At 41.3% G+C, this 57,671-nt stretch carries 49 protein-coding genes, 1 tRNA gene and 2 pseudogenes (1 of these 52 cut by a window edge); 23 read left to right on the forward strand and 29 right to left on the reverse strand.

What is annotated here, in order from left to right; genetic code table 11:
- Both BKM01_RS08640 and BKM01_RS08645 read left to right on the forward strand, forming a co-directional pair.
- Positions 1-140: pseudogene (locus BKM01_RS08640) on the forward strand (IS5/IS1182 family transposase); the annotation flags it as partial.
- Positions 141-372: 232 nt separating this feature from the next.
- The gene (locus BKM01_RS08645; RefSeq protein ID WP_072357708.1) at positions 373-696 is read left to right on the forward strand and encodes a DMT family transporter; all 324 of its coding nucleotides are present in this window, start codon (positions 373-375) and stop codon (positions 694-696) included.
- 14 nt (positions 697-710) lie between these two features.
- Here BKM01_RS08645 and BKM01_RS08650 read toward each other — a convergent pair whose 3' ends face one another.
- The 7 genes from BKM01_RS08650 to hdrA2 all read right to left on the reverse strand — a co-directional run bounded on the left by BKM01_RS08650 (position 711) and on the right by hdrA2 (position 13,098).
- Positions 711-1,895 (reverse strand): argininosuccinate synthase, encoded by a 1,185-nt coding sequence (locus tag BKM01_RS08650; protein ID WP_072357711.1) that lies wholly within the window; start codon positions 1,893-1,895, stop codon positions 711-713.
- Between the two features lie 51 nt (positions 1,896-1,946).
- Positions 1,947-5,183, reverse strand: a complete 3,237-nt coding sequence (gene carB / locus BKM01_RS08655; RefSeq protein ID WP_072358312.1) for a carbamoyl-phosphate synthase large subunit — start codon at positions 5,181-5,183, stop codon at positions 1,947-1,949.
- A complete protein-coding gene (carA, locus tag BKM01_RS08660) occupies positions 5,183-6,280 on the reverse strand; it encodes a glutamine-hydrolyzing carbamoyl-phosphate synthase small subunit (protein WP_084006214.1) in 1,098 nt (365 codons plus the stop codon). Before carA ends, carB begins: the two co-directional genes overlap by 1 nt.
- Positions 6,281-6,374: 94 nt before the next feature.
- A complete protein-coding gene (locus BKM01_RS08665) occupies positions 6,375-7,472 on the reverse strand; it encodes a TolB family protein (RefSeq protein WP_072357716.1) in 1,098 nt (365 codons plus the stop codon).
- 8 nt (positions 7,473-7,480) lie between these two features.
- Positions 7,481-9,382, reverse strand: a complete 1,902-nt coding sequence (gatE, locus tag BKM01_RS08670; RefSeq protein WP_072357719.1) for a Glu-tRNA(Gln) amidotransferase subunit GatE — start codon at positions 9,380-9,382, stop codon at positions 7,481-7,483.
- Positions 9,383-9,433: 51 nt separating this feature from the next.
- Positions 9,434-10,747 (reverse strand): 4Fe-4S binding protein, encoded by a 1,314-nt coding sequence (locus BKM01_RS08675; protein WP_072357722.1) that lies wholly within the window; start codon positions 10,745-10,747, stop codon positions 9,434-9,436.
- Entirely contained in the window at positions 10,744-13,098 is a 2,355-nt protein-coding gene (gene hdrA2 / locus BKM01_RS08680) for a CoB-CoM heterodisulfide reductase HdrA2 (RefSeq protein ID WP_072357724.1), read from the reverse strand. Before hdrA2 ends, BKM01_RS08675 begins: the two co-directional genes overlap by 4 nt.
- 143 nt (positions 13,099-13,241) lie before the next feature.
- On the opposite strand from hdrA2, the gene trxA reads away from it, so the two are divergent.
- The 5 genes from trxA to BKM01_RS08705 are packed head-to-tail and all read left to right on the forward strand — an operon-like array spanning position 13,242 to position 16,151.
- Complete coding sequence (gene trxA, locus BKM01_RS08685) at positions 13,242-13,667, forward strand: thioredoxin (RefSeq protein WP_084006215.1); 426 nt, start codon at positions 13,242-13,244, stop codon at positions 13,665-13,667.
- Between the two features lie 16 nt (positions 13,668-13,683).
- Positions 13,684-14,004, forward strand: a complete 321-nt coding sequence (locus BKM01_RS08690; protein ID WP_072357727.1) for a ferredoxin-thioredoxin reductase catalytic domain-containing protein — start codon at positions 13,684-13,686, stop codon at positions 14,002-14,004.
- 32 nt (positions 14,005-14,036) lie between these two features.
- Positions 14,037-14,498 (forward strand): (Fe-S)-binding protein, encoded by a 462-nt coding sequence (locus tag BKM01_RS08695; protein ID WP_072357730.1) that lies wholly within the window; start codon positions 14,037-14,039, stop codon positions 14,496-14,498.
- Between the two features lie 16 nt (positions 14,499-14,514).
- On the forward strand, positions 14,515-15,756 hold the full coding sequence (locus tag BKM01_RS08700) for a formylmethanofuran dehydrogenase subunit B (protein ID WP_072357734.1): 1,242 nt from the start codon (positions 14,515-14,517) through the stop codon (positions 15,754-15,756).
- On the forward strand, positions 15,753-16,151 hold the full coding sequence (locus tag BKM01_RS08705) for a molybdopterin dinucleotide binding domain-containing protein (protein WP_327078525.1): 399 nt from the start codon (positions 15,753-15,755) through the stop codon (positions 16,149-16,151). Before BKM01_RS08700 ends, BKM01_RS08705 begins: the two co-directional genes overlap by 4 nt.
- A 1-nt stretch (position 16,152) precedes the next feature.
- On the opposite strand, the gene BKM01_RS08710 is transcribed toward BKM01_RS08705, so the two are convergent.
- Both BKM01_RS08710 and BKM01_RS08715 read right to left on the reverse strand, forming a co-directional pair.
- Complete coding sequence (locus tag BKM01_RS08710; protein WP_072357740.1) at positions 16,153-17,001, reverse strand: methanogenesis marker 8 protein; 849 nt, start codon at positions 16,999-17,001, stop codon at positions 16,153-16,155.
- Between the two features lie 15 nt (positions 17,002-17,016).
- Entirely contained in the window at positions 17,017-18,318 is a 1,302-nt protein-coding gene (locus BKM01_RS08715) for a phenylacetate--CoA ligase family protein (protein ID WP_072357744.1), read from the reverse strand.
- Between the two features lie 344 nt (positions 18,319-18,662).
- Here BKM01_RS08715 and BKM01_RS08720 point away from each other — a divergent pair, with 344 nt between their 5' ends.
- From BKM01_RS08720 to BKM01_RS08735, 4 genes are all read left to right on the forward strand, one after another.
- On the forward strand, positions 18,663-19,466 hold the full coding sequence (locus BKM01_RS08720) for a UbiA family prenyltransferase (protein WP_157769633.1): 804 nt from the start codon (positions 18,663-18,665) through the stop codon (positions 19,464-19,466).
- Positions 19,467-19,544: 78 nt separating this feature from the next.
- Positions 19,545-20,744, forward strand: coding sequence for an MFS transporter (locus BKM01_RS08725; RefSeq protein WP_072357748.1), 1,200 nt, complete (start codon positions 19,545-19,547; stop codon positions 20,742-20,744).
- 77 nt (positions 20,745-20,821) lie between these two features.
- Positions 20,822-21,001 (forward strand): PLDc N-terminal domain-containing protein, encoded by a 180-nt coding sequence (locus BKM01_RS08730; protein ID WP_072357751.1) that lies wholly within the window; start codon positions 20,822-20,824, stop codon positions 20,999-21,001.
- Positions 21,002-21,107: 106 nt separating this feature from the next.
- The gene (locus tag BKM01_RS08735) at positions 21,108-21,428 is read left to right on the forward strand and encodes a hypothetical protein (RefSeq protein WP_072357754.1); all 321 of its coding nucleotides are present in this window, start codon (positions 21,108-21,110) and stop codon (positions 21,426-21,428) included.
- Positions 21,429-21,461: 33 nt separating this feature from the next.
- Here the strand turns inward: BKM01_RS08735 and BKM01_RS08740 are convergent, their stop codons facing one another.
- Positions 21,462-22,307: a YihY/virulence factor BrkB family protein gene (locus BKM01_RS08740; RefSeq protein ID WP_072357757.1), complete on the reverse strand. Its 846-nt coding sequence runs from the start codon at positions 22,305-22,307 to the stop codon at positions 21,462-21,464.
- A 225-nt stretch (positions 22,308-22,532) separates the two neighbouring features.
- On the opposite strand from BKM01_RS08740, the gene BKM01_RS08745 reads away from it, so the two are divergent.
- A complete protein-coding gene (locus BKM01_RS08745; RefSeq protein ID WP_072357759.1) occupies positions 22,533-23,192 on the forward strand; it encodes a hypothetical protein in 660 nt (219 codons plus the stop codon).
- A gap of 125 nt (positions 23,193-23,317) precedes the next feature.
- On the opposite strand, the gene BKM01_RS08750 is transcribed toward BKM01_RS08745, so the two are convergent.
- Positions 23,318-24,502, reverse strand: a complete 1,185-nt coding sequence (locus BKM01_RS08750; RefSeq protein ID WP_072357762.1) for a NosD domain-containing protein — start codon at positions 24,500-24,502, stop codon at positions 23,318-23,320.
- Positions 24,503-24,731: 229 nt separating this feature from the next.
- On the opposite strand from BKM01_RS08750, the gene BKM01_RS08755 reads away from it, so the two are divergent.
- Positions 24,732-25,217 (forward strand): LabA-like NYN domain-containing protein, encoded by a 486-nt coding sequence (locus BKM01_RS08755; RefSeq protein WP_013037403.1) that lies wholly within the window; start codon positions 24,732-24,734, stop codon positions 25,215-25,217.
- Positions 25,218-25,273: 56 nt separating this feature from the next.
- Here BKM01_RS08755 and thiE read toward each other — a convergent pair whose 3' ends face one another.
- The 4 genes from thiE to BKM01_RS08775 all read right to left on the reverse strand — a co-directional run bounded on the left by thiE (position 25,274) and on the right by BKM01_RS08775 (position 29,145).
- Positions 25,274-25,951 (reverse strand): thiamine phosphate synthase, encoded by a 678-nt coding sequence (gene thiE, locus BKM01_RS08760; protein WP_072357765.1) that lies wholly within the window; start codon positions 25,949-25,951, stop codon positions 25,274-25,276.
- A gap of 26 nt (positions 25,952-25,977) precedes the next feature.
- Positions 25,978-26,769, reverse strand: a complete 792-nt coding sequence (thiM, locus tag BKM01_RS08765; RefSeq protein ID WP_072357768.1) for a hydroxyethylthiazole kinase — start codon at positions 26,767-26,769, stop codon at positions 25,978-25,980.
- A gap of 146 nt (positions 26,770-26,915) precedes the next feature.
- Positions 26,916-27,260: a hypothetical protein gene (locus BKM01_RS08770; RefSeq protein ID WP_072357771.1), complete on the reverse strand. Its 345-nt coding sequence runs from the start codon at positions 27,258-27,260 to the stop codon at positions 26,916-26,918.
- 106 nt (positions 27,261-27,366) lie between these two features.
- Complete coding sequence (locus tag BKM01_RS08775) at positions 27,367-29,145, reverse strand: thiamine pyrophosphate-binding protein (protein WP_072357773.1); 1,779 nt, start codon at positions 29,143-29,145, stop codon at positions 27,367-27,369.
- A gap of 579 nt (positions 29,146-29,724) precedes the next feature.
- On the opposite strand from BKM01_RS08775, the gene BKM01_RS08785 reads away from it, so the two are divergent.
- On the forward strand, positions 29,725-30,375 hold the full coding sequence (locus tag BKM01_RS08785; protein WP_072357779.1) for a YggS family pyridoxal phosphate-dependent enzyme: 651 nt from the start codon (positions 29,725-29,727) through the stop codon (positions 30,373-30,375).
- A gap of 125 nt (positions 30,376-30,500) precedes the next feature.
- Here BKM01_RS08785 and BKM01_RS08790 read toward each other — a convergent pair whose 3' ends face one another.
- The 4 genes from BKM01_RS08790 to BKM01_RS08805 form a co-directional block, all read right to left on the reverse strand.
- Complete coding sequence (locus BKM01_RS08790) at positions 30,501-31,724, reverse strand: PGF-pre-PGF domain-containing protein (RefSeq protein ID WP_072357782.1); 1,224 nt, start codon at positions 31,722-31,724, stop codon at positions 30,501-30,503.
- A 12-nt stretch (positions 31,725-31,736) separates the two neighbouring features.
- Positions 31,737-37,934: an S-layer protein domain-containing protein gene (locus BKM01_RS08795; protein WP_072357785.1), complete on the reverse strand. Its 6,198-nt coding sequence runs from the start codon at positions 37,932-37,934 to the stop codon at positions 31,737-31,739.
- 382 nt (positions 37,935-38,316) lie between these two features.
- Positions 38,317-38,390, reverse strand: a tRNA-Val gene (locus BKM01_RS08800).
- Positions 38,391-38,510: 120 nt separating this feature from the next.
- A complete protein-coding gene (locus BKM01_RS08805) occupies positions 38,511-39,746 on the reverse strand; it encodes an ABC transporter substrate-binding protein (protein WP_072357788.1) in 1,236 nt (411 codons plus the stop codon).
- A gap of 199 nt (positions 39,747-39,945) precedes the next feature.
- Here BKM01_RS08805 and BKM01_RS08810 point away from each other — a divergent pair, with 199 nt between their 5' ends.
- The 4 genes from BKM01_RS08810 (at position 39,946) to BKM01_RS08825 (ending at position 45,507) form a co-directional block, all read left to right on the forward strand.
- The gene (locus tag BKM01_RS08810) at positions 39,946-40,359 is read left to right on the forward strand and encodes a hypothetical protein (protein ID WP_072357791.1); all 414 of its coding nucleotides are present in this window, start codon (positions 39,946-39,948) and stop codon (positions 40,357-40,359) included.
- Positions 40,360-41,196 (forward strand): metallophosphoesterase, encoded by an 837-nt coding sequence (locus BKM01_RS08815; protein WP_072357794.1) that lies wholly within the window; start codon positions 40,360-40,362, stop codon positions 41,194-41,196. It abuts the gene before it with no gap.
- A complete protein-coding gene (locus tag BKM01_RS08820) occupies positions 41,196-44,021 on the forward strand; it encodes a DEAD/DEAH box helicase (RefSeq protein ID WP_084006230.1) in 2,826 nt (941 codons plus the stop codon). Before BKM01_RS08815 ends, BKM01_RS08820 begins: the two co-directional genes overlap by 1 nt.
- A gap of 61 nt (positions 44,022-44,082) precedes the next feature.
- Positions 44,083-45,507, forward strand: a complete 1,425-nt coding sequence (locus BKM01_RS08825) for a ribulose-bisphosphate carboxylase (RefSeq protein ID WP_072357799.1) — start codon at positions 44,083-44,085, stop codon at positions 45,505-45,507.
- A gap of 91 nt (positions 45,508-45,598) precedes the next feature.
- On the opposite strand, the gene BKM01_RS08830 is transcribed toward BKM01_RS08825, so the two are convergent.
- Genes BKM01_RS08830 through mpgP form a run of 3 tightly spaced genes read right to left on the reverse strand, consistent with a single transcriptional unit; the run spans position 45,599 to position 48,206 of the window.
- Positions 45,599-46,822 carry a glycoside hydrolase family 15 protein gene (locus tag BKM01_RS08830; RefSeq protein WP_072357802.1) on the reverse strand — a complete coding sequence of 408 codons (1,224 nt, stop codon included), beginning with the start codon at positions 46,820-46,822 and terminating at the stop codon, positions 45,599-45,601.
- Positions 46,823-46,827: 5 nt separating this feature from the next.
- Complete coding sequence (locus BKM01_RS08835; protein ID WP_072358315.1) at positions 46,828-47,358, reverse strand: hypothetical protein; 531 nt, start codon at positions 47,356-47,358, stop codon at positions 46,828-46,830.
- A gap of 23 nt (positions 47,359-47,381) precedes the next feature.
- Positions 47,382-48,206 carry a mannosyl-3-phosphoglycerate phosphatase gene (mpgP, locus tag BKM01_RS08840; protein ID WP_072357805.1) on the reverse strand — a complete coding sequence of 275 codons (825 nt, stop codon included), beginning with the start codon at positions 48,204-48,206 and terminating at the stop codon, positions 47,382-47,384.
- 352 nt (positions 48,207-48,558) lie between these two features.
- Here mpgP and BKM01_RS08845 point away from each other — a divergent pair, with 352 nt between their 5' ends.
- From BKM01_RS08845 to pyk, 3 genes are read left to right on the forward strand one after another with little or no spacing between them, the layout of a single operon-like run.
- Positions 48,559-50,511 (forward strand): diphthine--ammonia ligase, encoded by a 1,953-nt coding sequence (locus BKM01_RS08845; RefSeq protein WP_158008558.1) that lies wholly within the window; start codon positions 48,559-48,561, stop codon positions 50,509-50,511.
- Between the two features lie 4 nt (positions 50,512-50,515).
- The gene (locus BKM01_RS08850) at positions 50,516-50,701 is read left to right on the forward strand and encodes a hypothetical protein (RefSeq protein WP_072357808.1); all 186 of its coding nucleotides are present in this window, start codon (positions 50,516-50,518) and stop codon (positions 50,699-50,701) included.
- 34 nt (positions 50,702-50,735) lie between these two features.
- The gene (gene pyk, locus BKM01_RS08855) at positions 50,736-52,169 is read left to right on the forward strand and encodes a pyruvate kinase (RefSeq protein ID WP_072357811.1); all 1,434 of its coding nucleotides are present in this window, start codon (positions 50,736-50,738) and stop codon (positions 52,167-52,169) included.
- 2 nt (positions 52,170-52,171) lie between these two features.
- Here the strand turns inward: pyk and BKM01_RS08860 are convergent, their stop codons facing one another.
- The 4 genes from BKM01_RS08860 to BKM01_RS08875 all read right to left on the reverse strand — a co-directional run bounded on the left by BKM01_RS08860 (position 52,172) and on the right by BKM01_RS08875 (position 55,000).
- Complete coding sequence (locus tag BKM01_RS08860) at positions 52,172-53,248, reverse strand: (Fe-S)-binding protein (RefSeq protein WP_072357814.1); 1,077 nt, start codon at positions 53,246-53,248, stop codon at positions 52,172-52,174.
- 99 nt (positions 53,249-53,347) lie between these two features.
- A complete protein-coding gene (locus BKM01_RS08865) occupies positions 53,348-53,857 on the reverse strand; it encodes a cytochrome P460 family protein (protein WP_084006218.1) in 510 nt (169 codons plus the stop codon).
- Positions 53,858-53,941: 84 nt separating this feature from the next.
- Positions 53,942-54,550, reverse strand: a complete 609-nt coding sequence (locus tag BKM01_RS11270; protein ID WP_084006219.1) for a DUF2953 domain-containing protein — start codon at positions 54,548-54,550, stop codon at positions 53,942-53,944.
- Between the two features lie 42 nt (positions 54,551-54,592).
- Positions 54,593-55,000, reverse strand: coding sequence for a GerW family sporulation protein (locus tag BKM01_RS08875; protein ID WP_099816318.1), 408 nt, complete (start codon positions 54,998-55,000; stop codon positions 54,593-54,595).
- Positions 55,001-55,224: 224 nt separating this feature from the next.
- Between BKM01_RS08875 and BKM01_RS08880 the strand changes: the two genes are divergently transcribed.
- Positions 55,225-55,782, forward strand: a complete 558-nt coding sequence (locus tag BKM01_RS08880; RefSeq protein WP_072357820.1) for a flavodoxin family protein — start codon at positions 55,225-55,227, stop codon at positions 55,780-55,782.
- A gap of 53 nt (positions 55,783-55,835) precedes the next feature.
- On the opposite strand, the gene BKM01_RS08885 is transcribed toward BKM01_RS08880, so the two are convergent.
- On the reverse strand, positions 55,836-56,399 hold the full coding sequence (locus BKM01_RS08885) for a class I SAM-dependent methyltransferase (protein WP_072357822.1): 564 nt from the start codon (positions 56,397-56,399) through the stop codon (positions 55,836-55,838).
- A 118-nt stretch (positions 56,400-56,517) separates the two neighbouring features.
- Between BKM01_RS08885 and BKM01_RS11100 the strand changes: the two are divergent.
- Positions 56,518-57,054 (forward strand): annotated as a pseudogene (locus BKM01_RS11100) (GNAT family N-acetyltransferase).
- 62 nt (positions 57,055-57,116) lie between these two features.
- Here BKM01_RS11100 and BKM01_RS08900 read toward each other — a convergent pair.
- Both BKM01_RS08900 and BKM01_RS08905 read right to left on the reverse strand, forming a co-directional pair.
- Positions 57,117-57,401: a hypothetical protein gene (locus tag BKM01_RS08900; protein WP_072357828.1), complete on the reverse strand. Its 285-nt coding sequence runs from the start codon at positions 57,399-57,401 to the stop codon at positions 57,117-57,119.
- Positions 57,402-57,557: 156 nt separating this feature from the next.
- On the reverse strand, positions 57,558-57,671 hold the 3' end of the coding sequence (locus BKM01_RS08905; protein ID WP_072357831.1) for an MFS transporter. The gene runs 1,074 nt beyond the window's last position; 114 of the gene's 1,188 nt are visible here — the last part of the coding sequence; the start codon falls outside the window, past its right edge; it ends in the stop codon at positions 57,558-57,560.

Here is a 57,671-nt window from a genome sequence, read left to right on the forward strand (position 1 = left end):
GGGAAGAACTCAGGGCAACAAAATACAGAAATCAGGTCAAAGAGGTCAAGTTCAAATTATTAATCCATAATATAGACAGGTCTGTCTCTGTTTCAGTAATTATTCAAATGGGGATTTCTACAGAGCCAATATTATATTGATATCTAAAAATCAAGAGAGATTATGTTATATAGATAAACATCCTATTAGATTATGTGGTGATTGGGAGTAAACTTCTCTCAACATAACCTGACGGGGTGGGACCCGAGCGGGTTTATAATCGGTGGGGTACGATAATGGAGGCATAGGAAAGAATACCTATGCCTTCTCTATTAATCCTTATGTACTTAGAGAAATGAATCTATTTATAAGGTATAACTCCAAAATAGAATTATGAGTTATATCTATCTGATCGGAGCCATAATTTTTGAAGTCTTTGGCACCACCTGCATGAAATTATCTGATGGTTTTTCCAATATATTGCCTTCTATCGGTATATTCCTGTTTTACGGAATCAGCTTTGCCCTGTTTACTATTGCCCTGAAAGGAATAGACGTAAGCATAGCTTATGCAATCTGGGCCGGAATGGGGACCGCAATGATCACAGCTATTGGAATCTTCTGGTTCAAAGAGCCTGCCACAGCAGTAAAAATGGTATCCATAATGTTTGTAGTAATTGGAGTGGTAGGCCTCAATCTAAATTTGGGAGGACATTAAGCCCTCCACTAAAATTATTTATTGGCAACAAACCTGCGATATAGGCGTGCCTGGAAGCCATGATATTTGGAAAAACCTTCAGCATCCTGCTGGTCTATGACCTTGCTGTCAAAGGATACAAGGTCCTCGGAATACAAACCATTGGGTGAAGTCCTGGCCATAATGTAGACATTGCCTTTGTACAACTTCACGGTCACAGTGCCTGTAACACGCTGCTGTGTGGAGTCTATGAAGGCATTCAGGTCTTCGTACAGGGGTTCATCTACAAGACCCAGGTAGGCAAGTTCGGACCATTCAGCATCCACCATAGCCTTGAACTTGAGTTCAGAGCGGGTAAGCACGAGTTTTTCCAGATCCCTGTGGGCAGTCAGTAAAACTGTTGCTGCAGGGTGCTCATAATTCTCCCTGGCTTTCAATCCCAGCACACGATCCTCTATCATATCGGTCCTTCCGACACCATGGGATCCGGCAATCCTGTTCATCTCCTCGATAAGAGTTACACCCTCCATGGTTTTACCATCAAGGGATACTGGAACACCTGCCTCAAAACCGATTTCTATAGTCTGTGCATCCGGTGCCTGGGCCGGGTCGACAGTCCAGTTGTAGATATCTTCCGGCGGAATGTAACCCGGATCTTCCAGTTTGCCGCCCTCAATACTGCGACTCCAGATATTCTCATCGATACTCCAGGGTTTGGAAGATGTTACAGAGACAGGAATGCCATGGTTCTTTGCATACTCTATCTCCCATTCACGTGTTAGGTTCATATCACGCATAGGAGCCACTACGTCCATATCGGTAAGTCTGAATACAGCCTCAAATCTCAGCTGATCGTTACCTTTACCGGTACATCCATGGGCAAGCATTGTAGCCCCTTCCTTTTCTGCGATTTCCACGACCTTTTTAGCAATAAGGGGACGGGCAATGGATGTTCCCATTACATACCCTTCATAATCCCCGTTTGCCTTTATGAGAGGGAAAATATAATCATTTACAAATTCTTCCCTGACATCAAGGGTAAAATGCAGATCACTTATATTCTGGGCTTTTTCAGTAGCCTCTTTTACATCTTCCCGCGGCTGGCCTACATCCACTGCTACGGTTATTACTTCATCGCAATCGTATTTTTCCTTAAGTAACGGAACACATATTGAAGTGTCCAGACCACCTGAATAAGCCAGTACTGCCTTTTTGACCATTATTAATACCTCAACCTAAACAATAAAAAAGGAATAAAATCAACCGTCAACTTAATTGTTACGGCGGATCTCTTCATGATATTCGTTAATTGATTTAATCGTGCTGCTGCCCTCAGCCATCGCTTTAATGGCTTCAACTGAAGCACGTGCAGCCTGTATAGTTGTAATATATGGAACCTTGAAATCCACTGCTGCCCTGCGTATATGGTAACCATCTTTCCTGGATTGGCGGGATGTCGGGGTATTTATGATAAAGGCAACATCGCCTCTCCTGAGCATATCAATGACATTGGGACTGCCTTCATGCACTTTCATGACAGCCTCCATACTGATACCTTTATCGGAAAGATAGCGTGCAGTACCTTTTGTACCCATGAGTTCAAGTCCCATTTCCTGCAACCTGCGGGCAATTTCTACAATTGCTTCCTTATCTCGCTCCCTGATGGACAGGAAAACTTTTCCATTCAGCGGAAGGAGGTTATCAGCACTTAGCTGGGCCTTGAAAAATGCTCTCCCAAAGTCATAATCAATACCCATTACTTCACCGGTACTCTTCATTTCAGGGCCAAGCACAGGATCTGCACCGGGCAATTTGTCAAACGGAAGGAGGACTTCCTTGACAGAATAATGATTCAGTACGGGCTCTCTGTCCTGCAGGTAGCCAAGGTCACTGAGGCTGTGGCCGATGATAACCTGTGCAGCGATCTTTGCCAGGGGAATCCCGGAAGACTTTGATACAAAGGGGATAGTACGGCTGGACCTTGGATTTGCTTCCAGTACATAAACCTCGCCATCTTTTGTCGCCATCTGGATGTTTATAAGGCCCTTTACCTCAAGCGCCATAGCAATCTTTCTGGTATAATCCCGAACCGTTTCAAGGATTTTCTCAGAGAGATCATAAGGAGGGATCACACAGGCAGAATCACCGGAATGTACTCCTGCTTCTTCGATGTGTTCCATGATTGCACCGATCAGGACATCCTTTCCGTCACTCACAGCGTCCACATCGATTTCAACCGCACCCTCAAGGAAATCATCAATAAGGATGGGATGTTCGGGTGATACCCTGACAGCTTCTTTCATGTACCGCTCCAGATCTGCGGAATCATAAACGATTTCCATTGCCCTTCCCCCAAGTACATAGGAGGGACGTACAAGTACCGGATAACCAATATCAGTTGCAACCTTAAGAGCTTCTTTTTCGGATATCGCATAACCTGCATCCGGCTGATTGATTTTCATTTTTGCAAGACGCTGATTGAATTTTTCCCTGTCTTCTGCCACATCCATATTTTCAGGGGAAGTTCCCATTATCTTCGTCTTCAGGTCTGTGCGCCTGGCAAGTTCCTTTTGCAGGGGGATTGCAAGGTTAACCGAAGTCTGCCCACCAAATTGTACGAGCACACCGTCCGGATTTTCCCTTTCAATGACATTCATTACATCTTCAAGTGTCAGGGGTTCGAAGAACAACTTATCCGAAGTATCATAGTCAGTAGAAACCGTTTCAGGATTGTTATTGATTATATGGGCTTCTATATCTTCCTCACGTATGGCCTGGACTGCATGCACCGTACAGTAATCAAACTCTATTCCCTGGCCGATACGTATGGGACCGGCACCCAGAATCAGGATCTTCTTCCTGTCTGTGGGCTTACATTCACACATCGTTTCATAACATGAATAATAATAAGGAGTCTCTGCAGCAAATTCTGCCGCACATGTATCCACCATCTTGTAAGTGGAAGTGATGGCCCCGTCCCTGCGTATATTATTTATTTCTTCCCGGGTCTTTGAACAACATTTAGCTATCCTGCTGTCAGTAAATCCCATTCTCTTGGCTTTTAGAAGGAGATCGATATTTGCGTTTCCGTTTTGGAAAAGTTGTTCTGCAACCTGTGACTCCATATCTACAATATTTGCCATTTTTTGCAGGAAGAAATGATCAATACCCGTATACTCAGAAATTTGTTCAATGGAGTAACCTTTCTTCAGGGCTTCATAGATAACAAAAAGGCGTTCGCTTGTCGGTGTTTTAAGTAGTGTGATAATCTCCGGGTCATCCCTGCCTTTAATATCAAAGTCCATATCGTTATCCAGGGAACGGATGGCCTTTAGCATGGACTCTTCAATCGTCCTTCCGATAGCCATGACCTCACCGGTACTCTTCATGGCTGTGGTAAGTGTCTTGTCTGCAGTTACGAACTTGTCAAAAGGCCACCTGGGTATCTTTGTAACCACATAATCAATGGTTGGCTCAAAGGATGCAGGGGTTTTCTTTGTGACATCATTGAGGATTTCATCAAGTGTCATTCCCACAACAATCTTGGCGGTTACACGGGCAATCGGATAACCGGTCGCCTTGGAGGCAAGAGCCGAGGAACGGGACACACGGGGATTGACCTCCACTACACGATATTCGCCGTCCTTTGTTGCAAACTGGATATTACATCCACCTTCAATACCCAATTCCCGGATTATCTTGATAGCTGCGGTCCTGAGCATCTGGTGCTCTTCATCATTAAGTGTCTGGGAAGGGGTAACTACTATTGATTCACCTGTATGGACACCCATGGGATCAATGTTTTCCATATTACAGATAACAATGCAGGTATCATTAGAATCACGCATTACTTCATACTCAAATTCTTTCCAGCCCAGGACACTTTCCTCCACGAGTACCTGATTAATGCGGCTCAGCCGGATTCCCCTATCCACGATCTGCAATAGTTCTTCCTTTGTATGGGCAATTCCTCCGCCTGCACCTCCCAGGGTATAGGCCGGGCGGACAATAATGGGAAGACCAAGTTCATCTATCACTTCTTCTGCTTCCTGCAAAGAGGAAATAGCCTTGCTGCGGGGAACTTTTTCCCCGATGTTTTCCATGGTCTGCTTGAAAAGTTCCCGGTCCTCAGTATTTGTGATTGCATCAAGAGGCGTACCCAGCATCTCTACGCCGTATTTTTCAAGAATACCCAGCTCTGCAAGTTCACTTGTAACATTAAGACCCGTCTGTCCACCCAATCCGGCAATTATACCGTCGGGCCGCTCTTTTTCAATGATTTCACCGATTAGCGGGGCTTCCAGAGGTTCAATGTAAACAGAATCCGCCATCTCCGGATCTGTCATAATAGTTGCCGGATTGGAGTTTACAAGTACGACTTCAAATCCTTCTTCACGCAGGGAGCGGCAGGCCTGACTTCCCGAGAAATCAAATTCTGCAGCCTGTCCTATCATAATTGGACCGGAACCTATGAGCATTATCTTTTTTATGTCAGTCCTTATTGGCATCATTTATCGCCCCCTGCCATTTTGTAAATTTTGTCAAAGAATTGTTTTTCAGTATCCATTGGTCCCGGATGCGCATCCGGATGATATTGTACACTCAGGATATCAAGGTCCCGGTGTGCCACACCTTCGATCGTGTTGTCATTGGTATTGAGCTCGGTAGTGTATAGCTCGGTTGCCTCAAGAGAATCATTATCAACAGCAAATCCATGGTTCTGGGAAGTAATATGTACAATTGAGCTTGAAAGATCCTTTACCGGCTGGTTGGCTCCCCTGTGTCCGAATTTGAGTTTGTATGTATCTGCTCCCATAGCCCTTGAAATAACCTGATGGCCCAGACATATACCTGCAATGGGTAATTCCGATGCAAAATAGTTCACAGCCTTTGTGGCTTCTATCGCATTCTGTGGATCTCCCGGACCATTGGAAAGGAAAAGAAGATCAGGTTCATAATCACTTATTGCTGAAGCAGGTGTTGATGCAGGGACTACTGTTACATCCATACCTCTTGCAAGCAGGCTATCCATAATATGGGCTTTCATACCCAGATCAATAAGTACAATATGTTTTTTATCAGAGGTATCAATCTTGCTTTTTACACTATATGCTTCATTACATGTTACTTTGGAAATTAAGTCAATATCTGATATTTTGGGTTGCTCCCTTGCAAGCTGCACGGCTGCTTCGCCGTCATCACTTCCATTAATAAGGGCAGCTCTCATTGTACCATGCTCCCTGTTATTCAGGGTGAGCATCCGGGTGTCAACCCCGGCAATACCCGGTTTTCCCTCATCTTCCATGAGTTTGTAAATGGTGCGTTTTGAACTGTGATGAAAAGGGTCAGGACATGCTTGTCTGACTACAAGGCCTTCGGCCTTTACACCATCTGATTCAAAACATTCATCGCTGACACCATAATTACCAATAAGGGGATAAGTGAACATAAGGATCTGACCCTTATAGGAAGGATCACTTAGCGCCTCCTCATAACCGGTATATTGAGTAGTAAAAACGAGTTCTCCGCAAACTGTACCTTCGGCACCAAAACCGGTGCCTGTGACAATTGTCCCATCTTCCAAACCAATTACTGCACTCATCATCGGAACCTGCCTATACATGTAAAAAGTAGGCTATAAGTATTTCGATAGGAAAAAGAAAAGATTCATTCAAAGTGCAATTAGATATAAATATCAATTACATTTTTCTGAAAATTAATCTGGCCACCAGAAATAATATTATGCCAAGTACAAGCCCTCCGGCAAACAAAGCAAGATTATCATTCACCTTTCCCAACAATCCACCGGCGCCTTCATCCATGTTCTGATTGTTTTCGGAGGTTAATGCAACATCCTCATTCCCCGTTACGTCTACATTAGTGTCTTCTACATCAATACCGGAAACCTCATCTATGCCTTCAGGATTTGTCATTTCCAGCATCCAGAGATCAAAGGTTTCATTTGCTTTGGCTCCAAAGACTATTTTTTTACCGTAAGGGCTTACTACAGGAGAAAATTCAACTTTCCTGTCATCGGTAAGTAATTGTCTCTCATCATCTTCAGTATCAATCAACCAGAGATTGGTTTCCCCTCCACGATCAGAAATAAACACTATCATTTCACCTGATGGCAGGAAAAAAGGATCGACATCATTTGAAGTACCATGAGTAAGTTGCCAAGATGTATCAAGTTCTACGTCTGTCAACCATAAATTACCCTTAAAAGAGTAAATTACTTCGCTCCCATCAGGAGACCAAGAAGGCTTACCTTCATCTTCTGAAGTAAAAGTCAACTGCCTATGTGATTTGTTTGTTATATCCATTACCCAGACGTCATAATTACCCGCAATATTGGACCGATATGCAAGCATTGAACCATCCGGGCTGATTGAAGGTGAGCGGCGGTCTGCACCATCTGTTAATTGTGTAATATTGGACCCGTCAACATCCATCTTAAAAAGATTGATATAGGTAGAAGAATACGGTTTTCGGGATTCGGATGCAAAGTAAATTTCCTTACCATCTGCAGAAAAACAGGGATCTCCGTCCCATTTCATTCCATCATAAATAATATGTGGATCACTACCATCTGCATCCATTATCCAGATTGCCTGATCATTCATGTAAGTAATCTGCTTTCCATCAGGACTCCATGCGGGATAATGATAGTCACTGCTAAAGTCATCAGTGAGAGGATATATATCCGCAACCTCTATTCCGGCAAATACCGGTGTTGCGGAACAAATGATAAGGACCAGGCAAAAAAAAGCCATATGTCCCGTTTTCAGTATTTTCATCACTCTTATTAACTATTTATGTGTTCTTCAATCTTTTGCTTCAGGATGTCACTTACAACCTTTCCATCAACTTTTCCACGGAACTGGCCCATTACAATCCCCATAAGGGGACCAACAGCTCCCAATCCCTTTTCATTGACAAAATCAGCCCTTTCCCTGACAAGATTGGCTGCAAAGGATTCTATTTCAGAAGTATCTATACCTGAAAACCCAAGCTTCTCTAGGGCTTCATTTATACTTAAATCCGGTTTTTCAGCAAGCAGGCGTAGTAATTCATCAATACCTTCCTTGGCAATTTTGCCTTCTCCTATAGCATCAAACAAGGCAATAAAGTGATCATCCTGTAGTTTTTCGACATCAATCCCGTCTCTGCGAAGTTCAGGCAACCTGCCTGTAAAAGTACGTGCAACCAGAGTAGCACCTATTGAATCATTTAAAGCAAATCTATCCATAATTTTTTCAAAAAGGATCAGATACTTTGAGTAAACAATTTTTTCAGCAAGTTCATCGTTTAAATTGTATTCTTCTGTGAACCGTTTACTTTTATCAATAAGAAGTTCAGGGGTTTCAACGGATTCAAAGTAAGAAGAGGATATATCAATTACGGGAACATCCGTCTCGGGATACATACGTGAAGCACCCGGCAGTGGTCTCATGTATGCAGTATTTCCATCAGGCAGAGCCCGTCTGGTTTCCTCGGGTACAAATTCCAGGGCTTCCTGTGCTCTTATAAGTACACTTTCCATCGCACCGTGTGCCTTTTTGTAAGAATCGGCAACCAGTACAACTGCATCCCCATCAACAGCTCCGACAGCTGTTTTCAGGGATTCCACTTCATCTGCAGTGATGCCATATTTCGGGAGTTCGTCGGTATGGAAAATTCCACCCACACCAGAAGGTTTTGCCCTGTCTGAAAACTCCGTGCCAAGCCTTCTTCCCGGCTGCACTTCTTCTCCTATGATACCATCAAAACCGATTAACCTGATTGCAAGGACTTTTCCTTTTTTAAGCGCACGTTTGATAACCTTGGATTCGGTATCCCTGAACACATCAGTTACATCAAATATTTCATTATGTACGCCCGCACCCCTCTGTTGCAACATTTCACGGATACGTAACAGGTTAACCTGTCTTTCAACTTCAAGTTCTACAATGGTTTCGATCATATCCAGGGCCTGTACACCCTTAACCTCTACCCTTGCACCTTCAGCAATAGAGATATTCACATCCTGGCGGATGGTACCCAATCCCCTTTTGACCTTCCCGGTAGAGCGCAACAACATACCTATTACCTGGGCTGTTTCCCTGGCATGAGCAGGAGTTATTATATCGGGAGCAGTCCCAATTTCCACAAGAGGAATACCCAACCTGTCAAGGGAATAAACAATACTATCCTTTTTATCCTCTATCTTCTGGGCTGCTTCCTCTTCGATACACAGTACATCAACACCCACCTCATTCAGACTTGTGGGTATCGTTCCGTCATTTGCAAGAAAAGCAGTACGCTGAAAACCGGTTGTGTTGGAACCATCAACAACTATTTTACGCATTACATGAAGTTGCTCTACTGGTCGCATGTTCATTAGTTTTGCAACCACAAGGGCAATGTCCAGAGCCTCGGAATTCAGTTTGCGGGGTGGTTCCTCATCATATTCTACAAGACAGGTAGTATCATAGCCTTTGTAAATATACTTACGATTGACCCTGGTCTGTTCTACAGCCGCACGGTCTTTTTCGCCCATTTCACTTTCAGTGGCCCTTAAATACCTGTAAAATTCCACATTGGATTCTTCAGTTTCACGCAATGTAGTCGGGCACCTGCAAAACAGTTTTTCTTTTGAATCAAGCTGCTGGTGTATCTCCAGTCCGCACTTTAGGCCAAGTTCCCTGTAATAATCATCGTTGTTCATATGGATATCACCAAGATCTGCTAAACAAGAACATGTAAAGATATAAAATAGTTATTTTTCGATATCTGAGATTTGCTCTGTACCTTCTTTTCTTTTTTCCCATTTACGCCTTAATTTCACATCTTTAAGAGCAGGGCGCAGCTTTTCCATTTTCTCCTTTACTTTTTCCTGCAATTTTTCATCAATTTCCGGGAATTCGATATCAATGCGCTCCTTTGCCTTTTCTTCAGGCATTTCCAGAACTCTTGAATTATCTGGCCTTTTACGTTTGCCACTTACAAGCGCATCAATAGCATCTTCCCATTGTTTTGACCAGGGGGAATCAGGTATCGGGGAATGGCGTACACTATCTCTTCTCACTTCCATTACATTATCAGGACAGGCGTTTTCACAGGCACCACAGTAAGTGCAGAGATCATCCCTGGCGGCTATTTTCTGTCCGCTTTCGGGAATATACCAGAGATGGGAAGGGCAGACATTAAAGCAGGCATGACAACCTGTAGGATCACATTTGTTTATGTTTGCATCGATAAGCTTTAACTCACCCTCAAAAGGTTTGGTAATATCCACTGCATCATAGGGACAAACAATATCGCACCAACCGCATACCGTGCATTTCTCCTGATCGATCCGGGCACTACCCTCTATTACGGGTGCTTCCTCGCGTCTTGTCCCTTTCACCTCAATAGCATCTTCCGGACAGATATCTGCACACAATACACAGTAATCACACTGGTCCTCATCTACAAGTAGTTGCTCAAAAGGCATGGGATCCACCGGACCCGGTTCCTTTTCAAGTAACATGAAAGCATCACAAAAACGTGCACAAAGACCACAAAGTGTACACTTATTCTCATCAATGATGATCTCGCCCTCTTCACCCTCCTTGAAGGGGGCAATTTCCTCCTTGGTCTGCATTTCAATTTCGAGATCAATTGCATCCTCGGGACAGGTTGCTTCACAAAGCAGACATGGAAGACATTTTTCATTTATCGTTGCCTTTCCTTCCAATACAGGGAACAAGCCATCTTCCGGGAAATCACCTTCTGCAGACATCCGAAATGCATTTACGGGACAGAAGTTGGCACACATGGAGCAGAATGTGCATTTATCAAGATCCAGCATTACAGGAGGGGCATCCATTCCAGTGGCGATCTCATGTATAGGGCCTGCTTCAAGGGCCTCAGTGGGACATATCCTGACACAAAGGCCACAACCAACACACTTTTTGTAATCATAATCAAGTGTTCTGGTACCCTTATCGGTTTTTTGCCGATACAATATGTGACTGCCTTCAACATCCATTTCCTTTTCCACAGAAAGGGACTGCTCTACAGCACATTCTTCTTCCAGCTCCTCACTCATCTGTCAGCCTCCTCAAGTTCAGAGCCTATCGGACCTATTATTTTCAGGTAATCAACGAAATCTTCAATCGTATTGGCAAATTTTTCCCCTTCTGCAGCTGATATCCATTCAACACGCAACCTACCGGAATCAAAGCCTGCTTCCGTAAGAGCCTCTCCCAGATTTTCCATACGGCTTTGTGCATGATAGTTACCATGCACATAATGACATTCGCCGAGACGACAGCCGGCAACAAGTATGCCATCTGCACCCATTTCGAAGGCCTCCATCACAAAATCAGGATCTACACGGCCCGCACACATTACCTTTATAATTCTTACATTGGTGGGATACTGGATACGGGATGTTCCGGCAAGGTCCGCTGAAGCATAACTGCACCAGTTGCACAGGAATGCAACAATCAGGGGAAACTCATCTTTTACTTCCAGCGCTGCCTTTATCTGTGCCCTAACCTGTTCGTCGGTATGGTGATGCATTGAGATAGCATCCACAGGACAGGCTGCACTGCAGGTACCACAACCATGGCAGGAAACCTCATCAACAAATGCCTTGCCATTTTCGATTTTGATTGTACCGTAATCGCAAACATCAGTACAGACACCACATCCTATACAGGTATCAGAATCCACGTGAGCGCTTAAGGGATCCGTGCGAAGCTCGCCGGGCTGAAGCAGTCTCATAGCCCGGGATGCAGCCGCGCTGCCCTGTGCAATGGAAACCTGGATTTCTTTGGGCCCTGAGGCACAGCCTGCAAGGAAAACACCGTTGATATGTGAATCCACAGGTTTCATCTTGGGATGAGACACAGCAAAGAACCTGTCAGGCCGGTTTGCCATTTTCAGCATATTCCCAATTGGTTTTGCGGAAGAGTCAGCTTCCATACCGGTGGATAATATGACAAGATCGTACTTTTTTTCTTCTATTCTGGATTCCAGGGTATTCTCATACCGCAGGGAAAGGGAACCATCGTGTTCCTGCACAATCTCAGCTACTCGCCCCCTTACAAAATCCACCCCCTTTGCCTGGGTTTTGGTGTAATATTCTTCGTACATCTCTCCCGAGGCACGTATGTCAATATAGTGAATGGTTATTCGGATATCCGGATAGCGCTCTTTTAGCAACTGGGCATTTTTCATTGCTGACATGCAACAAACCCGGGAACAATAGGGATTTCCCACAGATTCATCCCGCGAACCCACACATTGTATAAATGCCACTTCCTCTGCAACCTCACCTGTTGAAGGACAGGTAACCCTGCCTCTGGTGGGTCCGGAAGCATTCAGTAGCCGCTCAAGTTCCATATTTGTAATGACATCGGGATATATGCCATACCCATACTCCTCTTTCCTGGATGCATCAAACAAGCGATATCCTGTGGCGATAATTATTGCTCCCACGTTCAGCTGGAATCGGGTGGTCTGCTGCTCAAATTCCACTGCATCTGCAGGACATGCCTGCGCACAGAGGCCACAGCCAACACAATAATCACTATCAATATATGCAACCTGTGGAACAGCTTGCGGAATAGGAATATTGATTGCCCGGGTTTTACCAAGTCCACTATCAAACCGGGAAGGAATTTCCACAGGACATACCCTTGAACATTCATCCACACAACCCTTACATTTTTCTTCAGACACATAGCGAGGCTGAGTGGTACCGGTAATCTCAAAGTTACCAACCGATCCTTCAATTGCGGTAATTTCGGAAAGAGTGTGAAGTTCGATGTCAGGGTGGTTAACAACTTCAGTCATCTTTGGGGCAAGGACACAGATGGAACAGTCATTTGTAGGAAATACTTCATTTAAAAGAGCCATCTTTCCACCAATCGTGGGCTCTTTTTCAATCATATGGACTTTATAGCCCGTATCGGCAAGATCCAGGGCTGCTTCAATTCCTGCCACGCCCCCACCTATTACAAGTACTTCCTTACTAACAGGTGTACTCTGGATCTTGAGGGGTTTCAGAAACTTCAGTTTTGCCACACCCATCTTGATAAGATCAAAAGCTTTCTGGGTAGCCATCCTTGGATTATCCATATGCACCCAGGAACACTGTTCCCTGATGTTAACAATCTCAAGAAGGAATGGATTGATACCTGATTTTTCCAGCACTTTGCGGAAAGTAGTTTCATGAAGTTTAGGAGTACAGGCTGCAACGAGTACACGTTCAACATTATGTTCTTCAATATCCTTTGCAATTTTATCCTGCCCGGAATCCGAACACATGAACTGGATATCGGATGCGACCACAACATCATCCAGGGATTCTACCTGTTTTAGAAGAGCTTCAATATCGACTACACCTGCAATATTGAGCCCGCAGTGACAAATGTATACTCCTATTCTCATAAAATGCCCCTTCGTGGCTCTCTGATTTCATCTTAGACATGATATACCTTTGGATAGAAAAACGGTCGTGTGGATTGTGTGAACACTGTGCACAAAAGAAATAATATAGAAGGAGAATATAACTAAATCATTGAAGGTGATCAATGATGGGACTGGGAAATTTTATCAAAGGACTTTTCGGCAAAGGCGCACCCACAATGTCAACGTCAGAGCCTGTTACGGAGACCATAAATACAAATCTCTATAAAGTTAATTCTCTGGCTTTTGAACAGGAAGTTGTAAAAGCAGAAACTCCTGTCGTTGTCGATTGTTTTGCAAAATGGTGTGCACCCTGTAAGAAAATGGCCCCTATGTTCGAAGAGGTAGCTGCCGAATATGAGAACCAGGTCAAATTTGTAATAATTGACCTCGATAAATCAAAAGATATTGCCAAACAATACCATGTAGTAGGGATTCCAACACTTTTGCTTTTTGACAAAGGGGAAGTAAAAGAAAAACTGGTAGGCAATACCACAAAAGATAAACTTAAAGCATCAATCGAAGAGGTATTCAAAATTAAATCTGAATGATTAAGGTGAAAAAACTATGGTCAGTCAAGAAGACAAAGTAAAAACAAAAAACTGGGTTACTAAATATGCTCAAAAGAAAGGGTACAAACTAAACCCCGATCCTGAAATGCTGGATCTGGTAATTGAGGGGCTGGCGAACAACAAAATAAAGTATGGCAAAGGTTACTGTCCCTGCAGAATACCTTCCGGGGATGAGAAGGAAGACAGGAAAATAATCTGTCCCTGCGTCTACCATGAGGATGAAATTGCAGCTGATGGTTCATGCCACTGTGATTTGTTCTTCCAAAACGAAGACAATGGTAAAAAAGAAGAGCAACAAAATGATTCAGAAGACTAAGATTTCCTTTTGTCCGTCAGAGTGGTGAAACAATGGCCAATGCGATGGAAATATACCAGCTTCTCCCAAAGACTAACTGCAAGAAATGTGGTAAATCCTCATGTATGGCCTTTGCTGCAGCCTTGCTTTCCAGGGAGAAAAATCTTGACGAATGTACTCCGATGCTGGAAGAGGAAAAATACAGTGAAAATTATACAAAACTTAAAGGCCTGGTTTCACCTGCAGAGCAAGCTTCAGAAACCGGTATGATTGTACATGAGGACAGATGCATAGGTTGTGGCAATTGTGTTGTCGCCTGTCCAGTAAATGTCGCAGAAGACCCTAAAGGTGCAGGTAGTGGAAATGCACCTACTAACGAAAGGGTGATCCTGAAAGTTGAAGACGGTATTGTACGTCTATCCAACGTGGAGGATTGCCGCAGATTCGGAGAGAACAAAAGACTTTGCAGCGGTTGCATAGTTACCTGCCCTACAAAAGCAATTGAATTTGTCTGATTTTAGGAGGGAGCCTTTGGAAAGAGAATACCATGTTTGTACAGGATGCGCCCTTTTGTGTGACGATATAGAACTGAGGGAAGTAGAAAACAAGACCATTGTAGATAGTGCCTGTCGCAAAGGGGTTGCCTGGATAAAAAATTGCCAGCATCCTTTAGAGTGTACTGTGGATGCAAAAGATGCCACAACCCAGGATGCAATTGAAAAGGCAGCTGAAATTCTGAAAAATGCCAAAAACCCCCTCGTATTCGGTATGGGAAATTCGAGTCTTAACGCCCAGGAAAAAGCTATCGAACTGGCAAAAAAAACCAATGCCTACATTGATGATACCTCGTCGTTCTGCCAGGGTCCTTTTGTTGAAGCAATTCTCAATGATAAAATCAAAAGTTGTACACTGGATGAGGTAAGGGACAATGCTGATGTAATTGTATACTGGGGATGTGATCCTTCAAATTCCCACCCCAGACACCTTTCTAAATATTCATATTTCCCCCGGGGAAAAATGCGCCAGAGGGGGTGGGAAGAAGACAGGACAGCAATAGCAATTGATGTACGCAAATCAGATACAGCAATAATATGTGAAGATAATTTTTACCGGATTCCTCCAAAAGCAGACGTCGAATTTGCCCAGGCTTTGACAGAAGCCCTATCCGGAAAGGTGCCAAAGGTAAACTTTGGTATGAAACCAAAAGAAATTCTTGAACTTGCAAACGTACTGAAAAAGGCAGAATTCGGTGTAATATTTGCAGGATTGGGGGTGGTCTATTCCATGCCTGACCTGTCATCAATGGAAAATCTTCTGGAAGCCCTGAACAAGAAGACGGATTTCCATCTGATGCCCATGGTCGGGCAGTATAACATGCGTGGATTTAACCACCTCCTGTTTGAAAAAACAGGCTATATTAACAGGGTAAGTTTTGAAGGGAAAAAAACAGATCATGGGCCCCAGTGTTCAGTTGTGGAGGTTTTGAAAGGGAAAAAGGTCGATGCTGCTCTTATCATCGGTTCAGACCCCCTTTCAAGCCTGCCCGGAAGTATAGCCGCAAATCTCAAAGAAATTCCAACTGTTGTAATTGACCCCTGCAAAACCTTCACTTCCCAGATTGCAAATGTGACAATCCCGGCAGCTGTTACTGGTGTGGAATGCAAAGGGGAAGCAATTCGGATGGATGGCGTCAAAGTAGAACTAACACAAATGAAAGAATCGGATAAAATGACCGATGCAGATATCATTGAAAAAATAATGGAGGTCATATGATGGGTTTTGATCAGTTCCTTTCATCTCCTGAAATGGAAATCATCATTATCACTCATCGTGATATCTTCCAGAGTGCAGCAAATAGTGATAGCCGTTTTTCAGATGATTATGCAAACCTCACAGCAATAATCCGTCTTGATAAGCAGGACATGAAAAAAGCTGGACTGAAGGAAGGCAATCTTGTAACTATTGAAAGCAGTGCAGGGAAAGTAGTTGTAAAAGCCCTCCAATCCACCTATGAAGAACCACATCCTGGCACCGCTTATATGGTAAATGGACCCTGGGTAAATGCACTTGTATCTGCTGAAACAAGCGGCACAGGAGTACCTTCATTCAAGTATATAGAAGCAAAAATGATAAAATCAAAGGAAAGTTCAATAACTTCCTTTGAATAATTCAGACAAGTTCCCGGGGCTGTTTATGTTCCGGTAACACTGGCAGGGGCATTGTATTTATAAGGACAGGGGATTCCACTTCCTTTGCCCTTTCAAGCAGCATTTCCTTACCCTTTTGTGTTAATGCAAAAAGAGGTACTGCCGTACCTACCTGTGCAAGGGGTTTTATTAATTCCCGTATCTGGCGGGAAGCACACCCTGTCGTAATGTCCACATGCTGGAAAAGTTCCATTGCTTCCTCTTTTCCCAGACCGGTAGTATGTGCCGCAATGATTAGCAGGTCCAATTCACCTTCAGCTTCAAGTTGTCTCAGGCGTGCTGCATTTTCGGAATGGACCACAGTGACTGCAATTCTCTTGTATCCCAGTTTAGCTGCCTTCAATAAGCCTCCCTCCGGGTTTATTTCAGCAGTTGATGGATCCAATACAATTCCACCCTTTTCTGCAATACCATTAATTATGACATCAATGGGTTCTGTTTCAATCAGTCCTGAGATACGGGCACCCATTCCCTGTACAAGTTTCGGGTTGTTCGTGATCACAGTACCCGCTCCGTCGCACACGGTGACAGTAGTATCAAGCATGTCCCGGTTCAGGCCGGTCATCATGACTTCAGAAGCACCGAATCCTACGAAAACATCCTGCTCCAGTTTCCTTTCGGGTGTGAAAAGACCAAAATCCTTTATCCGAAATTCCATATTTTCTCGCGCAGCTTCTGGAGTAATTTCCTTAATTCCACGCACCTTATCAAAAATGGGACACCATTTTACGGTAGGCTCCCCAACCTCGATGACTTTGCCATCTCTTACAACAATCCGGGTTTTTCCCAACAATTCCATTACATGCGGCATATTTTACACTTCCCTTTAGAGTGCTTCACGATGATCTATTACGCGTTTTGCTTTTCCGCAGGTGCGAGGAATAGTACCTTTTTCCACAAGATCAACATTGGTGCGTATATTCAGTACACTTTTAAGTTCATTTTCGACATGTTTTTTAACAGCAGCCAGATCTTTCAGTTCCCCTGTAAAAGCATTGTCAGAAAGTTCCACCCTGACAGTAATTTCATCCATCTTATGTGCATTACGTTTGAGCAGTATCTGAAACTGATCGGTAATCTCATTGATACCCACAAGCACATCCTCAATCTGGGATGGGAATACATTAATCCCGCGTACGATTAACATATCGTCTGCCCGGCCCATTATACGGGAAATCCGGGTGCTTGTTCTTCCGCATGCACATTCGGATTCAAGCAATCGGGTAATATCACCTGTATGATAGCGTATGACGGGGAAGGCTTCCTTGGTGAGGGAGGTCAGGACAAGTTCACCTTTTTCCCCCTCTGCCACCTGTTCACCATTCGAATCCAGTACCTCTACAAGGAAATGATCATCCCATATATGCAACCCATCCTGCTCTTCACACTCAAAAGCAACCCCGGGACCGATAAGTTCAGATAGACCATAAGAATCATAAGCTTTCATTCCAAAGACATTCTCAATATCTTTTCGTGTGTTGGATGACCAGGGTTCTCCTCCAAAGGTGCCTATACGTAATGAAAGTTTATCCAGAATATCCATCTCTTCTGCGGTTTCAGCAAGATAGAGAGCGTAAGAAGGAGTACAATTAATTACAGTTACTCCAAAATCCTGCATCATTTCAAGTTGTCTTGCAGTATTGCCGGTGCCCGCAGGAACGGTCATTGCACCAAGCCTTTCAGCACCGTTATGAAAGCCCAGCCCTCCGGTGAAAAGGCCATAATTCAGGGAATTCTGGAAAACATCATCCGGTCCAACTCCTACCATTTTGAGATCACGGGCCATCATGTCTGCCCATGTACGAATATCATTTTCTGTATATCCGACAACCGTAGGTTTTCCACTGGTTCCTGAGGATGCATGAATACGGACTACATCATTGTTAGGAGTTGCGAAAAGTCCGAAAGGATAGTTGGCACGTAGATCGGGTTTTTTTGTTATGGGAAGATTTGTGATATCATCAACTGAATTGATATTTTCAGGGGAGACACCAAGTGCTTTAAATTTGTCATTGTAGAAAGGAACGTTTTCATAGACGCTTGCAGCCGTTTTTTTTAGTCGTTTTAACTGTAATTGGCGCATTTCATCTTTTTTCATGGTTTCATATTCTGGCTGCCAGTATTTCATCGGAGGATCACCCTTTCGTTTTTGATTGGATTCAATATTTATAAAGATTTACCATGTGAAATTTGCAAATTCAATGGCACAAGTATCATAATATTAACTTAGTAAATGTTCATTATTATTTTTATTAAATACATAAATCATAGAATATCAAGAATTTATGTACATGATTAAATTATATTATGCCATATAATATACATTAATGTGCATGAAATTTAGATTATATGGTACAAATGGAAATTGATAGGCAGATAATTCCATATATGAAAATATCACCTACCAATATCTGGAAGGAATTTATATTCCAAGGGCATTTGTTTGCTGCAGGTGCTATTGGTGTTGTATATATGTCTTCAATACTTTGCAACATACCAATAGGCCTGGATTTCATAGTAGCAATTTATATGATGTTTTATGCAATTTACTTTTATGACTACATACAGGGGGCAAATGAAGACAGGATAACAAACCCCGAAAGGTCTGACTACATAAATAATCAGAACAAAAATAACGATTTCATTTTTCCCCTATACGCAGCCATTCTTGCAATGGGTTCAATTTACATTTTGTGGAGCGACATTATGAACATGGTTATTGGATTTGCCATTCTCGTTCTGGGAGTGCTCTACCATTCCTATTTCAAAAAACTTACAAAATTTATTCCTGCATTCAAGAATATTTATGTGGCAACAGTATGGGCATTGCTTGTTTTTGTACTTCTGAATTATTATTCCTATCCAGTTACGAATACTGCAATCCTGATTTCATTTTTTATATTCCTGAAAGTACTAAGTATACAGATTCTTTTCGATATAAGGGATATTGAAGGGGACAAAAAAAAAGGATTACTGACGTTGCCGATATTCATTGGAGGAAAATACAGTATTGTTCTGAATTTACTAAATGTACTGAATTTTTTTACAATAGCAATATTTGCATACGGGATATTTACCAATATCATTCCGGCAATTTCTATAATGATACTGGTAATTTTCTTTTATGAATTCAGTTATATAAATCAAATAAGAAAGGAGAAAAGTGTTACAGAGCATTACATGATGGCAGCCTGTGAACCTATTCTTTGGGCACTCCTTATCCAATCAGGTAACCTATGTGTGAATCTCCTGCAGACTTCATCCAATCTGCTTTAAAATAACATTTTGTACTCCGGAAATCTATAAAGATATCCTCCCTTTAATGATAACACACAAAGATATCCGGATCATGTCATGAAAGAAAATCAGCACGCCATTGGCAGACAACTCTACATCCTGTCTTTTTCCAAGCTATTCAAAGATCTGGCAACAGGTATGCTACTGTTTTTTATACCTCTATATGCGGCCAGGCTTGATGCAGGAATAATAGCAGAGATGCCTGCAGTGCTGAAAGCCGGGATTGCAACTGCAGCTTTTGGAATTGCAAACTCACTATCCCAGCCTTTTATGGGCCGCTTGAGCGACCGACTCAACAGAAGAAAGGATTTTCTTGTTGTGGGATATGTCATTTACACCCTTCTCTGTATATCCTATCCATATACTTCCTCACTTGAGAGTCTGACAGTGCTGCGTGTTATACAGGGAATTGCCATTGGAGCTACAGTTCCTGCGATTGTAGCAATGGTCACCCATCTTTCCACCTCATCTGTAAGGGGTCAGGCAATCGGAATATACTCAAGCCTGAGGGGTTTTGCTTTCGGGATAGGTTCCATCATTGCCGGGGGAATACTGGCGATATCAAATTTTGAAGTTGGATTTTATATATGTGGCTTTTTTGTACTGGCAACTTTGTTAATGGTGCAATTTTTCGTAAAAGAAACAGCACCTCCGCCACAACCAGACGAGCCTGGAAATATGGACCATGCAAACCAGAAGGAGTACTATGTCCTTGCAGTTGCAATTTTCATGATGATGGTGGGAATTACCATCGTCCTTTCCCTTCTACCGGCATACCAGCAGAGGCTTCAGACAGGGGAGTTTTTCCTCAGCTTGGCAGTTTCAGCCTATGTAATATCCCGTATTATTTTCCAGACACCAATGGGAATTCTATCCGATCGCATAGAACGCAAATGGATAATTATCTCAGGTATTGCAGTAAATGCCTTGATTGTTGTCGGATTGGGACATGTAATACATATTGAAGAGCTAATAATACTGCGGATAATGCAGGGAATATCAATGGCCGCAGTCGAAACACCATTGATGGCATTGGCAGCGGATATGACAGGCGGGCATTCAACAGGCAGTCGGATAAGCATAATAACAAGTGCACAGGCAGCAGGTATGGCAACCGGCCCCCTGTTTGGGGGGATACTGGCCGGCTATGTCTCCTTCGAAACACCATTCCATATATGTGCGATATTGATATTGGCTTCGGGATTTTTAATACTGAAAGGGATTCATACAAAAAACATACGAGAATGGACGACATAATGAACTATTTTCTACATAGCCTTATATAACCAAACAAACAAAGTTATAGATATATATAATATACTGGAGGAGAAGAAATGGTATTAGAACAAATATGGGGAATCGTGACCTTACTGGCTACCATATGGGTAATATACGATGTATTTACCAATAATAGAAGACTTAGTACCATGATGAAAATCATATGGATAGTAGCTGCATTGTTGTTTGGTGTACTTGGAGCTATAGCTTACTATTTCATTGGCAAAAAGCGATGATTATCAGATTAAGTCGCTTGCTGGCTAAAATGGTATTTTCATTATTAATTATTCTTAAAAAACTATATTTAGTTGAAATAATGTGTACCATTCAGGGTTCATCAACATGGTATGGATTAAAGTAAAAGAGGGTAAATACCTGGCTTCTGGCAAGATCAGGACAATATATAAAAAAGTAGAAGGAAGCAATGCACGATTCCTGAGAATTTATTGCGACCAGACTATAATATACACAAATGATTTGCACAGGGTAGTTAAAAGCAAAAAAATTCCTGAAGATGTCCTTCTGGATCCCGAGTATTACAAAAAATGCCAGGATGCAGATAAATTGATACAGCTGTTACTTCAGGAAATAGAAGATGCCAAAAAAAGTGGTGACCTGATAATGGATTTGCAAACTATCCTGAAAAAGTATGATTATATCTGATTTTCAGATAGCAAGCATCTTGCTATCTTTTTTTTAAGCAGATTTGTTACGGTTGGCACTCTTTGAGCGTACATTTATCATTTCAGCTACAAAGGTCACTGCTATGAATGAAAAATATACCCAAAGCAAAAATCCAATAATGGAACCTATGGCTCCATAAACTGTGGTTATATTGCCATAAGACAGGTAAAAGGCAAAAAAATACTTGGCTATTGTAATCAGTAATACTGTAAATAGTGAACCTTCCAGTACATATCTCATGCCGATTTTGGCCTCAGGCAACACTCTGTAAATATATATGAATAAAACTAGGAGGATGAGGAAATTCGAAAACGAACTGGCATATTGTATGATTTTCAGGTTAAAAGGCACCAACTCATTCAGTAACCCGTATCCCATCAGGAAAAATGCTTCAACGAATGTGTTCAATACGAGCAAAAAACCAACCACAAATACTCCTATCACAGACGCAAAACTTTTTTTCAGGAAATGATGCAACCAGTCAGATTCTGGACCGGAGACACCCCACATATTATCAATTATCTTCTTGAACTGCCTGAAAAGGTTACCACCAGCCCATACTAGGAGAACGAAACTTATAGCTGCCCCCACAGTAAGGGATGCAATATCGGGTATCTGGTAAAGGAGACCCTCCACCAGATATATCAATGTATCTCCTGCTACCAGATCGATGTAGCCGATTATGGCAGACTCCAGATGACGTGCCTTCAAGAAATAACTCCCTACGGACACGGAGAACAAGAGTATAGCAGGAAGGCTTAGGATAAGATAGAATGAAAGAGCCGCACTGCTGGTTATGCCGTCATCTTCATTCCATTGCATCAGTGTTTCCCTAAAAAGGCCGGATAGTACTTTCATTAATACCAAATTGGTTTACTGACGTATATAGTTCGTTGTCCGGTACCCAAAATATAATCTCAAAAAGAACTATGTGTTATGAAAATTTGTAAATATAATTTTATTGTAATCTATATATTTATTTATATCTTGTCAGCTTATATCATTATGGTGCGATATGAGCTGAATCCATTGAGTAATAGGTACCTTTTACAGCTCAATAAAAAATAAAGGTGGTAGGAGATTATGAAACTCAAAATTCAATTATTTATTGCATTCATTGCCCTTATGGCAATGTCTGTAGGCGGTGTTCTTGCTGAAGATGACTGCCAGAAAACGGTTACACTTTATGCAGGACAAGATATAGACGTAGGAATCGTAAACCTGTCAGAAATATGTGTAGATAACCAGCCAACCCTCAAAATAATCTATGAAGTGGATGTACCCTGGAGAATAGCAGAGACACATCTGGAAGTAGCCGACGACCCTAATGAACTGCCACAAAAAAATGGGAACCCGATACCCGGTCAGTTCACATATAAGGATGAATGGGAAAGTTACCGGGAACAGGTAACATACGAAGTACCCCTGGAATCCTGTAATGAGGTCTTCATTGCAGCCCATGCAGTCGTTGTAAACCATTCAAGTGATGATAAGAAAAATGTGTGGGATGTAACTGAAACTGCCTGGGCAGATGGTGAAGACTTCGATGGCAACAACTGGGCAACTTACTTCAACTATACACCCTGCTGTATCGATTGTGGTGGCGAGCAGAATTTTGAAGAAAATACAGATGTTGACGATGAAAAAGACAAAAAGGATAAGAAAGACAAGAATCCGGGGAACAATGGCAAAGGAGTCGGACAGAGCATGATCGATCGGATTTTCTCATTCTTCATTCGATGATAAGTAATAAAAGAGGAAATATTCCCCTTTCATTTTTCCCATACACCAGACTTACTTGAATTTTTTAATGTAATACCTGGCCATAAACCGAGAGCTTCAAAAAAATATAAAGCTTAAGGCCCTGCTTATTTGCGTTTTCTTCTCATAAACATTACAACTGCTATACCAAGGAAGCCCGCAGTCAATAACGGTTGGGCAGTCGGGATATCAAAAGCCGGCTGTGAATCATGCCCAAAATAGTAACTGCGGTCATAGTCCATTACATCCGGACCTAGTGTCGGGGTTCCGGTGGCTGTTGCATGGGTCTTTTGCAGACCCAGCAATGCAGAAGTCGTCTCTGTGAATTGCACAGTCTCCCCCGGCATAATTATGGGAATGGTACCCACAATACCACATTTATTGTCTTCTACCACAACATTTGTCAGGTTGACATTACCAGTATTGCTGATGTAAAAATCCCATCTGACATCATAATTCCACCTGATGTATGGACCGTATCTCTCATCAGCATCCTCACCATTGGTATGTTTTTCAATATCAATGGCTGGACTGGTCATAAGGGGAAGATGATCAATGTCACTGCCAGTGATGTAAAAAGATAAATCACAGAAGCCATCATTGTTTGCGTCTGTACAGGTTTCACTATGTCCTGTACCATCAGGATGTGCCCAATAGTTACCACCAATAGAAGGTCCGCCTACAATGTTTGTACCTACCGCATTTGCTATATTCCAGGAGCTGCCAGCACTATCGGACATCTGAATGTTAATTGTATTGTTGAAATAGTTGTCATAAATAATATTACTACCACTATTTACCAATTGAATACCCGATGAACTGCTGTTGGATACGATATTGCGGGTCAGCGTATTGTTGCTGGATTCATTGAGGAAGATGGCATAATAATTATTAGATAGTTTATTGTCACTTATTGTGTTGTGCTGGACAGCATCAAGAAAGATTCCAGCCTTAGAAGTACCTGCAGCATTTGTTATCTCAAAGCCACTGATTGTCACGTTATCTCTGGTCACATTGAAAGTATGGTCTGCTGAAGAAGCCGCCTGAACTTTAGTATTAGCCGGGTTCCCGGAATGTGAGATAATGATTACTGATTTGTTCACATCCACATTTTCATTATATGTACCTGAATAGACAATAATCGTATCAGTGTTATTTGCCGCATTTATAGCATCCTGAATTGTTGTATAATTACCACTACCATTGTCATCCACAGTAATTTCAACCGCCATTGCTGCTGATGAAAGTAATGCCAGTGCTATCACGCTGATCATCAAAAGTTTGATATGCATACCTTTACCCCCAATTAAGACTTGTATTCAACATGTTTTATCCTTAATCTATTATACAGTCGTCTATATGTATAAATCTTCAGAACTACAGGTACTAACCAATGGTACGCAACAAATAAATTTGAACCTTTGTTTTTTATATTATGAAACATAAAAAACAGTAAAAACATTACTCTAAAAGAGAAAGAAAGATAATAAATAATTAAACATAAAATATTATAGGTTATCCATGTTTAGCAGCCAAAAATTAGCGGTTTTTGTAGACGTGCAGAATATGTTCTATTCTGCCAGAAATATCCATTACGGGAGACTTGATTACGAAAAACTTTTACGTGCTGTCGTAATGGAAAGAAAATTGACAAGGGCAATAGCCTATCTTGTAGAAACCCCGGATATCGACCAGTCAGGTTTTAAGAGTTTTATTGGTTCAATTGGTTGGGAAGTAAAAAGCAAGGCCCTGAAGGTAAGACCTGATGGTTCCACCAAAGGAGATTGGGACATGGGGATCGCAATTGATGCGATTTCAATTGCACCAAAAGTAGATACTATTGTACTTGTTAGTGGGGATGGAGATTTTGTCGATCTGATAAACCACCTGAAAGCTATTGGTGTACGGGTTGAAGTTCACTCTTTTAAGGAAAGTACAGCCGAAGAACTTATTAACGCAGCTACAGCCCATTATCCAATTGAAAGAAGGATGTTATTGGATAGATAAACAAGGTGCTCTATTATTCGCAAAATATGCATTTGAGGATTCCATATAATCCAATTTCATTTTCCCTTTACATTAACTCTGTTTAGGGGATTTTGCTTTATTTTGCGGATAGTTGCAATGAAATACTCTGTTTCTCTCCTTACATCATCACTGCAAACGATTGCTGAAATAGCAACCAAACTATCGGCCCCATTTTCAACAACTGAAACACAGTTGTCTTTATTGATACCCCCTATAGCAACAATCGGAATATCAATTATAGTTTTCACCGCCTGAATCCTGTCAGGTCCAACACCCCTACCCGCATCTTTTTTGGTAGTAGTGTCAAAAACCGGACTGAAACCTACATAATCAGCCCCTTTTCTTTCTGCCTCGATTGCTTCATCTGTATTATGGACTGTAAGGCCGATTATCTTATTTTCACCCAGAATATTTCGTGCCAGATCTATCGGCATATCGTCCTGTCCGATATGCACTCCATCAGCTCCTGCAGCCAAGGCTACATCGATACGGTCATTTACCAGAAAGATGGCATTATCCCCACATATTTTCCTGATCAGGATCGCTTCTTCAATCATCTCTTTTGTAGTCTTGTCTTTCTCCCGATACTGAACAATCTTACACCCCGCCGATACTGCACATTTCACATCGGACAATGTACCTTTCCTGGATAGGCCGGAATCTGTCACAAGATAGAAATCGATATCATTAAGCAAAGATTTCCAGAATGGCATAAATGGAGCCCTCATAAATCTATAATTCAGCCATCAATACTCTCAACATTAGTCATAGGTTCTGCTTTTTCATCAGTAAGCCCGGATACTTCATCATATAAATGCATCTTGAAACTACCGCTGCCGGTTGACTTAGCCGCCGCAAGTTCCCCGGCAACCCCGAATAGAGACAAAGCATCTATTGCTGCATCACAGAAATCATCGTTCAGGGCTGCAAATGAACCAATTATTGAAGCAACCATGCAACCGGTACCCACAATTGAACCCATTTCTGCATGACCATTTTTAATGGAAAATATCCTTGAACCGTCACTGACTATATCTTCTTTGCCGGTCATCACAACAGTACATGATCTTGAGATGGCCAAATTCTTTGCAAGCCAGAAGGGATCAGCATTGATAGAAGTTGCTTCAACTCCTTTTGTACGGGCATTTTCACCTGCCAGTTTTGCAATCTCAGAATAGTTACCTTTAATGATATCAACATGAGCACTATCAAGGATCTTTGCAGCCATTTGGTTTCTGAATTGGGTTGCCCCTACCCCTACTATATCGAGTACCACGGGAATTTTTTTTTCGTTTGCAGCCTTTGCGGAAATTATCATGGATTCAATAAGTTCAGATGTCAGGGTTCCGATGTTAAGTACAAGGGCAGAGGAAATCTTGGTCATATCAGCACATTCTTCTACAGCATGAGCCATTACAGGAAGTGCACCAAAGGTCCTTATTATATTTGCACAGTCATAAATTGTAACCCAGTTGGTGATATGATGGACCAATGGTTTTGCCTCTCTCAATGTTTTTAGTGCATCTTTCATTGCCTTCCTCCGTAATATTCCCATTAATGTGTTTCACAATCGTGAATAGATATTGCATAATATCTAATAAACTTTACGTCAGCCATATTAATATGAAAAAATAAGATAGTAAGCCAAGTCCTGCAGGTTTGTTGCTTTTTTACAATTTATTCACAAACATCATTAGCGGTATAAATCTTGATAATTTTACCAGCCTGTTCCTCTCCCGCCCTTCTGGCAACCATTTCCTGAAAAGCCATGACATAATCCGGTCTCAAGCAACCAAGGCTTTCCCTACCATCTTTAATCAGGTCCAGCAAATATTCCAGTTCCTTTTCTGAAAGTGCCTCCAGACGATGGGAAAAATCAGATATATCCTTGGAAAAATGATTTGCGACCGGTGGCAGGATTGACTTGAAATTGACCCCTGAACTGCTGCATTCCAGATCAATGCACTCAGGAGCAAGCTTTTTCAGTAGATCTATGTCTTTTTCATCTAGTTTACGTGCCATATAGTTCCTTTTTGGGAATTATTGGTTAAATAGGTGTGTTTACAAAAACCAAGGAAATGGATTTTGCCGGCAGGACAACATACAGCCGGCAGAATCACTGTTATATTTAATCCACTCTTTTAGTACTTGCAGCAGTCTTATCCGGATCTACAACCACATCGATAATAGAAGGCCTGATGGATTTGAATGCTTCTCCAAGAGCTTCATCCAGTTTTGCCGGGTCCTCTATCCTATAACCTTCACCTCCGGTAGTGTTTGCATATTCCGCAAAATTGGGATTAGGGAAACTAACACCAAATTCAGGATAACTGGATCTTAGTTCTTCCTTTTTTATGTTCTTGAGTTTGCCGTCATTAAAGACAATGACATTGATCCCGAGCTCTTCACGTACAGCAGTGGTGAAATCAGCCATAAGCATTCCAAAACCGCCATCTCCTGTAACACATATTACCTGCCTGTCAGGATTATCAAGTTTTGCCGACAGGGCTGCAGGCAGTCCGAATCCCATACTGGCAATATTGGCACACATTAATGTTTTCTGGCCTTCACACATGAATTTCTTGTAGAACCAGTAGGTATGGTCGCCCACATCTACACAAATTATAGCATCAGTGTTTGCATGGCGTTTAATGGCCTGTACCACATAACCGGGATTTACAGGGATGGAAAGATCCTGGGCATCGGCTTCCAGTTCCTCATAATGCTCCTGTTTCATCCGATCGATGTGCTCTAAAAACTCAGTGTTTTCTTCCTTTTCATCGACAAGAGGAAGAAGGTCTTTAAGTACAAGATCCGCATCACCGACAATCGGAGCATCTACATCAAATGTCTTTCCGATTTTGGTCGGATCGATATCTATCTGGACAATCCTGATTCCTGAAGGAACAAGGTTTGCCTGTCTGAAACCCGAACCTATGATAACTATAAGTTCACTGTTTTGTACAGCTTTTGCTGCATGTTTTGACCCTATGGAACCAAGTACACCCAGACTATAACGATCGGTTTCGTGCACCACACCCTTGGCCCTGGAAGTAGTGGCAATGGGGGCTTTGATTTTTTGTGAGAGTTGTGTTAGCAATTCACCACTGTGGCGACAGCCCCAGCCTGCAAAGAGAGTGACTTTCTTGTGAGTGTTTATCAATTCCGCAGCCTTTTCCACATCTTCATGTTTTGGAGAGGTCTGGTTTGAAACCAGCCTCTTTTCAGCGGAATATACATCCCCGCTAAGTTTGCCGGCCAGGATATCAGTAGGTGTGCTGAGTACTGCAACACCGGGCTTTTTGAAGGCATATTTAGTAGCCCTTGTGACCAGACCGAGCGCCTGGTTCTCCCGGGCAATGGTTTCTGTGAATTCAGCAAAGGGGGAGAAAAGTTCTATCTGGTCGATCTCCTGGAAGGCTTCACTGCCAAGATAGACCTCTGCCACCTGACCGGCAAAGGCAAGCACCGGACTCCTGTCGGTGGCAGCATCCATTAAACCGGTGATAAGGTTTGTAGAACCTGGGCCCGCTATGGAGATACAGACGCCCAGCCCGCCGGTGATTTTTCCATGTGCAGAAGCCATGAAAGCAGCGGTCTCTTCGTGTCTTGTGAGAATGAATTTTATTTTGTCACTCCTGCGGATGGAGTCTATCAGGGGCAGGTTGGAATCCCCCGGGATCCCATAGACAAACCTGACACCGAAGGCTTCCAGTTGTTCGACGATCTTGTCGGCAACAGTCGTTTCTACCGATTCATCTTCCTTTTCCCCGCCTTCAGGAACAAAAGCGGATTTCGGAGCCCCGCATACCGGACATGTATAGTCATCAGGCAGTGAATCAAAATCCTGCCCTTCAACCTCCTCATCATAAACCCAGTTACAAACCGAACATCTGTATTTTGCCATGCATTTCCTCCAAGATTCCCCTATAATATGTAGTATTCATGTGACAGGATTGTTTATCAAATGCTGGGAAATTCAACCAATGAATTTCCCTTGCATAAGAGGCAAACATCTCCCACTAGAATTGTCAATAGCTGCAAGTCTGATAATTATATGCCGAAACTATGTTGGTACTAGTGAATGATAATTTTTCCTGTGGGTTTACCAAAATGCCTTGAAAAAGAAGAAATATAGCATAAAAACTTTTTATTTATTATCCTTATTGCTACATATAAAAGATTCAGCGGTTTTTGATATATTTAGTGGTTTACCGCGTCAGGGGCCGGGAAGTGACGAATGTACTGAAAAAGCCTTCCATTCACTCCCTAACTTTGCGGCAGGTTTTATAGGATAATTGGGGTTGAAAGTTGGGAGATCATAAGCAAATTCAGGTTAACGGCATCTGCCACGGATGCTTTCTATACTTATTCAGTCCCATACCTCGATGGAATTGAAGAGAAATATAAGGAAAATAAAAATAAAATTCACAATCAGAATGATTTAAATAGACCAAATTTTGAATAAAGCATCACGGGGACATCAATGCCAGTCGATGAAAATATCAAGAGGATTCTCGAAAAAATCGGTGACAGGACACTCATCTGTGTCACCAAGACAATTGAACCTGAAAGGATCAACGAAGCCATCCGGGCCGGGGCTGCCATAATCGGAGAGAACCGGGTTCAGGAATATGAAGATAAACGCAAGGAAATCCTGCCCTGTGAGACACATTTGATAGGTCACCTGCAGACAAATAAAGTCAAAAAGGCTGTTGAGTTTTTTGATGTCATCCAGTCAGTCGACTCCATGAAAGTAATAAATAATATTGATAGCAGAGCCGGGGATATCGATAAGGTACAGAGGGTCTTCCTTCAGGTAAACATAGGCAATGAACCACAGAAACATGGTTTCAGGCTGGACAGGATCGAAGAAGTTATAAACGAAATCCGCTCCCTTCAAAATATACGTGTGGAAGGCCTGATGTGCATCCCTCCTTTTGTCCCTGCCGAACAAACCCGTCCCTATTTCCAAAAGATGAAAGCCCTGTTTGATGAAATGAAACAGGAAAACCGCGGCAACATCGATATTCAGGAATTGTCAATGGGTATGTCCAATGACTACATGGTAGCCATAGAAGAAGGGGCTACAATGGTGCGTGTGGGTTCGGCTATATTCGGGGAAAGGGAGTATTAAAGATTTATAATTAATTTTATAGTTCAATTTGAAATGAGTTTGACCAAACAATTTACTGAAATTTATAATGCAAATAGAAAAATGTACCACATTATTCCAAAAAGAGGCAAAAAGGATTGTTGAGTTCAATCCTTTCTTCTCAAAAACATAACCATGAGCAGTGCAAATGTACTTAACACAGTACCAAATCCGGGTACTTCATTTGAATCGGTTGTGTTCGAGTAACTTATATTTTCATCTTCTGTCACTTCATCAATTGCTTCTTCTGTACCAGAAATTTCATACTGAGAAGAGTCTATGTTCCCCACTGCAGAAATTGCAAACGGTGAAAAACCAGGAGTCTCGGATTCATAAATGAAGTAATTCTCATTTTCATCTACGGCTTCTGTTGCAAGTGAAGTCCACTCACCATCATGATACCTGCAAAGTACTATTGAATCTGGTTCTACATCGTTATCAGAAAGCCATTCCTTGCTCACCTTGAATCCAACTACAGGGTCTTCCATATCATCTTCATCAAAGGCGACATTACCTACCCAGATATTCATATTCTGATAGACTTTACCTGGAGCAGGCGAATCTACCAAAGCCGACGTATCTTTCAGTACTTCAATTGATGTTTTGGTCTGCCCTTCATTTGTCAGAGACTTGAATTGTATGGCCATTACGGCGTTATCATCTTCGTTGAATTCATATCGTACATCTTCACCAGCAGCAACCTTGTTCACCTGTGCATGCTTGGAGGCAATGTTTTCAAACTCTTCGCCAGTGGCTCCACCGCCACCTCCTCCACTGCTTCCGCCAGAGGGGTTAGGTGACGTGGGTGAAGTTGGTATATCTCCAATATGAACAGTAATTTCATGGGAACCACTGGTAAATTCAATCATCTCGTTAGATTTCATGTCAGTTTTTGAATCATCTACAACAACTGTGAAATCTTCATCTTCAGGAATTGAAGTATTGTCCCATCTCATCTGAGTACTTGATTGAGAAGGCACGTAGAGATTTAATTTCCATTCATCCGTACCATTGCTTTTTATGTCTGTTGCAAGACGAGTTACAACTTCATGTTCGCATGGAAAATAAACATCCAGTGCGTCACCTTGTGGTTCAGGTGGAGCTGGTTTGTCGATATATCTGTCGAAGCCATCTGTTGCATCAGAGTTTATTCCAAATATTCGATCATAAGTTGCTGGAGCAGGAGGTGGTGATGTATTATCCGAGGAACTTGACAGAGATGTGAAATATAATGTCACATCCCATGAATCATTGTTACCTGTTGAAACAGCAGGTGATGTACTAATCACCAACAACAAAACCATAAATGCTATAAAAGGTATTTTTTTCATTTTAAAACACCTTCATGGGTTATATGTTGTGCCTTCAACATCGACTTCTGTATCATTTAAGGCAAGAATCCAATATCCGTTTCCAACTCCAAGATTTTCAACCTCATAGTATTGCTTATTCCAATTATCCCATGTATAAACTGGAAATAGAACTTCATCATTGTTAGCAAATATCGATTCTGTAGATGAGTTTGCAGGGATGATGGGAATTGATACAAGGTTCCAGCCTTTTTGGAGTGACATTGTGTATTTTACTGGAGTTGTATTCGAAGATAACACTTCGAAATTGCCTTCTGCTGACTCATAATTTGCCTTTTCGGCAGTTACAGTAAATTTACCGACATCATCTGCTCTATATTCAAAATCACCTTTTTCTGAAGTTGTACCTATCTCTTCATTGTCTATGAGTATTGATGCATTTTTAATAGCAGCTCCACGGGATGTTACCATGAATACAATTTCCTCACCTTCAACAATGGTAGATGGTTCAACATCAATGTCCAAAGATTCATCAGGTTTTGTTTCTACTTCAACGAATGGATAATAGCGGATATTGTCATTATCGTCGGCAACCTTAAACTTGATTTTACCCATTATGTCGATAATTTCTCCTTCATCAAGATCGACATCATCCTCATTTTCAAGAATGACGCTTTCAGCGATACTTTCAACTGTCATCACCCCAAAGTTATCGCCGTCTTGAATATTCATATAATCTTCAGATATTTGGAAAATCCCATCAATGAATACTGCATGATTTTCAGTACCGCTATATATCTCAGCAAAATGGATTACAATAAGGGGCAAATCATCTGTATCACCAATATCTTTCTCATATACATATTCATCATTTGATGAAATTATAGTCGAGTCAACTTCGTTACCGTTATGGGTCAGTTCAATCATTGCCCTTTCACCGTTGACATCAACTTCCTGAATTTCAAGAGAATAACCTTCTTCCAAAATCAATGAAGAACCTGTATAAACAGATTTCTCATCGCCATCGTCTATAAGGACTTCTGAAAAATGGCCGTTGGACATTAGATTAAGATCATAGGTTTCACCTCCGAATTCACTATCCTCATATCCCGCGAAATATTTCTCGGACATAAAACCGATTACTTCATAATCTCCCCAGTTTGCATATTCAAAAGCAACTGAAATAGGTGTGGCTTCATAAGTAAGGTTGCCTTCATCGATAGACCTACCATCGTATCCCACATAGAGGGATTCACTCAACAGTCCTTCATCTATGTCGTAATAGAATCCTTCGAAGTTCAACGGAGTCCATGTGGAACCTTGATTCTCAGCAATAGTACCCCTTTGTTCATATGCACCAGGTTCGGATATGTCAACAAAGGGAGCAAACCGCAATACATCATCGTCTGCTACTATGAATTTGAGTTTGCCCATGATGTCAATAATGTCACCTTCTCCTAAATCGATGTCATCTTCATTTGACATCTCGATCTTGGAAGATGTTACATCATCTATCTCCATCTCACCGTATTTATCGCCTTCATCGATTTTCACATAGTCTTCAGAAATTTGGAAGATACCATCGATAAAAACAGCGTTTGTTTCAGTGCCACTGAATATATCATCTACGTGAATAGTAATTATAGGTATATCCACAACTGAACCAAAATCTTTTTTGTAAACAAAAGTATCCTCCGAAGAAAGACTGGAATTATCAACTTCAACTCCATTTTTTGAAAGGTTAATCCAAACTCGATCTCCGCTAACATTGATCTTTTCAATGTTAATAGAATACCCTTCTTCAAGAATGAGAGATGATTCAGAATAGACGGATTCATCATCATCCGTATCTATAAGAACCTTGGTAAGGATACCTTCTGATATCAGACTGAGGTCGTAATCGATAATGGATGTATCTGTATTTTCAAAACCAGCAAAATACTTCTCTGCCATGAAGCCGATGATCTGGTACTCATCCCAGCCATTGAACTCAAATTCCTTGGTGATCGATTCGGTACGATACAAAAGGTTATCTTCTTCAATCTCGTGACCACCAACATCAATAGTAGTAGTCATTGATTCGGAAGTGTCACCTGTCTCAAGGTCATAGTAGAATCCAGAAAAACTTCGGCCATCCCAGGTGTAAGTGGTGGATTGATCGGCATTTTCATCCCATACATAATTTCCGAAGTTATATGAACTGGCTTTTGTGACAAGTGTACCAATACTTGTATTTGCTACAAGATCAGGAAACGTTCTGTTATATGCATACACACTGTAATAGTAATTTGTATCAAAATTTAGACCAACCAATGAGACACTTCGAGATGTGGTTGAACTATTATCCCATATCACATTCGGGTTTTCAAGAGTGGGGGATGTACTAAAAACGACTTTTGTGTTGGAATTGGGTTGATCAACGTTATAGTTGATATTTGCACCTGTCTCCCCAATTTCATTAACATTTACATCTGCAATTGATGGTGCAACTTCAAATTCTGCATTTTCATGTCCTCCATCAACAATTCCCTGTGTCCTTACAATATTACTATTATTTATTGCAATGATTAGTTCGGCACGAGGAATAAGAGCATCTATTGTATCAATTAATTTTACTTCGACTTCTTCATTTTCAATTTCAAAGGTGAAATTATCATTGACATCTAAACCTTTGCCCAGTATCTCTGAATCTCTTTCGTATACGTAAAATGATGCATAATCATTTGAAGGAAATACATCGGCTATATCTATAACAAAATTGTTTACCTGGTATCCATCGCCAGAATCAATAGTTCCTTTATAGATTACTTCTTTATTGGGATCAGTCAAACTAACAGTTTTAAAATTATTGATGGCTGAACTGGTGAAAACACTTGTATTTGTACTATTGTGTGCATAAATAGTGTAGTAGTAAGTAGTATTTTCACTCAAACCAGAAATATCAATGCTACGACTGATAGAAGTGCTGTTTTCCCAAGCAGACCAAGTTGCAACTGAAAAGTCAGGAGAAGTGCTATAAGCAATACGTGTAGCAGAATCACTTTGATTTACATCAAAACTTATTGAAGCATAATTTGTGTCTACATTACCTACATTAATGTCTGTTATCGAAGGTGCTTTACTGGCTAATGTTTCAAAACTACTAATAGATGAATTTGTGAACGCACTTATATTTGTACTATTGTGTGCATAAATAGTGTAGTAGTAAGTTGTATTTTCATTCAAGCCAGTAATTTCAATATTACGACTGGTAGAAGTACTGTTGTCCCAGATTTCAGAGGAAGATGAAAGATTTGAATAAGTATTGTAAACCAATTTGGCCTTTGCATCACTTTGATTTACAGCAAAACTTATTGAAGCGGAATTTGTATCTACATTACTTATACTGATACTTGAAATTGATGGTGAAGTGTGATTCATATCTTCAATTGATTCATTGTAAGAAAGCCATTTATCAACTATATCCGAGTTATATCCAACCCATTTTGAAGCAGCATCTCCAGGAGACATTCCACTTTCAATGTCACCCATTACATCTTGGATTTCTTCATGGCTCCAGTTGAAATTACTAATAATTGAGTAGAGTTTGGGCTTGTCTCTTTTAAGTCCTTGTCTTGAAAGAGTCTCTATATGGTCTGCTTCACCATAGGTTTTCTTCGGATCTTCTAAAATCTTTAAATCATATCTCTCGAATGTCCAGTGTGGTGTCCAGAGGGTAACTACAATTGGTTCCTCCGATCTATATGCTGCATCAAGAGCAGATGACATTCCTGCACTGCTGCTAGCTTCAAGACTATAATTCAAATTATATGTTTCAATAGAATTTTGTGTGTCTTGCATAATACTTGCATCAGGTTCAATTCCAGTAATTTTACCGTTGAACAGTTCCCTGTTTGCATTTAAATCTTCAATTGAATTTATTCCATTGATATAGGTAGGTACTGCAAGACCATTTTGACTATTTTCGAGATTTACAGCAACACTAATGATTTGGTCATTATATACATTCCAATAGTTTTCTTGTTCTTTGGGCAACCTTGCTGATATAGTAAAATCAAAATGGCCGTCTGCTAATCCCTGATACATTGGACCCACGTCAACAGCGATTATATCTACTTCATAACCAGCTCGTTCAAGAACCTTTTTCATTACGTTGGTGCTTGCAATATGACTTTCTTTCATAAGATAAACAATAGTTACTGTTGATTCAATATCATTTGATTGGTCTGCTGTTTTAAAAGAATCAATACTTGTATTAGAGAATGAGTTATCATCAGTACCGTTGTATGCATATGCACTATAATAATATGTTGTGTTTTCATTCAAGCCTGAAATAGTAATTCTACGATTTGTAGAAGTACTGTTGTTCCAGCTGGACCAGTATACTGAAGAAAGGTGAGAAGATGTGCTATAAGCAATACGAGTGGAGGCGTCGCTTTGATTCACATCAAATTTTACTGAAGTGGAATTTGTATCAATATCGCTTACACTTGTAATTGAGATTGATGGAGCAATTGATTTTTGTGCTTTTTCCAAGTCAGTATTGTTTGCAATTAGAAGTTCGGCTCCATCTTCTGAATATTGGTAGAATGAATCATAAAAAGTAATTGAACCCTCATTATCTTGCGATATGTCAGAAACCCTGCCCAATATAATTAATTTGTTATTTCCATCTATGCTTAAAGTAAATGCAAAATTGCTATTCAAGTCAACTATAAAATCATCCACGTATTGTCCGTTCTTTTTTATTTCCATCCAGACTTTATTTCCGTCTACGCTTACCTGTTGAGGTACCAATGAATAACCTTCATAAAGACTTATTTCTTCACCGCTATGCAAAGAAAATTTTGCTCCTTTAATAGAATCAGTTAATCTTACGAGATTTATAAGTGGGAAATCATCCTTTGATTCGCCATTTGGCGGTATGTAATATGTTGTGTCTCCAATACCATCATCATTAGTATCTGCTCCACTATAATCTCCATACCAATTAGAGATCCACAGGTTCGAACCAGTTGTTTCATAAGCATTATGATTTAAATTCTTGTAAATATTATTATAAAGAATGATGTTCTCACTACATTCTATAGAATGTAAGCCAGCGTTGTTATGGGAAATATTATTTGCTTTTAATATATTGTTGTTTGATTTTTCTAAATCGATACCATAATTTGAATTTTCTGAAATTATATTATTTTGAATATTGCTGAAATCGGAATTATAGAAATAAGTACCATAAAAATTACTTGACACACTGTTATTTGTGATATGATTGTAATATGAATACCTCAAATAAATACCAGACTGAGAATTATGTGAAACGGTATTATTTTGAATATTACTGGAATCTGAGTCACTCAAATATATACCACGATATGAATTATATGAAACGGTATTATTTTGAATATTACTGGAATCTGAGTCACTCAAATATATACCATTATAATTACCTGAAACGGTATTATTTTGAATAACATTGGAATCTGAGTCACTAAAATAAACACCCTTATTTTTTCTTATGATAGTATTGTTTATAATGACACTGTCTGAAGATTCAGCTAGATAAATTCCTTCAGGATTTGTATTTATAATTCTGGAATCATTAATTCCAATGAGATTATCAAACAGTCTATTTCCTTTAGACTTGAAAATATAGATACTGCTATCCAATGTATTGCTTGATATTGTATTGTTATGGGAGTTTACAGTATAAACGTCCCGATTACTGTTGTGTAAATAATTGTTTTCAATTAAGTTGTCATCTGAATAAAATAGATAAACTCCATTTTCATTATCAGAGATTGTGTTGTTTTTTATTGAGTTGTTTCCCACTTCAAATGTGTAGATTGCATAATTATTTGAATAAACTGAATTATTGACAATGTTATTATTTTCTGATTTGATCTTAATTCCACTATCTGCGTCTCCACCATTCCAATCATCACCACTTCCAGTAACATTGAAATTCTGGATAGAACAGTTGTCTGCGGTAATTGTAATTGCAGAGCCATTTCCACTCGCATTTATTAGTGGTAATGTATTTTCTGTATCCCCAATTAATGTTAAAGTCTTATTGACAACCACATTTTCAAAATAAGTTCCATTTTTCACTTCAATTGTGTCATTATCAATTGCATTATTTATCGCAACCTGAATAGAGTTATAATCGGCAGCTCCATCATCATCTACAACATGAGTTGTTGCAGATCCGATTCCTGAAAATATGAACAAGAGAATTGAAATGATGATTATGCTTTTTACTGAATAAGATAATAAGTTTTTATTTTCATATATTGGTTTTATGTTGATACCCCCATTTAAAGAGATACTTAATGAATTGTTTGAATTGGTAATATTTAGACTATGGATTAAGCAATTGTACAAAGTATATTTTGAGCGTAATATTTGAATCCATAAATAACTTTGGATTTTATTTTTATATGAATTGGATTATTATTCATATGAATCTGCTATCGAATTCAATACATCTTCATAATAAGTGGTTATTATCCATTATTTAGATTTCACTTCTTTTAGATATGAAATCAAAAAGTTCAGAAAATCAACTCGAATCACTACAAAAATCCCTATCAGAAACCAACAAAGAGTACAGTGGGCCCGCTGGAATTCGAATCCAGGATCTCCGCCGTGTGAAGGCGACGTCATAACCGGCTAGACTACGGGCCCATGAAAGATATTCACCTAAGTGAACCACAATAAAATATAAGGTTTTCGACAAATTAGAAAATGGGAGAAGACAATTTATAGAAATGTAAAAAAGAAAATGTGTGGTGAGAGACACCACTTTTATTCAACATACATCAATTTACCTTCTTCTCCGGGGTCTACCTGATACCTGGCATCACGTTTCCATTCGTAATTTCCATCGTTTTCACTGATTGCCCAGATATCGTAATCCCAGTGTACCCTGTCACCATTTTCATCCAGCTTTGTCCAGCCGGTGACACCAAAGTAAGTATCGGAAAGGGTATTCATTGCCAGTTTTGTGCTTTCATCATTCTCAGGCACTGCATCGAGATCCACGAATGTAGCCAGCCAGAGAGCATCATATGCAGCCAGTCCATATGTTTCAGGAGCCCGGCCAAGTTCTTCCTCAATTCTGGATTCGATCACCTGATAGCGGTCGTTTTCTTCCTCATAACCATAGATTGGTGCCCTTAGGTTGGTTGTTACAGCAAAACCGGCAACTTTCTCTTCAAGCAACTTTTCGTTAAGGGCTACACCATCACTGCCATACCACTTGACATTTGATAAAGCAGGATATTCTCCGGCAAGTGAGAAGATTTCCGTTACCTCTTCATAAGAACACAGTAGAACTGCCACTGAATCTTCATCGGAATCTGATGTTGCCGAAATTACCTTTTCATTCAAGGCTTCAACTTCTGCGGAAAAATCTTCAGTTGCAGAGTCGTAGATGATTCCTTCCATTACTGTTCCATCAAAGTGCTTTGCAGTTTCTTCACTCAGACCATTACCCCATGTATCGTTCCTGTAAATTGGAATTACAGTATCGACTTTTTCTTCTTTCATCATTGTAGCGAGAACCATTCCCTGATTACTGTCATCAGGCACAAGCCTGAAGAGGTTATCATCAGCTACAGCCAGGGAAGGAGCTGTGGAGGCAGTACTCAAGAGAACTATACCATTGTTTTCAGCATACTCCAAAACTGCTTCTGCATTATTACTTGACTGTGGACCGATAACGATCTTTATACCCATCTCATCAAGTGCTTTGAGTTGTTCCAGCGCTTTAGCCGGATTGTCTTCAGTATCTCTGATTATCACTTCGACTTGCTTATCTGAACCAAGTCCTGAGAAATAATTATTAATGTCCTTATTTGATATCTCAAGAGCGGTCTGGCTTGCTACTCCGATAGAACCAATATTACCTGTTACTGGTAAAAGTGCACCTATGGTGATATCTGCCGATTCAGTGGTAGATTCTTCTGTCGATTCGGTACAACCCATTCCCAGGGTTGACAAAATTAAAATAGCTATTAAAAAACCTGTAATTTTTTTCATTAAAAATCGCCAGATAGCATATGCATAAAACTTGTTTATATATTTATTTAGTTATTCAATGTACAAATATATTAAAATACAGAAATATTACTTGCGACAATCAAATATACAATCAGGAAAAATGATAATAGTCAGATTTGCGCTTTCTGAAAAAATAATCATATAACAGGCATCATTATTACTAAGGGAGAAATGGATTATGTTCGATAAAATATTACCACAACAAAAAAGCATGTCCACAAAATTAGGCGGATTACTTGTACTTGTAGGAGAAACAATGTTTCTATTCTCCTTGATGAACTTCCTGATGATCACCAGATTGCAATATTACAGCGAAGGGGATTCTTTCATACGCACTCTCTTTCCTCACTATTTGTTCTTTGTAATAGCCCTGTTCCTCGTGGCTTTCACAGGTATGTGGTTTGCCTATGTGTATATAATTCCCAGTAAACAAAAATTCTCCCAGGAGCAGGCAGTAAAGGATGCACGCAGTCCGATGTACAACCGTCTGATAGAAGTACATGAAGACCTCAAAGGTATTGACAATAAATTGCAGGACCTATCGGACAGACTTGATGAACTTGAAAAAAACCAGCGCCCGGGAAAAGAATAAATGACAATCGATATCGAGCCTCTATTGGATGAACCTGCCTTGCTAGTAAAGGGCCAATCCCGCACCCTTGTACTCTCAGACCTCCATATAGGTATCGAATGGGACCTCTACAAAAGTGGTTTCCTGGTTCCCAGTGGTCTTGAAAGGCGACTCAAAAAGATAGAGGGTTATATCGAGCAGACCAAATCCGAGAGGATAGTATTGCTGGGTGATATAAAGCACAATGTCCCACAAATTTCATGGCAGGAGCGGGATGAAATACCCATGTTTCTCGAAAGACTCGCCATACATGCAGAAATCGATATTTTCCCGGGCAATCATGATGGTGGAATTGAATTCCTGCTGCCAAAAAACAAAAGTATTCACCTCCACCCTTCCAGAGGTGACATAATTGAGGAGGTTGGATACTTCCACGGACATACATGGCCCGATCCAAAACTCATCACAGCACAGCATTTAATTGTAGCCCACAATCATCCGACCCTGCGAATCACCGACAGCCTGGGGTATTCCACATCCGAACAGGTCTGGGTTAAAACTAAATTGAATCATGAAAAACTAAAAAACCATTTTGAAAAGATCGGTGTTGAAATGCCTGAGAGTGACACACAACCTGATGTTGTAGTTATTCCTGCTTTCAATGAACTATGCGGAGGGGTCGCTTTTAACGAAGCTATTCTTGATGACCTGCTAGGGCCTGCATTCTCTTCGGGTTCCATTGATGTATCAAATGCGGATATCTACCTGCTTGATGGAATGTACATGGGCAAATTGAAGAATATAAAAAAACTCAGTATTACAAAAAAGCGCAAAGTCAAAAGGAGGCGAGGGCGATGATGGATACGGTATTTGGCCAGTTGCACCCTCATATCAGAAAAGCCCTTGCAAAACAGCAATTCCATACACCCACACAACCCCAGCAAGAGTCCATTCCACCCATCCTGGAAGGCAAGAACGTCCTGCTTATTGCACCCACCGGTTCGGGAAAGACCGAATCTGCAATCCTTCCTCTTTTTGATCACATCCTTTCCAAAAACCCAGAGGAAAGGAAAGGCATTTCTGCTCTCTACATAACACCCCTGAGGGCACTGAACCGTGACATGCTGCACCGCATACAATGGTGGGGCAAGGAACTCGATATCAAGGTCATGGTGCGACACGGGGATACCAGCCAGTATGAGCGCCAGAAGCAATCAAAAAACCCTCCGGACCTATTAATTACTACTCCTGAAACCCTGCAGGCAATGTTTACAGGTAAAAGGCTGCGCAAAAACCTGGAAGATGTGAGTTTTATCGTGGTGGATGAGATCCATGAACTTGCCGAATCCAAAAGAGGAGCACAGCTGGCTATCGGGCTGGAAAGACTGGTAGAATTATCAGGCGAATTCCAGAGAATAGGCCTTTCTGCAACTGTCGGTAACCCCGATGTTGTGGCAGCTTTCCTTGCAGGAGCAGAAAGGGACATGCAGATCGTAAAAGTGGAAATGCTCAGCCTGCTCAAATTCAACGTGGTCACCCCTCACATGGAGGATGAAGACCTCAAAACCGCACGTAAAATAGGATGTTCTGCGGAACTGGCCACACACCTGCGTTGCATTCAGGATATTATAATGCAGAAAAAATCCACCCTGATTTTTGTCAACACACGCCAGAGTGCCGAAGTACTTGCATCGGGTTTCAGGATGCTGGACTTACCCATCGGGGTACACCACGGCTCCCTGTCCTATGAAGCCCGCCTGGAAGCGGAAGAGAACTTCAAGAACGGGGATTTGAGAGGCCTGATCTGTACATCTTCAATGGAATTGGGAATCGATATCGGCAGTGTGGATCATGTAATACAGTATGGCTCGCCCAGACAGGTTGCCCGGCTGCTGCAAAGGGTTGGCAGGGCGGGACATCGTATTCATGAAATTTCGGAAGGAACGATTATTGCACTGGAATTTGATGATATCGCCGAAAGTATGGCCATCGTTGGAGCCGCCAGGGAAGGTAAAGTGGAGGATATTTCTCCCCAGAGCGGGGCCCTGGATGTAATCGCCAACCAGCTTTCAGGTATCGTGCTGGACTTCGGGGATATAGAGATTCCCCGTATACTTTCCATTCTCAGGCGAACCTACCCATTCAAAGATTTAAGCCTGCAGGCGCTGGAAAAGATCGTGGAGCAGGTAACATACAACAGGCTTGTGTGGCGGGATAAAGGTTCCAGTATCATCAGTCGGCGCAAAAGGAGCTGGCAGTATTACTACCAGAACCTCTCCATGATCCCGGATGAGAGAAAATTCGAGGTCTATGATATCGTCACTGGCAAGGCGGTCGGGACGCTTGATGAAGCTTTTGTGGTTAACTTTGCCAATCCAGGGGCTATTTTCATAACCCGGGGAGAGGTGTGGAGAGTACTGGAACTCGATCCTGAACGAGGGCGCATAAAAGTTGAACCGGTAAGAAGTATGGGGGAGATCCCCAGCTGGGTCGGGGAAGAAATACCCGTTCCCTTCGAGGTGGCACAGGAAGTCGGAAAACTGCGCCGGGAAACTGCAGACCTGATTACAACAGGTGCAGAAGAGAAGGAAATCATCAATACATTGATGGAACGCTATCCTGTGGACAAATATTCAGCAGATGGGTTTTTCCGGCTAATCAAAAAACATGTGGATCAGGAATGCCCAATGCCACATGACCGACAGGTCATTATCGAGAAGCAAGAAGATGGAATGGTTATCAATGCATGTTTCGGGCACAACACCAATGAGACCCTGGGCAAGGTAATGACAGCCCTGCTTGCGGCCCGGTTTGGCAGCAGTGTGGGACAGGAGACAGATCCCTATCGCATTAAACTTGCCCTGCCGGTAAGTTTCCGTGCCGAACAGATACGTTCCATGATAGCCGATACACTTCCCGAACATGTGGAACCCATTCTGGAGATGACACTGAAAAATACCTCCCTTTTGAAATGGAAAATGGTACAGGTAGCCCGTAAATTCGGTGCCATCAGTAAAGAAGTAGACTACGACAAGATCAGCATGAAAAAACTTATCGACATTTACGAAAACTCGGCTATGTACGATGAGGTATTAAGAGAAATTTTCCACAATATGCTGGATGTAAGTCGCACAAAGGAAATACTGGAAAAGGTGCAGCAGGGAGATATCAACATCGCAACAGGCCCTCCATCCCCTCTGGGAGGAGCGGGATTCGATGCGAAAAAAGATCTGATAGCACCGGAAAGAGCTGAAGGTTCTATCATAACAGCACTCAAAAACCGTATTGAAAATGACAGGGTAATCCTGTTCTGTGTACACTGTACTAAATGGGTATCCCGTCGCAAAGTGAAAAATGTGCCTGAGAACATTGTGTGCCCTATCTGTGAGTCTAAAATGGTGGCTGCCCTGAAACCCTGGGAGGAAGAGGAAATCAAACTGGTTAAGAAAAAAGATCGAATGGATTCAAAAGAGGACCAGAAACGCATCCAGAAAGTATTTCGCAATGCCAACATCGTAATGACACAGGGAAGGACTGCGGTTGTGGCCCTGGCAAGCCGTGGAGTTGGTCCTGAAACCGCCACCCGTATTATCCAGAAGATGCAGGTGGATGAGGAAGGTTTCTACAAAGACATCATGGAAGCCGAACGCAACTATGCAAAAACGAAACGTTTTTGGGGTTAATGAAGTCTGCATTTTGTTTCCTTCCAAAAACTAAAATACATTACAAACTGTTATTCTTATCATGAGCTCAACTATTGAAGATTTAGTCCAGTCATTAAATCCCAAACAGCAAGGTTATGTAAATCTCGAATTGCCCGACCCGACCAACGGTGAATACCTGCTTACGGTTTTCAGGCTAGTTCCCGGTGGGGAGATGAATATGCTACAGGCAGCAGCTGAAATCGCAGCGGAATCATCAACGGGTACGAATTTCAGGGTAAATACCGAGACGAAGTTCTCAAAGGTCATGAATGCCCTGGTCTACCAGATGGACCTGGAAAGGGAACTTGTGTGGATAGCCTATCCCTGGAGACTTTTTGACCGGGGAGGCAATGTACAGAACATCCTGACCTACATCGTGGGAAACGTCCTTGGAATGAAAGAGATATCTGCCCTTAAACTGCTGGATGTCTGGTTTCCTCCCTCAATGCTTGAACAATATGACGGGCCCGGTTTCACAGTCGATGATATGCGCAGTTACCTTGGAGTTTACGACAGGCCAATTCTTGGTACCATCGTGAAACCCAAAATGGGATTGACCTCTGCCGAATATGCCGAAGTCTGTTATGACTTCTGGGCAGGCGGCGGGGATTTTGTCAAGAATGACGAACCACAGGCAAATCAGGACTTCTGTCCCTACGACAAGATGGTAAAGCATGTAAAAGAAGCCATGGACAAGGCAGTAAAGGAAACGGGGAAGAAAAAAGTCCATTCATTCAACGTCTCGGCACCGGACTTTGACACCATGATTGAGCGCTGCGAAATGATCAGGAATGCAGGATTTGAGCCCGGAAGTTATGCTTTCCTCATCGACGGTATTACCGCCGGGTGGATGGCTATCCAGACAATCAGAAGGCGTTATCCAGATGTTTTCCTGCATTTCCACAGAGCCGCTCACGGTGCCTTCACACGTCCGGAAAATCCCATAGGTTTTTCCGTGCTGGTACTGTCTAAATTCGCACGTCTGGCAGGCGCCTCCGGCATCCATACGGGTACCGCAGGAGTTGGAAAAATGAAAGGAACTCCTGAGGAAGATGTAGTTGCAGCCCACGGTATTCAGTACCTGAGTTCACATGGTCATTTCTTCGACCAGAGCTGGGCCAAGATCATGGAAACGGATAAGGATGCCATAGAACTTGTGAATGAAGACATAGCCCATCATGTCATACTGGAAAAAGACAGCTGGAGAGGCATGAAAAAATGTTGTCCCATTGTTTCCGGTGGACTGAACCCCGTCAGGCTGAAGCCCTTCATTGATGTAATGGGTAATGTTGATTTCATCACGACCATGGGATCAGGAGTACATGCCCATCCTGAAGGAACCCGTTCAGGAGCCAAAGCACTGGTACAGGCATGTGATGCCTATCTGCAGGAAATTGATGTCAGGGATTATGCCAAAAATCACAGGGAACTTGCCCAGGCTATTGAATTCTTCCCGGAAAAATGATATCATATAATTGAAAAGGCCTTCCTGTGCGTGCAATTGCTGCGGGCCGATAAATTGCGGCTTCGCAGCAAATTGCCAGAAAACAAAAAGATCAGCCGTACTTATTCATGTAATTTTTGTAGGTCCGGATATATTCAGCATGAGGCCAGATCAGTGGAATCGTGACGTACGCAAGTCCATCATTCCACTTGGGGTGGGCACGGACGTGTTCTATCATCTTCATCTTGCTGTCCCTGAGAATTTTGGCATTGGTATAATCCTCCAGCCACATCTCAAACCGTTCTATAGTTGAAATATGTTCAGGTAACTGGTACTCATGAGCCATATCAACTACCCATCCGAGGTACATTTCTGCCATTTCTTTTTGATCAATATTTATGAAATGGTTTGCAAGTTCACAGGTAAAATGGCACCATGGACCATAGCCACCATTATTCCGATCCCAGTGCTCAGGGTAACGGTTCAGGCCGCCAATTTCCTTATCCCATAAATTATCATGAATTCGTTTTACAGTAGACTTTATTTTAACATCCGAATCCGGGAGAAGACCGAAATAAGCAGGTGCATATTCCACAGCATCCACATCAATAACACTGGAGGCAAATGCGTCATAACCTATTGGATTACTGCTCTTATCCTTCACACGGATACATTTTATAAAGGAACGCCTGCGTGGACTGTAGAGACGTGTCATGATGGCATTCCTGACCTTTCCTCCTTCTTCCTTCCAATTTGAGACGTCCTTGCCCAGTGCCTCGCCCATCTTCACAGCTTCCAATACACCCGCACAGCATGCACAGTTGGCATAAATCTCAAAACCGTGCTCATAAGCCGGATATTCATGAATACTGTTAACCGTATGAATAAGGTCAACTTCTTCATTTTTATTCATCAGGATAAAACCGACTGCTTTTTCGACAACAGGCCAGTATTCTTCAATGAATTTCTTATCAGCCATCTTATCAAAAAATGAGCCACCTGTAGCCTCGAAATACTTCCCCAGCGCATAAAGGATAAGACCGTTTCCGTCTATCTGCAAATCCTTATAACTTGCATCATTGCCGTCTATATCATAGCGCTGGGAAAACTCACCCAGAGGCTTTTGCGCATTCAACATAAATTCGAGCCCTTTGCGAGCCTGATCCATAAGGTCAGCATCTATTGCACCAAGGATATCCATCGAATGATCCCTGGGATAGATGAAAGGATATCTTGTACCGGGAGGACTTGCATAAAATCCACCCTTTTCGTGCTGATTTTCACTGAGAATCTTGACACTGTTTTCATAAAGCCTGTGGGCTTCCAGATAATTCAATAGGATCACTCCTCTTCAGGATATTCGATTTTAAATACGGAAAACGATTTATCAAGATAGCCGGAAACTTCATCCTTGGATATACCGGATCTTTCAATAGCCTGCTCATTATATTCTTTTGTTTTACTTACAGGTGATTTGCTACCCAGATTAAGGAGTTTGGCACCTGCCAGCTCGGCACGTCTTTTACTATAGCTATGATGCAATATACCCACGGCACTGGAAAGTGCAGGATAGTTCCAGCCTTCTTCAGATTGGTGTTTCTGATCCTTGACAAAATCGATTAGTTGCTGGTATTCTTCTGGCCTTTCCCCGTATATTTCTATAAACTCTACAAGGTCATTGCCAAATGGGCATACAGGCAAATAGTTTATGTTGTCGTCCCTTGCACCCTCAAATCCTGGACCTTCAATCTCAGCAAGCCTATAACCAATGGATTCGATCCAGTGGTAAGTCTTCTCCGGCCCTACCATATCCACCATTTCTATAATGCCCACAAGAAAAGCCTTGGGAAGCATATTTTCAAGTCGTATCACAGTAATTCCCCCTTGTTCTAAGATCAAACTGTATCTCTGTTCTCATTAGATCCGATTAATTTAAGAATTGCACGGTTCCACCCCTCAGGCCCGATACCTTCAACCCTGATTATATCATCATCCTCAATGGAAGGATCATGTTTACCATCTGGTTTCTGGACAAGGAAAGCCACATCCACCGTCTGTAACATGGGCAGGTCGTTCTGACTATCTCCGAGTCCCACACTGACCACTGAGGGATGAATTTTCCTGTATAATTCAGTCAATATCGAAACTGCCATTCCTTTATCATTATCCCCCATCAAATGCCAGTATCTTCCGCCTCTGGTGAAATTTAACCCCTGTGCAAGAATATGCTCTTTGAGCAGTTCTGTTCCTGAATCATCTTCCATTTTAAAGGCTTCATCATATTCCCTTTTTTTGGCAAGTGTTGCAGATTCAATGCCAAGACCCGTATCCTCACTTACCTCTTCAGCGTTCAGGTCACCAAAACCAGTAATCGGAAGAGAGGTACGATCTCGAATAATTGAAAGTACTCTGCGAAGCTCTTCATAGCGAGTTCCAAGTTCAATTATTTCATAATCCTCATTTTCGCTTGTATACTCAAAGTCTACATTGAAATAGCCACGGGGGATAAAGATCGCCCCTCCGTTTTCAGAAATAAAAGGATGACGAATATTTAGTTCCTTAACATAAACCTCTATTTCAGCGCGGGTCTTACTGGTACAGAAAATCAGGGGAATATCCTTTTGATCAAGCAATTTTATTGCATCAAGGGCAGCTTCATATGAATAGGTATCATGATCAATCAACGTACCATCAAGATCAGTAAAAATAATATATTTCATTTTTAAACACTCCCACACAGGTATCACATTATAGTACCAAAGCTCTGCAAACATATCTGATTACGATTATTATCTCTGTAGATTTCATTTGTTAGAAGAAGTATATAAATAATTGGAGAAGAAACTGTTTGGATTTGTAACAAAATGCAAAACTGAAAACACGATAAACAATGAAAATAGTTACAATTTACAGGGGCAAGAAATAATAAACGAACAGGTATTAATTTACATGATGCAAAAGCTAATTTCAATATTCAACCCCTATATGAGTATTGCAACAAAAAATAACATCATTAATAAAATCGGGAAAGGACAAACTGAAATTATAATGCCCACTACAAACCATTTATTAATGAAAATACAAGGAAAATCCAATACAAATGGAAATAAAAAATCAGCTATCACTATTGTAGATAGTGGTTTATGTGAAAGGGAATCACATGTTCTTGCAGAGAAACTGGACACTCTCCTGAAAGATGAAAATGGGGATCTGCAAGATCCAGGACTGTATATCGAAGATTTTAAGAGAGACTTAATTGGTGGCCTTGCCTTCATAGCAAGAAGCAATCATTGGATTACCTGTGCAACTGATGTGCTAGGAGTGAAATCTCTATGGTATTCTACAGAAGATGGTTTTGCGGTTGCATCTGAAAAGAAATATCTTGAAATGACTGGTTATTATAATATTGAAAAAGTTGACCCGCGAAGTACCCTTAGTTATGATACAGAAGAGGGGACATTACATATATACAGTAATTATGAACTGAAACCATATGTTGAACCTGCAACAAAACAACCTGATGAAATCATAGAACAATTATATCGGCTGCTTGGGGAATCTGTAAGCAGATGTCTTCCTCCTTCCATGATAGGGATTTTGTTTTCCGGAGGGGTGGATTCCACACTTGTAAGCATGCTTTGCAAAAAATATAGCAAGCAAGATATCTGTTGCTATGTAACAGGACTTGAAAATGAAATCCAGGCACCCGATGTACAGCATGCACAAAAAATAGCAAACAAGCTGGAGTTGCCTCTGAAAGTTATTGAAGTATCTCTTGAGGAAACAGAAGAAATCCTGAAAAAAATCGTTCCCTTGATAGAAACTACAAGTGTACCCATGGTGGGGGTTGCCCTGCCAACTTATATAGCAGCCCGGGCAGCAAAAGAGGATGGGATCAACGTTCTTTTTACGGGTAGCGGGGCAGATGAAATGTTCGGTGGCTATAACAGGCACAAAAAAGCCACTGACCTGAACAATGAATGTCTGAAGGATACAATAAACATCCATCTGGAAGATACTTACCGGGACGGATTGATTGCATCCGAACTGAAGCTGGACTTACGCTCCCCTTTCCTGAACAAGCATGTTGCAGAATATGCTCTGGGAATCCCTGCTGCCCTTAAGCTTAATGAAAATGGCAATAAAATGATACTGCGCCAGGTGGCTGAAAGGGCCGGAATTCCTGCAGAGTTTGCACTCAGGAATAAAAAGGCTGCCCAGTATGGGAGCAAGTTTGACAGGGCTATCGAAAAACTTGCAAAACGAGCTGGTTATAAAAATAAAACGGATTATCTGAAGAACATGGAAAAAAACTACAAACCAAAACTTGGAGTACTGTTCAGTTCGGGAAAGGATTGTCACTTCGCAATGTACAAAATGGAAGAGGCAGGATATCCGATCAAATGCCTAATCACAGTAAAAAGCAAAAATCCGGATTCCTATATGTTCCATACACCCAACATCAATATGGCATCCCTTCAATCCGAAGCTATGGGGATACCCCTTATTGAACAGGAGACAGCAGGGGAAAAAGAAGTTGAGCTTGATGATTTGAAAAAAGCAATCGAGAAGGCAAAGAAAGAATATGGGATCGAAGGAGTTGTAACCGGTGCCCTGTATTCAACATACCAGAAAGAGCGAATAGAAGGTATCTGTTCAGAACTCGGAATGAATGTGTATTCACCTCTATGGCATATGGACCAGGAAGAAGAAATGCACAAATTGCTGGAAGAAAATTTTCATTTTCTATTCAGTAGCATAGCAGCTTATGGTTTAAGCAGCAAGTGGCTGGGCAAGGAAATTACCAAAAAAGAGATCGATGAACTGGTAAAACTAAACGATAAAATCGGGCTGAATGTCGCCGGAGAAGGAGGAGAATTTGAAAGTTTCGTTCTTGACTGTCCCCTATACTCCAAAAGAATAGAAATAAAAAAGAGCACTATCATAGATATTGATGAGTATACTGCACGCCTTAATATAGAGGATGCTATACTTGTACAAAAGGACAGGACACAAAGGGAGTGATTATATGCCTACACCATCAAATGAACCAAAATCGATTAAGAAAAAGGAAGAAGAGCCGGAGGAAACTGCTGAAGAAGAAATAGACGACTGGTGTGAACTTGTAAGCGGTGATGAAGAGGAAACAACAGAAGCTGACCGCGAGATGAAAGAATGGTGCAAGAGCACGACATCTAAAAAGGAAGAAGAGTAATTATTGGCTTCCTTACAAACACACGAGTACAAATATGAAATTACCAGATCACCGTACCAAAATTGTATGCACGATTGGCCCGGCTTCCAGTCCTGAACCCGTACTCAGGCAATTGATACTTAAGGGGATGAATGTAGCCAGGATTAATTTTTCTCATGGTGATCTGAAAAAACACAGAGAAGTTATTCAAAGGATCCGTAGTTTATCAACTGAACTGGGAGTAACTGTGGCCATTCTTGCCGACCTGCCCGGCCCCAGAATAAGGGTTGGAGACCTGGAAAACGAACCTTTAACTATTGAAAAGGGAGATACTGTTTATCTTACCCCTCTGGATATAGAAGGTGGGAAAAACATCATACCGGTAAATTACAAAAGGCTTTATGAGAGTGTAAGCCCGGGAAGCAATGTATTTCTCAATGATGGTTTTATCCAGCTTAGATGTCTGGGTAATACCGATAAAGGGGTAGAATGCAAGGTTGAGATCGGGGGTTATCTCACATCACACAAAGGAGTGAATTTGCCAGGCTCCCGCATCTTTCTGGATGCTGTTACTGATGATGACCTGAGATTCATGAAGTTTGCCCTGGATGAAGAAATAAACATATTCAGCCTCTCATTTGTAGAAAGTGCATCTGATATTGAAAAGTTGCGACAATTCGCCCAGCAGCATGGTGAGTCCATTTATGTCGTGGCAAAAATAGAAAGGGAAGAAGCGGTAAAAAACATAGATGATATTCTTGAGCATACCGATGCCATAATGCTTGCAAGAGGGGATCTGGGAGTGGAAACCCCAATCCAGCAAGTACCGGTTTTGCAAAAAGAGATTATACATAAGGCAAATCTGCGGGGTAAACCTGTCATTACTGCAACACATATGCTTGAGTCAATGACAGAAAATATTCGTCCGACACGTGCAGAGGCCACTGATGTGTCCAATGCAATACTTGACGGAACCGATGCCCTGATGTTATCCGGGGAAACGGCGGTAGGAAAATACCCGATTGAAACCGTGCTGATGATGACTGGAATTGCTTCAAGGACTGAAAAATGGAGAAATGAAACTGGCTGGGGAACTGAATTGCTTACAAAGGGCATCGATGAACTTACCATGTCAGTTAGTGATGTTATTGCCCTGCAGGTTTACCAGGCAATCAAACGTTTGAAAGTAGACCACACTGTAACACCCACCATTTCCGGCCAGACTCCGCGCAGGATTTCCCGATTTAAACCCGATTGCTGGATATTCGCTATGAGCAGAAGACAGGAAATATGTGAAACCCTTGCCCTTTCATATGGGGTTTATCCTATATATTCCCCGAATAAAGGTGGCAGCTGGGAACAAACTGCCTCTACATTGCTGAAAGAAAATCAGATAGCATCGGTTGGCGATCTCATAGTCTTCACAGAAGGGCAGTCTCCCGGTAAACCGGGAGGGACCAATATGCTGAAAATTTTGCAGATTGAATGATTTTAAAGCGTTTGTTCTGCAAGTAACGTAGAGATATCTTTTATCGCTGGTTTTGGCTCTCCTGAAACACCTTCCAGATGATACTGGCAAAAGGGACAGTAACTTACCAGTGTATTGCCTTCCTGAAGGTTTTCAAGGGTCAGATTTGCTATTTTACCGGATATTTCCGGGAAATTGGGTTTGACACCTGCCGGTGCACCACAACAAACCGTACCTTCAAACAGTTCTTCTATGGAATATCCCATAGCTGAAATCAACTGTCTGGGAACATCATTTTCCTTTCTCATGGGACATGCATCCCTCAGAGAAACCGTACCTGTGGTCTTACGTGGCTGCAGTCTGCCTTTACTGACAAGATCACTGAAGAGGTCAAGAGAAAATACCACTTCGAATTCCGGTTTTCTGCCTAATTTTGCATACTCTTTCCCGATGACCTCATAACATCCCGGACATGAGACTACCAGTTTTTTTATTCCCTGTGATTCGATGTAATCCACATATTTACGTGCATGTTCTGCAGCTTCATCCAAATGACCGTTGTCAATCAGGAAAAGGCCACAGCATTTTTCCTCTTCAAGTAACATGGGTCTGATATCTGCAGCATTCAGTAATTGTATCGTTGAACGTGCAATCTCCGGCTGAGCAAAGGATACCCAGCAGCCACCCATGTAAGCAATTTCTGATTTTTCAGCAATTTCCAGATCATTGGTCACCCAGTCAAAACGATGAGCATCATCCATGTGTCCAGGCACATTATTTACAAGAATGTTCTGACAGATCTTTCCGGTTTTATCTGGTTCCCTGCCCTGCTCTGCGAGCAGTTGTCTTTCCCTCTGTATAATATCCGTGATTGGAATGTCCACGGGACAGACATCATCACAGGCCCCACAACGTGTCGAAAGATACACATTGTTCATTTCATCTTCTGTAAGTTCTTTTCCTGCCTCAATACGTTCAAGCAGGGATATTTTTGCTCGGGGCGTAAAAGAGTCATTACACGTAACTTTTGTAACAGGACATACATCAAGACATTTGTTACATTCGATACATGAATCTGCAAGTTCCTGTAAATTTATCATAAGCTACCTCTGAATATATTCTGTTATAAAATTGTGGTTTCGTATATTAATAAATAATTAGTGGTACAAAAATAAGAAAAAGATATTAGCTAATATACATCAGCCAATGTCACTGGTGAAAAGATAGTCATTGTCCTTTGCAGAATTGTGACAGTTAATGCAACCATCCACCTGTCCTTCCACAAGGACTTCACCTTCAGGTGAATAGGATGCCCAGAACCAATCATTATGTTCCGGATCATAACCTTCTACCTTATACATCACAACTATGTTGCTGAGTTGCCTGTCGGATGTGTACCCTTCCTTAACGACAATACTTCCCTCGGGCAGGACACCTTCCCTGTTCTCAATTGCGATTTTGGCATCCTCTGTTACATAAGTTGTGAGTAATTCCCCATGTGCACCACTACTCTCATAAAATTCCCCGGCACCCGGCCAGAGATCCCATTGCCTGTAATCAGAGTCTTCTGTAATCATGCTATAAACATCAGCACCAGTTACTGATGCTGTGCCTTCCGGGGCAGTTTCATCACCGTTGCCGTAATCTGTACAACCGATAACCAAAAACATGCTCATCAGGATTGTAAGTAAAATCATTGTCTTTTTCATATAAAGTCCCCCTTAATATCCATTATAAAATAATGTGTCCTGTGGAATGATAAATATGCCGCTTAAATTTTGGCATTTGAGGGGTCAATATTTATTCCTCAAAGATATCCACAGGTTTCTGATCACAACCTTTCTGGACATGAAACGTAGTATACCCGGTATAAATCTGTACAGCCTGATACGAAAACTTCCAGAGGCATCTATTTCTAAAATTTCATTATTAAAACAGGGAACAATCTGATAATTGCATTGAGGGCAACTGCGCTTAACTATTCCAAGAGCCGCATGTAAAAACCCACACAGAATGCCTGTATATGCGGGATCATCAAAACCATATCTCATATCAAGAGAAAAAGAACGAAAATGGATAGCTTTTAAGGTGTCTGATACAAACCTGAAGATGGGATTTTTGATCTCAAAAAAAATAGAAGAGTACGATGAAAGATCATTTACAATAGTTGGATTGTGTTTTACCGAACGTTCTGTTTTAATTTCATCCTCTTGTTGTTCATTTTTTTTATTGCTGGAAGGTTTGATATTTCTGGAGATTCCCAACCAGGTTATTTTCAGGTTTGTTTTGTAACTGTTTTTTTCTAATGTAAACCTGAATGTTACATCAAATGCGACAAAAAAGAATAAAATTGCCACTACCAAAAGCAGCAAAAGTACAGAAAAAATAATCATAGGCCACATAGACCCGGATACTTAAATTGCCCGTCTCCTAATGGAAACAGGTTAATCTTTTTCCTCTTTATCTGACTCTTCTTTTACTTCTTCAGGTCGGTCAGAGGCATGCTTTTTCCCTTTCATTCCTTTGAATTTCCCGATTAGTTCCGGAACTGCTTCAATGACCTTATCAATATCGCCTTTGCCGGATACACGCAACAACTTTACGTCTTCTTCAGATATAACAAGAAATGCAACAGGATCTATTTTTGCACCTGCACCGCCGCCACCACCAAAGCTCGATTCGGTTGCACTTTTATTATCTTCACCGCCACCGCTACCAAAACCAAAGGACACTTTGCTGATGGGTATGATAGTTTTTCCACCTGCTTCCATCGCTTCTCCTACAACGGTTTTAGTGCTGACAAGTCTCTCAAGTTCCTCAGAGACCTCTTTCATTACATCTTCTACTCCCATATTGACACTCCCTTATATTCGATAGTTTTATTGATATAATAAGATGGGTACTGTTATTTAAAAAGATAATCCAGCATTTTCTGAAAATAAAAAACTGATAGTTCATATCAAACAGGATTATGTGCATGAATAAACACTTAAGTATATAAACACATACTTACACACCACATAATGTTTCTAAAAGAAACTGGAAATAATTCATAAAGCCAAATGGATGTGGAACAGTGAAAGTTGTAGGTTTTGTAGGAAGCCCACGTAAAGATGGGAATACAGATGTACTTGTACAGCAAGTACTTGACGGTGCCTCCGAGAACGGTGCTGATGTAAGGAAATTCAATATCAATGCGATGGATTTCCAGGGATGTCAGGCATGCGGCTACTGTAAAGCCCATGAAAGATGCAAACTCGATGATGATATGGAAAAAGCCCTGGATGCGATCATTGATGCAGATGGTATTGTTTTTGGATCTCCGATATATTTCGGTCAGTTCACGGGTCAGGCACGTTCATTCATAGACAGGTTCTATTCTCTGATAAACCCGGATTTCTCTCCGCGTATCAATGCCGGTAAGAAACTTGTATTGGTGGGTTCCCAAGGGTTCCCCGAAAAGAGTCAGTACAAATCGGTATTTGAAGAGTTTGGGGGACTGATGAACCAGTTTTTCGGAATGGAAATCAAGAATACATTGCTTGGTGCCGGCTACTATGAGCCCGGAGCAGTGAAAGAGAACACTGAATTAATGGATGAGGCAAAAATTGCCGGAAACGAAATGCTCGACTGATTCCCGAACATTCCTGCCTGTGTATTTTCGTATCACGGGCATAAATTTACTTTTTACTTACGGAAAACACCGGTATAATGTGGCCACCTGAAATACTCCCCATGCCTGCCGGAAAGTTCTGCAAGACCTGCTTTTTTCATGTGTTCTACTATTTCTACAGGGGACATACCATGATCATGCTTGGTTGGTTCCCTGATGTAGATAAGACCAGTTTCCTTAAGTTTGCCTGCAAGAGAATTTATTATTTCCTGCCTGTACTTTTCCTCAATATCATGGAGGACAAAATGAATGAAAACGGAATCAAAATAATTATCAGGCAGATCTGCATCTTCGATCCTTTCGCAGACAAACTCAACGTTGGAAAAGTCCTTCATCCGTTTTTTTGCTTTCTCCAGCCAGAAAGCAGAGGTGTCAATGCAAACCAGATTGCCACTGTCTGAAAGGGCGTTTGCTATATGCTTTGAAGCCGCGCCTCCTCCGCATCCAAAATCCAGAATATTTTCATCACCTTTCAACTGCAGACCCTGAATATATTGTTTATAGCGGAAACTTCCCAAACGGTTCCAGAGAACTTCCATTCGCAATTTTTCGAAAAAACCAGGGTTATCAAAGCTCATGTGATATAATCAATAATCTATTTCATTAGTTTTTCGCCAAATTCCAAACATTAAAACATAATTTTCTTTGATATCAGCAATGGTAAAACACATAAGTCTTTGAACCATGGGTATACCCATGCCAGCAAGAATACATGAAATCATAGAATCCAAAAGGCTTGTCATAAGGCCACTGGAGGAAAAAGATTTTGCTGGTTTTTACAGGTTTATTTCAAATGATAAAGCTACAAAATATTTTTTCTTCAGTCAAAAACCGGTATCCTATAAAGATACTCGCAGGTTTTTCCGTAAAACGATGGAAAACTACGATGAGCCAGACCAGGTCTATGCCTATACTGTTGCAAAAAAGAGCAGTGATGAATTTGTCGGTTCTGTTGGAATGCTTCCTGACCCGGATAAGGGAGCTTAGCAGGTTTACTGGTCCATATTACCAAAACACTGGAACCGGGGATTTGCAACCGAGGCTATCCAAATCTTCTTGCATCACGCTTGCCGAAAACTGGATTGTAAGCAGTTCATCGCTTTTTCGCATGAGGACAACATTGCTTCCAGGAAAGTTGCAATAAAAATCGGTATGAAAAATGAAGGACCTACAAATGTAAAAGGGGTTGACCATAAACCCCTGCGCTATACACTGAACAATTGTGAAAATTGAAAATGGACATTCAATCGACCAATTTCAATTAAAAGAACTGATTAATGACCGATTCAGAAAAGTTAAGCAGGATTTTGTTCCGTAGACAGGCGATTTAGATCGACGATTAATTTTTTAGTGTCCACATCCTGCTTGTCTGCGATCTGGCATATTTCATCATATAACAGAGTAAGTTCCAGTTCGTATTCCGATTCTCCCTTGACTCTGGACCAATAATCCAAAAATATATCCCTCTCAAATTCGACAAAATTACCATCTATTTTTAAGAAAATTGCCAGTGGATTTGTGTTTACAATTTTCCCAACTTTGCCAGTTTCATTATTCTTATAAAACTCCCCATGTTTCATCTTTGTTCATCTCCAATGCCAACCACATATTTGATTTTCTAATTTATTAAGCATAGCGACAGGTTTTGGATTTTTGGGCTTGTATTTTCAACTAATTCAAGGATTCCAATAAACTGTATTTTAGCATTTGTGTGAGATGAAAACATGACTTCAAATTCACTCCCACTTCTCCCTCAACCCCACTGACAGCACGAACGCCGCCGTCACAAGCACTGCCAGTACCAGCAACGAGGCACGTGCACCGTACTGATCCAGCATCACTCCTGCAAT

Origin of the sequence: Methanohalophilus portucalensis (genome assembly GCF_002761295.1) — an archaeon.
GTDB classification, from domain to species: Archaea; Halobacteriota; Methanosarcinia; order Methanosarcinales; family Methanosarcinaceae; genus Methanohalophilus; species Methanohalophilus portucalensis.

Coding starts and splice junctions, on each gene's coding strand:
- BKM01_RS08645 (WP_072357708.1), top strand. CDS start 373: ATGAGTTATATCTATCTGATCGGAGCCATAATTTTTGAAGTCTTTGGC.
- BKM01_RS08650 (WP_072357711.1), bottom strand. CDS start 1,895: ATGGTCAAAAAGGCAGTACTGGCTTATTCAGGTGGTCTGGACACTTCA.
- carB (WP_072358312.1), bottom strand. CDS start 5,183: ATGCCAATAAGGACTGACATAAAAAAGATAATGCTCATAGGTTCCGGT.
- carA (WP_084006214.1), bottom strand. CDS start 6,280: ATGATGAGTGCAGTAATTGGTTTGGAAGATGGGACAATTGTCACAGGC.
- BKM01_RS08665 (WP_072357716.1), bottom strand. CDS start 7,472: ATGAAAATACTGAAAACGGGACATATGGCTTTTTTTTGCCTGGTCCTT.
- gatE (WP_072357719.1), bottom strand. CDS start 9,382: ATGAACAACGATGATTATTACAGGGAACTTGGCCTAAAGTGCGGACTG.
- BKM01_RS08675 (WP_072357722.1), bottom strand. CDS start 10,747: ATGAGTGAGGAGCTGGAAGAAGAATGTGCTGTAGAGCAGTCCCTTTCT.
- hdrA2 (WP_072357724.1), bottom strand. CDS start 13,098: ATGAGAATAGGAGTATACATTTGTCACTGCGGGCTCAATATTGCAGGT.
- trxA (WP_084006215.1), top strand. CDS start 13,242: ATGATGGGACTGGGAAATTTTATCAAAGGACTTTTCGGCAAAGGCGCA.
- BKM01_RS08690 (WP_072357727.1), top strand. CDS start 13,684: ATGGTCAGTCAAGAAGACAAAGTAAAAACAAAAAACTGGGTTACTAAA.
- BKM01_RS08695 (WP_072357730.1), top strand. CDS start 14,037: ATGGCCAATGCGATGGAAATATACCAGCTTCTCCCAAAGACTAACTGC.
- BKM01_RS08705 (WP_327078525.1), top strand. CDS start 15,753: ATGATGGGTTTTGATCAGTTCCTTTCATCTCCTGAAATGGAAATCATC.
- BKM01_RS08710 (WP_072357740.1), bottom strand. CDS start 17,001: ATGCCGCATGTAATGGAATTGTTGGGAAAAACCCGGATTGTTGTAAGA.
- BKM01_RS08715 (WP_072357744.1), bottom strand. CDS start 18,318: ATGAAATACTGGCAGCCAGAATATGAAACCATGAAAAAAGATGAAATG.
- BKM01_RS08720 (WP_157769633.1), top strand. CDS start 18,663: ATGTCTTCAATACTTTGCAACATACCAATAGGCCTGGATTTCATAGTA.
- BKM01_RS08725 (WP_072357748.1), top strand. CDS start 19,545: ATGAAAGAAAATCAGCACGCCATTGGCAGACAACTCTACATCCTGTCT.
- BKM01_RS08730 (WP_072357751.1), top strand. CDS start 20,822: ATGGTATTAGAACAAATATGGGGAATCGTGACCTTACTGGCTACCATA.
- BKM01_RS08735 (WP_072357754.1), top strand. CDS start 21,108: ATGGTATGGATTAAAGTAAAAGAGGGTAAATACCTGGCTTCTGGCAAG.
- BKM01_RS08740 (WP_072357757.1), bottom strand. CDS start 22,307: ATGAAAGTACTATCCGGCCTTTTTAGGGAAACACTGATGCAATGGAAT.
- BKM01_RS08745 (WP_072357759.1), top strand. CDS start 22,533: ATGAAACTCAAAATTCAATTATTTATTGCATTCATTGCCCTTATGGCA.
- BKM01_RS08750 (WP_072357762.1), bottom strand. CDS start 24,502: ATGCATATCAAACTTTTGATGATCAGCGTGATAGCACTGGCATTACTT.
- BKM01_RS08755 (WP_013037403.1), top strand. CDS start 24,732: ATGTTTAGCAGCCAAAAATTAGCGGTTTTTGTAGACGTGCAGAATATG.
- thiE (WP_072357765.1), bottom strand. CDS start 25,951: ATGCCATTCTGGAAATCTTTGCTTAATGATATCGATTTCTATCTTGTG.
- thiM (WP_072357768.1), bottom strand. CDS start 26,769: ATGAAAGATGCACTAAAAACATTGAGAGAGGCAAAACCATTGGTCCAT.
- BKM01_RS08770 (WP_072357771.1), bottom strand. CDS start 27,260: ATGGCACGTAAACTAGATGAAAAAGACATAGATCTACTGAAAAAGCTT.
- BKM01_RS08775 (WP_072357773.1), bottom strand. CDS start 29,145: ATGGCAAAATACAGATGTTCGGTTTGTAACTGGGTTTATGATGAGGAG.
- BKM01_RS08785 (WP_072357779.1), top strand. CDS start 29,725: ATGCCAGTCGATGAAAATATCAAGAGGATTCTCGAAAAAATCGGTGAC.
- BKM01_RS08790 (WP_072357782.1), bottom strand. CDS start 31,724: ATGAAAAAAATACCTTTTATAGCATTTATGGTTTTGTTGTTGGTGATT.
- BKM01_RS08805 (WP_072357788.1), bottom strand. CDS start 39,746: ATGAAAAAAATTACAGGTTTTTTAATAGCTATTTTAATTTTGTCAACC.
- BKM01_RS08810 (WP_072357791.1), top strand. CDS start 39,946: ATGTTCGATAAAATATTACCACAACAAAAAAGCATGTCCACAAAATTA.
- BKM01_RS08815 (WP_072357794.1), top strand. CDS start 40,360: ATGACAATCGATATCGAGCCTCTATTGGATGAACCTGCCTTGCTAGTA.
- BKM01_RS08820 (WP_084006230.1), top strand. CDS start 41,196: ATGGATACGGTATTTGGCCAGTTGCACCCTCATATCAGAAAAGCCCTT.
- BKM01_RS08825 (WP_072357799.1), top strand. CDS start 44,083: ATGAGCTCAACTATTGAAGATTTAGTCCAGTCATTAAATCCCAAACAG.
- mpgP (WP_072357805.1), bottom strand. CDS start 48,206: ATGAAATATATTATTTTTACTGATCTTGATGGTACGTTGATTGATCAT.
- BKM01_RS08845 (WP_158008558.1), top strand. CDS start 48,559: ATGAAAATACAAGGAAAATCCAATACAAATGGAAATAAAAAATCAGCT.
- BKM01_RS08850 (WP_072357808.1), top strand. CDS start 50,516: ATGCCTACACCATCAAATGAACCAAAATCGATTAAGAAAAAGGAAGAA.
- pyk (WP_072357811.1), top strand. CDS start 50,736: ATGAAATTACCAGATCACCGTACCAAAATTGTATGCACGATTGGCCCG.
- BKM01_RS08860 (WP_072357814.1), bottom strand. CDS start 53,248: ATGATAAATTTACAGGAACTTGCAGATTCATGTATCGAATGTAACAAA.
- BKM01_RS08865 (WP_084006218.1), bottom strand. CDS start 53,857: ATGAAAAAGACAATGATTTTACTTACAATCCTGATGAGCATGTTTTTG.
- BKM01_RS11270 (WP_084006219.1), bottom strand. CDS start 54,550: ATGTGGCCTATGATTATTTTTTCTGTACTTTTGCTGCTTTTGGTAGTG.
- BKM01_RS08875 (WP_099816318.1), bottom strand. CDS start 55,000: ATGGGAGTAGAAGATGTAATGAAAGAGGTCTCTGAGGAACTTGAGAGA.
- BKM01_RS08885 (WP_072357822.1), bottom strand. CDS start 56,399: ATGAGCTTTGATAACCCTGGTTTTTTCGAAAAATTGCGAATGGAAGTT.
- BKM01_RS08900 (WP_072357828.1), bottom strand. CDS start 57,401: ATGAAACATGGGGAGTTTTATAAGAATAATGAAACTGGCAAAGTTGGG.